51 protein-coding genes and 1 riboswitch (1 of these 52 running past the window's edge) are annotated in these 57671 nt (G+C 65.6%); of the genes, 28 read left to right on the top strand and 23 right to left on the bottom strand.

All coding sequences use genetic code 11. The annotated features are described in order from the left end of the window. The 4 genes from SIN08_RS13705 to SIN08_RS13690 all read right to left on the bottom strand — a co-directional run. On the bottom strand, positions 1–765 hold the 5' portion of the coding sequence (locus tag SIN08_RS13705; RefSeq protein WP_322452126.1) for an FAD binding domain-containing protein. The gene continues 153 nt to the left of window position 1, outside the view; the window shows 765 of its 918 coding nt (coding positions 1–765); its start codon is at positions 763–765; its stop codon lies beyond the left edge, outside the window. A gap of 31 nt (positions 766–796) precedes the next feature. Further along, positions 797–1960: a zinc-dependent alcohol dehydrogenase gene (locus SIN08_RS13700; RefSeq protein ID WP_322452125.1), complete on the bottom strand. Its 1164-nt coding sequence runs from the start codon at positions 1958–1960 to the stop codon at positions 797–799. 32 nt (positions 1961–1992) lie between these two features. After that, positions 1993–2847: an IclR family transcriptional regulator gene (locus tag SIN08_RS13695; RefSeq protein WP_322452124.1), complete on the bottom strand. Its 855-nt coding sequence runs from the start codon at positions 2845–2847 to the stop codon at positions 1993–1995. A gap of 258 nt (positions 2848–3105) precedes the next feature. Continuing rightward, positions 3106–3804 (bottom strand): hypothetical protein, encoded by a 699-nt coding sequence (locus SIN08_RS13690; protein ID WP_322452123.1) that lies wholly within the window; start codon positions 3802–3804, stop codon positions 3106–3108. A 247-nt stretch (positions 3805–4051) separates the two neighbouring features. Here SIN08_RS13690 and sfsA point away from each other — a divergent pair, with 247 nt between their 5' ends. From sfsA to radC, 3 genes are read left to right on the top strand one after another with little or no spacing between them, the layout of a single operon-like run. After that, the gene (sfsA, locus tag SIN08_RS13685; protein ID WP_322452122.1) at positions 4052–4768 is read left to right on the top strand and encodes a DNA/RNA nuclease SfsA; all 717 of its coding nucleotides are present in this window, start codon (positions 4052–4054) and stop codon (positions 4766–4768) included. Next, positions 4752–5579, top strand: coding sequence for a type I methionyl aminopeptidase (gene map, locus SIN08_RS13680; protein ID WP_322452121.1), 828 nt, complete (start codon positions 4752–4754; stop codon positions 5577–5579). Before sfsA ends, map begins: the two co-directional genes overlap by 17 nt. 33 nt (positions 5580–5612) lie before the next feature. Next, positions 5613–6377 (top strand): RadC family protein, encoded by a 765-nt coding sequence (gene radC, locus SIN08_RS13675; RefSeq protein WP_322452120.1) that lies wholly within the window; start codon positions 5613–5615, stop codon positions 6375–6377. A 184-nt stretch (positions 6378–6561) separates the two neighbouring features. Here the strand turns inward: radC and SIN08_RS13670 are convergent, their stop codons facing one another. The 11 genes from SIN08_RS13670 to SIN08_RS13620 form a co-directional block, all read right to left on the bottom strand. Then, positions 6562–9378, bottom strand: coding sequence for a molybdopterin-dependent oxidoreductase (locus SIN08_RS13670; protein ID WP_322452119.1), 2817 nt, complete (start codon positions 9376–9378; stop codon positions 6562–6564). A gap of 12 nt (positions 9379–9390) precedes the next feature. Then, positions 9391–10242 (bottom strand): formate/nitrite transporter family protein, encoded by an 852-nt coding sequence (locus tag SIN08_RS13665; protein WP_322452118.1) that lies wholly within the window; start codon positions 10240–10242, stop codon positions 9391–9393. A gap of 45 nt (positions 10243–10287) precedes the next feature. Continuing rightward, positions 10288–10626 carry a nitrite reductase small subunit NirD gene (gene nirD / locus SIN08_RS13660; protein ID WP_322452117.1) on the bottom strand — a complete coding sequence of 113 codons (339 nt, stop codon included), beginning with the start codon at positions 10624–10626 and terminating at the stop codon, positions 10288–10290. Next, complete coding sequence (gene nirB, locus SIN08_RS13655) at positions 10623–13067, bottom strand: nitrite reductase large subunit NirB (RefSeq protein ID WP_322452116.1); 2445 nt, start codon at positions 13065–13067, stop codon at positions 10623–10625. Before nirB ends, nirD begins: the two co-directional genes overlap by 4 nt. 28 nt (positions 13068–13095) lie before the next feature. After that, entirely contained in the window at positions 13096–14373 is a 1278-nt protein-coding gene (locus SIN08_RS13650) for a nitrate/nitrite transporter (protein ID WP_322452115.1), read from the bottom strand. 326 nt (positions 14374–14699) lie between these two features. After that, positions 14700–15932, bottom strand: coding sequence for a CmpA/NrtA family ABC transporter substrate-binding protein (locus tag SIN08_RS13645; RefSeq protein WP_322452114.1), 1233 nt, complete (start codon positions 15930–15932; stop codon positions 14700–14702). 8 nt (positions 15933–15940) lie between these two features. Next, complete coding sequence (locus SIN08_RS13640) at positions 15941–16531, bottom strand: ANTAR domain-containing response regulator (protein ID WP_322452113.1); 591 nt, start codon at positions 16529–16531, stop codon at positions 15941–15943. Between the two features lie 69 nt (positions 16532–16600). Continuing rightward, on the bottom strand, positions 16601–17179 hold the full coding sequence (locus SIN08_RS13635; protein ID WP_322452112.1) for a sigma-70 family RNA polymerase sigma factor: 579 nt from the start codon (positions 17177–17179) through the stop codon (positions 16601–16603). Positions 17180–17566: 387 nt separating this feature from the next. Beyond that, positions 17567–21088, bottom strand: a complete 3522-nt coding sequence (dnaE, locus tag SIN08_RS13630) for a DNA polymerase III subunit alpha (RefSeq protein ID WP_322452111.1) — start codon at positions 21086–21088, stop codon at positions 17567–17569. A gap of 172 nt (positions 21089–21260) precedes the next feature. Beyond that, positions 21261–21548: a GIY-YIG nuclease family protein gene (locus SIN08_RS13625; protein ID WP_322452174.1), complete on the bottom strand. Its 288-nt coding sequence runs from the start codon at positions 21546–21548 to the stop codon at positions 21261–21263. 116 nt (positions 21549–21664) lie between these two features. Next, positions 21665–23674: an acetyl/propionyl/methylcrotonyl-CoA carboxylase subunit alpha gene (locus SIN08_RS13620; protein WP_322452110.1), complete on the bottom strand. Its 2010-nt coding sequence runs from the start codon at positions 23672–23674 to the stop codon at positions 21665–21667. A 179-nt stretch (positions 23675–23853) separates the two neighbouring features. Here SIN08_RS13620 and SIN08_RS13615 point away from each other — a divergent pair, with 179 nt between their 5' ends. The 8 genes from SIN08_RS13615 to bmt all read left to right on the top strand — a co-directional run bounded on the left by SIN08_RS13615 (position 23854) and on the right by bmt (position 33009). Beyond that, positions 23854–24981, top strand: coding sequence for an S-(hydroxymethyl)glutathione dehydrogenase/class III alcohol dehydrogenase (locus SIN08_RS13615; protein WP_322452109.1), 1128 nt, complete (start codon positions 23854–23856; stop codon positions 24979–24981). Positions 24982–24994: 13 nt separating this feature from the next. Beyond that, positions 24995–25441, top strand: a complete 447-nt coding sequence (locus SIN08_RS13610; RefSeq protein WP_322452108.1) for a YaiI/YqxD family protein — start codon at positions 24995–24997, stop codon at positions 25439–25441. An 18-nt stretch (positions 25442–25459) separates the two neighbouring features. Beyond that, positions 25460–26296 (top strand): S-formylglutathione hydrolase, encoded by an 837-nt coding sequence (gene fghA / locus SIN08_RS13605; protein ID WP_322452107.1) that lies wholly within the window; start codon positions 25460–25462, stop codon positions 26294–26296. 263 nt (positions 26297–26559) lie between these two features. Continuing rightward, complete coding sequence (locus SIN08_RS13600) at positions 26560–26895, top strand: helix-turn-helix transcriptional regulator (RefSeq protein WP_322452173.1); 336 nt, start codon at positions 26560–26562, stop codon at positions 26893–26895. A gap of 108 nt (positions 26896–27003) precedes the next feature. Beyond that, a riboswitch (glycine riboswitch) is annotated at positions 27004–27091 on the top strand. A 148-nt stretch (positions 27092–27239) separates the two neighbouring features. Further along, on the top strand, positions 27240–28343 hold the full coding sequence (gene gcvT, locus SIN08_RS13595; RefSeq protein WP_322452106.1) for a glycine cleavage system aminomethyltransferase GcvT: 1104 nt from the start codon (positions 27240–27242) through the stop codon (positions 28341–28343). 6 nt (positions 28344–28349) lie between these two features. After that, positions 28350–28718 carry a glycine cleavage system protein GcvH gene (gcvH, locus tag SIN08_RS13590; protein WP_322452105.1) on the top strand — a complete coding sequence of 123 codons (369 nt, stop codon included), beginning with the start codon at positions 28350–28352 and terminating at the stop codon, positions 28716–28718. Between the two features lie 9 nt (positions 28719–28727). Next, positions 28728–31529, top strand: coding sequence for an aminomethyl-transferring glycine dehydrogenase (gene gcvP, locus SIN08_RS13585; RefSeq protein WP_322452104.1), 2802 nt, complete (start codon positions 28728–28730; stop codon positions 31527–31529). 460 nt (positions 31530–31989) lie between these two features. Further along, positions 31990–33009, top strand: a complete 1020-nt coding sequence (bmt, locus tag SIN08_RS13580; protein WP_322452103.1) for a betaine--homocysteine S-methyltransferase — start codon at positions 31990–31992, stop codon at positions 33007–33009. A 136-nt stretch (positions 33010–33145) separates the two neighbouring features. Here the strand turns inward: bmt and SIN08_RS13575 are convergent, their stop codons facing one another. After that, positions 33146–33778, bottom strand: coding sequence for a LysE family translocator (locus tag SIN08_RS13575; RefSeq protein WP_322452102.1), 633 nt, complete (start codon positions 33776–33778; stop codon positions 33146–33148). 305 nt (positions 33779–34083) lie between these two features. On the opposite strand from SIN08_RS13575, the gene parE reads away from it, so the two are divergent. Then, positions 34084–36129: a DNA topoisomerase IV subunit B gene (gene parE, locus SIN08_RS13570; RefSeq protein WP_322452101.1), complete on the top strand. Its 2046-nt coding sequence runs from the start codon at positions 34084–34086 to the stop codon at positions 36127–36129. A gap of 136 nt (positions 36130–36265) precedes the next feature. Here parE and SIN08_RS13565 read toward each other — a convergent pair whose 3' ends face one another. Further along, positions 36266–37405, bottom strand: a complete 1140-nt coding sequence (locus SIN08_RS13565; protein ID WP_322452100.1) for a DUF2336 domain-containing protein — start codon at positions 37403–37405, stop codon at positions 36266–36268. 128 nt (positions 37406–37533) lie between these two features. Between SIN08_RS13565 and SIN08_RS13560 the strand changes: the two genes are divergently transcribed. Together SIN08_RS13560 and SIN08_RS13555 are read left to right on the top strand one after the other, a co-directional pair. Continuing rightward, the gene (locus SIN08_RS13560; RefSeq protein ID WP_322452099.1) at positions 37534–37986 is read left to right on the top strand and encodes a MaoC family dehydratase; all 453 of its coding nucleotides are present in this window, start codon (positions 37534–37536) and stop codon (positions 37984–37986) included. Then, positions 37986–38867 (top strand): CoA ester lyase, encoded by an 882-nt coding sequence (locus tag SIN08_RS13555; protein WP_322452098.1) that lies wholly within the window; start codon positions 37986–37988, stop codon positions 38865–38867. The genes SIN08_RS13560 and SIN08_RS13555 overlap by 1 nt, the downstream gene beginning before the upstream one ends. Positions 38868–39149: 282 nt before the next feature. Here SIN08_RS13555 and SIN08_RS13550 read toward each other — a convergent pair whose 3' ends face one another. Together SIN08_RS13550 and SIN08_RS13545 are read right to left on the bottom strand one after the other, a co-directional pair. Then, positions 39150–39764, bottom strand: a complete 615-nt coding sequence (locus tag SIN08_RS13550; protein WP_322452172.1) for a flavin reductase family protein — start codon at positions 39762–39764, stop codon at positions 39150–39152. Next, positions 39764–40327, bottom strand: coding sequence for a nitroreductase (locus SIN08_RS13545; protein WP_416208070.1), 564 nt, complete (start codon positions 40325–40327; stop codon positions 39764–39766). The genes SIN08_RS13550 and SIN08_RS13545 overlap by 1 nt, the downstream gene beginning before the upstream one ends. Positions 40328–40441: 114 nt before the next feature. On the opposite strand from SIN08_RS13545, the gene SIN08_RS13540 reads away from it, so the two are divergent. After that, positions 40442–41404: a hypothetical protein gene (locus SIN08_RS13540; RefSeq protein ID WP_416208065.1), complete on the top strand. Its 963-nt coding sequence runs from the start codon at positions 40442–40444 to the stop codon at positions 41402–41404. Positions 41405–41478: 74 nt separating this feature from the next. On the opposite strand, the gene SIN08_RS13535 is transcribed toward SIN08_RS13540, so the two are convergent. After that, positions 41479–41841 carry a TetR/AcrR family transcriptional regulator C-terminal domain-containing protein gene (locus SIN08_RS13535; protein ID WP_322452096.1) on the bottom strand — a complete coding sequence of 121 codons (363 nt, stop codon included), beginning with the start codon at positions 41839–41841 and terminating at the stop codon, positions 41479–41481. Between the two features lie 2 nt (positions 41842–41843). Between SIN08_RS13535 and SIN08_RS23650 the strand changes: the two genes are divergently transcribed. Beyond that, a complete protein-coding gene (locus SIN08_RS23650) occupies positions 41844–42191 on the top strand; it encodes an anthrone oxygenase family protein (RefSeq protein WP_416208064.1) in 348 nt (115 codons plus the stop codon). Between the two features lie 156 nt (positions 42192–42347). Here SIN08_RS23650 and SIN08_RS13530 read toward each other — a convergent pair whose 3' ends face one another. Next, positions 42348–43805: an NAD-dependent succinate-semialdehyde dehydrogenase gene (locus tag SIN08_RS13530; protein WP_322452095.1), complete on the bottom strand. Its 1458-nt coding sequence runs from the start codon at positions 43803–43805 to the stop codon at positions 42348–42350. A gap of 189 nt (positions 43806–43994) precedes the next feature. Then, positions 43995–44942 carry an AEC family transporter gene (locus SIN08_RS13525; protein WP_322452094.1) on the bottom strand — a complete coding sequence of 316 codons (948 nt, stop codon included), beginning with the start codon at positions 44940–44942 and terminating at the stop codon, positions 43995–43997. Positions 44943–45067: 125 nt separating this feature from the next. Between SIN08_RS13525 and SIN08_RS13520 the strand changes: the two genes are divergently transcribed. From SIN08_RS13520 to SIN08_RS13475, 10 genes are all read left to right on the top strand, one after another. After that, entirely contained in the window at positions 45068–45622 is a 555-nt protein-coding gene (locus SIN08_RS13520; protein ID WP_322452093.1) for a histidine phosphatase family protein, read from the top strand. A gap of 125 nt (positions 45623–45747) precedes the next feature. After that, on the top strand, positions 45748–46029 hold the full coding sequence (locus SIN08_RS13515; protein ID WP_322452092.1) for an acyl carrier protein: 282 nt from the start codon (positions 45748–45750) through the stop codon (positions 46027–46029). Positions 46030–46056: 27 nt separating this feature from the next. Continuing rightward, positions 46057–47241: a beta-ketoacyl-ACP synthase gene (locus tag SIN08_RS13510; RefSeq protein WP_322452091.1), complete on the top strand. Its 1185-nt coding sequence runs from the start codon at positions 46057–46059 to the stop codon at positions 47239–47241. Positions 47242–47306: 65 nt separating this feature from the next. Then, positions 47307–48527, top strand: a complete 1221-nt coding sequence (locus SIN08_RS13505) for a beta-ketoacyl-ACP synthase (protein ID WP_416208069.1) — start codon at positions 47307–47309, stop codon at positions 48525–48527. Positions 48528–48758: 231 nt separating this feature from the next. Next, positions 48759–49787, top strand: a complete 1029-nt coding sequence (locus SIN08_RS13500) for a zinc-binding dehydrogenase (protein WP_322452089.1) — start codon at positions 48759–48761, stop codon at positions 49785–49787. Positions 49788–50064: 277 nt separating this feature from the next. Then, a complete protein-coding gene (locus SIN08_RS13495) occupies positions 50065–51000 on the top strand; it encodes a lipid A biosynthesis lauroyl acyltransferase (protein WP_322452170.1) in 936 nt (311 codons plus the stop codon). A 108-nt stretch (positions 51001–51108) separates the two neighbouring features. Then, positions 51109–52590 carry an ABC transporter substrate-binding protein gene (locus SIN08_RS13490; RefSeq protein ID WP_322452088.1) on the top strand — a complete coding sequence of 494 codons (1482 nt, stop codon included), beginning with the start codon at positions 51109–51111 and terminating at the stop codon, positions 52588–52590. A gap of 112 nt (positions 52591–52702) precedes the next feature. After that, positions 52703–53647 carry an ABC transporter permease gene (locus tag SIN08_RS13485; protein WP_322452087.1) on the top strand — a complete coding sequence of 315 codons (945 nt, stop codon included), beginning with the start codon at positions 52703–52705 and terminating at the stop codon, positions 53645–53647. Next, the gene (locus SIN08_RS13480) at positions 53644–54513 is read left to right on the top strand and encodes an ABC transporter permease (protein WP_322452085.1); all 870 of its coding nucleotides are present in this window, start codon (positions 53644–53646) and stop codon (positions 54511–54513) included. Before SIN08_RS13485 ends, SIN08_RS13480 begins: the two co-directional genes overlap by 4 nt. Next, a complete protein-coding gene (locus tag SIN08_RS13475) occupies positions 54510–56132 on the top strand; it encodes a dipeptide ABC transporter ATP-binding protein (RefSeq protein ID WP_322452084.1) in 1623 nt (540 codons plus the stop codon). Before SIN08_RS13480 ends, SIN08_RS13475 begins: the two co-directional genes overlap by 4 nt. A 7-nt stretch (positions 56133–56139) precedes the next feature. On the opposite strand, the gene SIN08_RS13470 is transcribed toward SIN08_RS13475, so the two are convergent. Continuing rightward, positions 56140–56553, bottom strand: a complete 414-nt coding sequence (locus tag SIN08_RS13470) for a hypothetical protein (RefSeq protein WP_322452083.1) — start codon at positions 56551–56553, stop codon at positions 56140–56142. A 362-nt stretch (positions 56554–56915) separates the two neighbouring features. On the opposite strand from SIN08_RS13470, the gene SIN08_RS13465 reads away from it, so the two are divergent. After that, positions 56916–57086, top strand: coding sequence for a hypothetical protein (locus tag SIN08_RS13465; RefSeq protein ID WP_322452082.1), 171 nt, complete (start codon positions 56916–56918; stop codon positions 57084–57086). Between the two features lie 76 nt (positions 57087–57162). Next, positions 57163–57594 (top strand): VOC family protein, encoded by a 432-nt coding sequence (locus SIN08_RS13460; protein WP_322452081.1) that lies wholly within the window; start codon positions 57163–57165, stop codon positions 57592–57594. Positions 57595–57671 lie beyond the last annotated feature (77 nt).

Genomic DNA, 57671 nt, shown 5'->3' with positions numbered 1-57671 from the left:
ACTCGCCTTGGCGACGATCCCGGCCGATATGCGCTCGCCGACGAGCTTCTCCTCGATATCGTTCAGGCGCTGCGGCACCGGCCCGACGCCGCCGAGCGCGATGCGGACATCCTCGAAGAACTGGCCGGAGACGTCCGTTTTCACCACCGCCGCGGCACATGCGACGGAGATCACCAGCGAACGGCGCTGGCCGACCTTCTCGAAGGCGCCGCCATAGCCGTCGAGGGAATCGCAGATGACTGCGGTCACGATCTCGTCGGGCGCGAGATCCGTTCGCCCGGGTCCCTTGACGAAGTCCGTCACGGGTACCGTCCGCCGCGCGACCGCCCCGCCCTCGAGTCGCGCCAGCTCCACGGCGCCGTTCATGGCCAGCACCGCCGGCGTGCCGTCGGCGGCCGGCGAAGCGTTGACCAGATTGCCGGCAAGCGTGGCCTGCTCCCGGATCTGGTCGTCGGCGAACCACACCGCGCAGAACGGCATGCAGGGAAGATGGCGCGCGAGCGTCGTGTCGGTCAAAAAGTCCTGGAACACGATATCGGCGCCAAGCCGCACCCCGCCGTCGGCGATGGTATAGCCGGAAAGCGCCTCGATGCGCGTGACGTCGATCATCGCCGGCAGATGGACGTCCCCGCCCCTGCCCTCACGGGCATAGGGCAGGATGTCCGTGGCGCCCGCCACGAGGCGGCTGCCTTCCGGTGCCTCGCGCAGGAGATGCAGCGCCTCCTCCAGCGTGGTCGGCCTGTGGTAATTCTCGCAGGTCAGCATGGCAGTCCTCGCTCCGGTGCTCGTCGGCGCCCTATTCGGCCGCCACGCGCTGGCTCTCGGCGCTCCGGTTGCGCACGACCACCTTGATGGCGTCGTCGACCCGGTCCTTGGCGTAGCGAAGGGCCTCCTTCAGATCCTCCATCTGGAAGGTGTGGGTGTGGATCAGCGAGGCGTCGAAGCGCTTCTGGCGCATGAAAGCTTCCGCCCGGTGCGTGGCCGACTTACCCTCGCCGCGGATGCCGAAGACATAGATATTGTTGCGCACGAGATAGGCGACGTCGACTGGCACGGCATCGCCCGGAAAAGCGGCCAGACACAGCTTGCCGCCGCGATTGAGCATCCGTGCCGCCTCGTTCACCGCGTTCGGCGCGCCCGAGCACTCCACCACGTAGTCGACGCCCTGGCCGTCGGTAAGCCGCCGCACGGCCTCCACGGGGTCCTCCTTGCGCACATTGACCACATGATCGGCACCGAGGCGCTTGCCGATCTCCAGGCGGTTGTCGCGCGTCCCGGTCAGGATGACGGGATGGGCGCCGAGCGCCTTGGCGACCGCCGCGCCCAAAAGCCCGATCGGCCCCGGCCCGCTGACGACGACGCTCTCGCCCGCCACCAGGCCCCCGAGCTCGGTCAGGCCGTACATCGCCGTGCCGGCGGTGACGACGAGCGTCGCCTCCTCGTCGCTCATCGTGTCGGCCACGTGCACCAGCGTATTGATGTTGTTGACCTGGTATTCGCAAAAGCCGCCATCGGTGGTGAAGCCGTTCGCTCGATGGCCCTTGTCCACCTCGCCGTAGTTCTTTCCGTAATTGTGGCAGGATGTGTACATGCCCTCGCGGCAGCGCTTGCACTGCCCGCAGCCGGCATGGATCTCGACCGTCACGCGGTCGCCGATGGCATATTCGTCGACCCCCGGGCCGAGCGCAACGACGGTGCCCATATATTCATGGCCCGGCGTGAAGTTCTTGTTGAACGGCAGCCCACCCTCGATCTGCGCCGGCGGACCGTGATGGATGATCTCCAGATCGGTCGCACAAATGGCGACGGCGTCGATGCGGACCAGGACTTCGGCCTTGCGTGGCGCAGGCACAGGCTTGTCGACAAGATCCAGCTCCCCCGGCTCGCCCAGGACCCATGCCTTCATCGTCTCGGGAACGGGAAAATCCGGGTGCGTCTTGACGTCCTGCGGCATCGCCATTTGCTTCTCCTCCAAACTGTTGTGCAACCGTGTCAGCGACCGACGCGAAGCCGGTCGGAAAGATCCTGCGCGCAGCGAACGACGGAACGCGCGATGTGCGTGCGGTAATCGGGGGTGGCCCGACTCTTGGGAATCGAGCAGCTGATCGAGCCGATCACCGCGCCCGCCCCGTCACGCAGGGCGGCGCCATAGCAGATCACGTTCTCCTCCAGCTCCTCCTCGTCGATGGCGAAGCCGGAGCGGCGGACCAGCCGCAATTCCTCGATGAGGCCGGAAAGTGTGGTGATCGTGTTGGGCGTGAAGGCGGTCAAGCCGTTGTCGGAGACCACCCGCGCCATTTCGGCTTCCGGCAGCCAGGCGAGGATCGCCTTCCCCGTGGCCGTCGCGTGCGCGGCGCGCATCTTCTTGATTTCGTCCGGCTCCACATGAGTGGGCATCATCGAGCCGTAACGGACCTGCGTCACCAGCGCGGAACCGCGCAGCACCGCCATCTGTACGCTTTCGCGCAGATTCGCATTGAGCTTTTCGAGATCGGCGCGGACGAAATCGAGAATATCGACCTCGCGGTCGGCCATCTCGGCCAGTTCGCGCAGCTTCGAGCTGAGCATGTAGCCGCGGTTGCGCCCGCCATGCAGGACGTAACCACGCGCAACCAGCGTCGCCAGCAGGTGGTGGCAAGTGGAAACGTTCAGATTCGCGTTGCGGGCGAGCTCGTTCAGCAGCAAGGGCCCGTCGTGCTCGGCGAGCGTCTCCAAAAGCAAGAGGGCGCGCTCGACGGACTGGATCAGGCGCGGAGCAGCCCCGCGCTCCTCCAGGCTCAGCCTGGTCTCGCCATAGTTGGACGGCCTCGTCGAGGCGTTCTTGTTGTTATCGGCGGCTGACGACACTGGTCCGCTCCTCCCTCCAATGATGCAGAAAGGTTAGCCGCCATGTTGAAAAATGGTCAAGCTTACATCGACATCATAAAAAGTAATTTCATAATATGGAAATATAGACGGAAACGCGTGCAAGCATGCGAACTCCCATCGCGCGGCCTTGGTGAAATCAACGCGCGTTTTCAGGGAGTTGGCGGGTACCCGCGTGAGTGGCCGCCACCCATCTTCGCTCCGCTCAGGGGGAAGCGAAGATGGGCCGGCTGTGGCAAACTACCCGCTGGAGGGCTGCAGGTTCGTTCGCGCCTGACAAGTGGACAGGCCGATCACCAGTTGATCCTCCGTCTGGCCGCGGTGAACGACATGGTTGCACTCGGCGTTGGCCTCGATCCGCACCGAACGTCCCTGCTGCTGCGTGGCCGTATCGCCCGTTTCGGCCTGCTGCGGCTCGGTCCCGGTAGCGCCGGTCTGCATGCTCTCATCCACCGCCGCCGCGTCCGGCGCGCCGTGTTGCGGCGGCATGGTCAGCGTACCGCTTTCGGTGAACTCGGCGGTCACGCTTGCCGCATCGGCACCGATCGGCGTGACATCCGTCACCTGGATCTCCAGCGAATAGTCCTGCACCGGCTGGCCTTGCATCCCCGACAGCATGCCGGCGGCCATGTGGCCGAGACGCACCATGTCCTCCTTGTCGAGCGAGACGACGGCGAAACTCTTGCGCTCATCGTCCCGGTAGACCTCATTGCTGACCGAGAACACGGCCTCTTCGGCGATTCGGTTCTGTGTCCATTCGACCAGCCGCTCGAAGTCACCCGCCTCGACGGCTTCGGTCACGTCCTGCTGCATCGTGTCGAAGAAGCTGCGGACCTCGTCCTCCGTGAGGCTTTGTGCCTGCTGTGCCTGGACCGGACCACTCGCAATGAGCAGGCCGGCCGCCGTGCCGAGAAAGATGGCCTTGATGTCGTTTCTCATTCCATGCCTCCGTTGCCTCGTGTCATAACCCACCGCCACCGCGGCCCTTTCCGGCACCGCGCCCGCGACACCCGACCGAACCAGTGCCCTGCCGGTCTGTTCCGACAGGCCCCGCTATGGAAAACCTGCCGCTTCTCCAAGCGTCGCAGCGGCGGATTTGCGGTCCACGCTTGCAACCCCTATTGTCCGCCACGCTCCCCTGCCCGCCGTTGCTCCAAGGATTTCCCGAAACCGACAGTTTACGCCGATGAAGTTTCCCGCACCGTTGATCGAAGCGCGCCTGATCCGCCGCTACAAACGTTTCCTCGCTGATGTCGAGCTCGCCGACGGCACCTTGTGCACGGTGGCCGTCCCCAATACCGGCTCCATGCTCGGGCTGACGGCGCAGGGTTCGCGCGTGCTGCTTTCCCGCTCCGCCAATCCCAAGCGCAAGTATCCCCACTCGCTGGAGATCGTGGAGGCGGACGGGACGCTGGTCGGCATCAACACCGGCCTGCCGAACCGCCTGGCGGCCGAGGCCATCCGTGCCGGCCTCGTGGGTGATCTCGGCACCTATCCGGTGCTGCGACCGGAGCAGCGCTATGGCGAGCGCTCCCGGATCGACTTCCTTCTGCAGCATCCCGACCGCCCGCCGGCCTATGTGGAGGTGAAAAACGTCCATTACATGCGCGAACCGGGCCTTGCGGAGTTTCCCGACACGGTGACGGTCCGCGGCGCCCGCCACCTCGATGAACTGGTGGCCATGCGGGCGGCAGGCGCGCGCGCCGTAATGGTCTATGTGGTGCAGCGCTCGGATTGCCACCGGTTCCGCCTTTGCGTCGATCTCGACCCGCTCTATGCCGCCGCCTTCACAAGGGCCCGTGATGCCGGGGTTGAAGCTTTCGTGATAGGGTGCCAAATCAATGCAGACGCGATCGTGCCCGATCGCCTGATCGAGATGGAGTTCGATGGTCACGTATCTTGATGCCGACACCGCCCCGTTGCGCAACACGGGCCAGATCCGCCTATACGGCGAAGAGGGCTTCGAGGGCATGCGCAAGGCCTGCCACCTTACCGCAAGCTGCCTCGACGAACTGGCCGATATCGTGCGGCCTGGCGTGACCACCGATGCGATCGACCGGTTCGTCTTCGAGTTCGGCATGGACCACGGCGCCGTGCCGGCGACGCTGAATTACCGCGGCTACACGAAATCGACCTGCACCTCGATCAACCACGTGGTCTGCCACGGCATTCCCGACGCCAAGCCGCTGAAGGAAGGCGACATCGTCAATATCGACGTGACCTACGTTCTGGACGGCTGGCACGGCGATTCGAGCCGCATGTATCCCGTCGGCCAGGTCAAGCGCGCTGCCGAGCGGCTTCTCGAGGTCACGCATGAATGCCTGATGCGCGGCGTGGCGGCGGTGAGACCCGGGGCGCGCACCGGTGCGATCGGGGCGGCGATCCAGGCCTATGCGGAAGCCCAGCGCTGCTCCGTCGTCCGCGATTTCTGCGGCCACGGCGTGGGCCTCCTCTTCCACGACGCGCCCAACATCTTGCACTACGGCAGCCCCAGCGAGGGCGTGGAACTGCGCCCGGGCATGATCTTCACCGTCGAGCCGATGATCAATCTCGGCCGGCCGCACGTGAAGGTGCTCTCCGACGGCTGGACGGCGGTCACCCGCGACCGTTCGCTGTCGGCCCAGTATGAGCACACGGTCGGGGTCACGGAAGACGGCTGTGAAGTCTTCACCCTCTCGCCCGCGGGGCTGGACCGGCCGGGCATTGCCTCCTAGACTTGCCCCTCAAGCTGGCGGCGGGGGCAGGTCATGGAAGCGGATGACGAGCGAAGCTTCTTCAGTGAGCGCGGTTTCGAGCCGGCGCAGGCCTTGAACGGCGGCAAACCGCCCCGTACCTCGGCGAAAAAACACTATGAGGGGCATCGGGAACGTCTGCGCGCGCGTTTCGCCGAAGCCGGAAGCGAGGCCCTTTCCGATTACGAGCTTCTGGAGATGGTGCTCTTCCGCTCCATTCCGCGCGCCGACACCAAGGCGCCGGCCAAGGCGCTGCTGCAGCATTTCGGCTCCATCGGCGAGGTGCTGGGCGCCCCGGAGCACCGGCTGCGCGAGGTCCCCGGCATCGGCGAGGCGGCGGCACGCGATCTCAAGCTGATTGCCGCCCTCACCCAGCGCATGCTCAGAAGCGAGGTGCGCGGCAAAAAGGTGCTCACCTCCTGGTCGCAGGTGCTCGACTATTGCCGCGCCAGCATGGCCTACGAGGACCGCGAGGAGTTCCGCATCCTCTTCCTCGACAAGAAGAACTGCCTCATCCGCGACGAGCGCCAGCAGACCGGAACGGTCGACCACACGCCGGTCTATCCCCGCGAGGTCATGCGCCGGGCGCTGGAGCTTTCCGCCAGCGCCATCATCCTGGTTCACAACCACCCTTCCGGCGACCCCACCCCCTCACGCGCCGACATCGAGATGACCAAGACCATCATCGCCACTGCCGAGCCGCTGGGGATCACGATCCACGACCACATCATCATCGGCAAGAACGGCCATGCCAGCATGAAGGGGATGCAGCTGATTTGAGCGAATGGATGGCCTCAACCCTCGTGGTTCGACAAGATCACCATGAGGATCAAAACAAGGCACCGCCGCTGCAAGTTTTGACGTAAACGGTCGGGCGCAAAACACAGCCCTCATGGTGAGGCGAAACACAGCCCTCATGGTGAGCTTGTCGAACCACGAGGGCGAGATGCCGGGCGCCTGAGGTCTACTCCGCCGCCACCGCCCGGTTCACCTCCACGATCCCCCTGATCTCGGCACGGCATGAGCCGCAATTCGTGCCGGCATAGAGCGTGCGCCCGATCGCCTCGACGCTTGTGCAGCCCTGGCGCGCGGCGGTCGCGATCTGGTTGGCGCCGACGCCGAAGCAAGAGCAGACGATGGCGCCGATGTCCGGCCGGTCGGCCCCTGCCCGGCCCGCCACCACGCGAAAGCGCCCGCGGGGGTCCGGGTGGTCTATGCCCAGTTGCTCCACCGCGAAGCCGCGCGAAACCGCAACGGGCTCCGGCGAAAGATAGAGCGCACCCAAAAGCCGCTCGCCGTCGAAGGCGGCCATGCGGTGATCCGAGCGCCGTTCATCGTGATAGGCGATGACCTGCGCCGATTGCGGCAGCGCCAGAAGCCGCCGCAGAACCGCCTCCGCTCCCTCCGGCAGTGCGCCGTGGGCGATTTCAGCCCGCCATCCGCCCATGCAACGGGCCACCGCCCAGTAGTCGAGCCCCCCCGTAACCGGCCGCGCAACCGAGACGGCAAAGCCGTAGAACCGGGCGGCGAAAGGGCGCAGCCGGACGGCGACATTCTTCGAGGCCGGCTGGCCGGACACCGGGTCGGTGACCTGAGCGACCAACGTATCGACACGCCCCTTGGCCGAAAACTGGTCCGTCCAGTGCATCGGCACGAAAACGGACCCGCGGCGCTGTCGCTCCGAAATCAGCGCACGGACGATGATGCCGCCATGGCGGCTTTCGACGTGAACCAGGTCCGCCTCGCCAATGCCCAGATCGGTTGCATCGGCGGGATGGATCTCTGCATAGGGCTCGGCCATATGGCCGGAAAGCCGCGCGCTCTTTCCGGTCCGTGTCATCGTGTGCCAGTGGTCGCGCACGCGTCCCGTGTTGAGAACCAGGGGAAATTCGCTGTTGACGACCCGGCGAGGGCTTGGCGAGACCGCGACGAAGCGAGCCCGCCTGTCCGGCGTGAAGAAGCCACCATCAGCGAAGAAGCGGGTATCGCCGGCTTTCCCCCTCCGATCGTCATCCCGGACAAGGGAGCGCAGCGACCGCGAGCCGGGATCCATTCCGTGACTCGTCCACGTTCCGGAATGCATCCCAGACAACCTGTGCTTCGCCTCGGCTTCCGGGATGACAGTTGTTGTGGTGTCCGCCTCGCCCTCTTCCCTCCGCACCGGCCATTGGAACGGGCGCAGCGCGCCGTATTCAGCCACCTTGATCTCGGCATAGGCGCCGATGTCGAAGTCGCGCGTCCCCTCGTTCTCCAGCGCCGAGAGCGCGGCGTGCTCGCGGAAGATGTCGACCGGCTCGCCATAGTCGAACGCCGCGCCGAAGCCCATCCGCCGCGCCACCTCGACGATCTGCCACCAGTCCGACCGCGCACCACCCGGCGCGGACAGAAACGTGCGCTGGCGCGAGATGCGGCGCTCGGAATTCGTCACCGTTCCAGCCTTCTCACCCCAGGCGGTGGAAGGCAGCTTCACATGCGCGTGGCGCAGCGTGTCGGTCACCGCCGCCACGTCGGAGACGACCACGAAGGGACACGCCGTCAACGCCGCTTCAACGGCATCTGCTTCGGGCAGGCTGTCGACGGGATTGGTGGCCATAATCCACAGCGCCTTGATGCGCCCCGCGCCCACGGCCTTGAACATCTCCACCGCCTTGAGACCCGGTTTGTCCGCCATGCGCGGCGCGCCCCAGAAGCGCTGCACTCGCTCGCGATGGAATGCATTCTCGAGGTCCATATGCGCCGCCAGCATATTGGCGAGCCCGCCCACCTCGCGCCCACCCATCGCGTTCGGCTGGCCCGTGACGGAGAAAGGCCCCATGCCCGGCCGGCCAATGCGGCCGGTGGCCAGATGGCAGTTGAGGATTGCATTGACCTTGTCTGTGCCGGCGGCCGACTGGTTGACGCCCTGGCTGTAGACGGTGACGGTTCGTTCGCGCTCGGCAAAAAGCCGGTAGAAAGTCTCGATCGCGCCAGGCGGCAGCCCCGTCTCCGCGGCCACCCGCGCGACGTCGAACGGCTGAACGGCAGCCAGCGCCTCGTTGAATCCGTTTGTGTGCTTTTCGACGTAATCCCTTGCAATGATTCCGCAATCGGCCAGGTGGCAAAGCAGGCCGGCAAAGAGCGCCGTATCTCCGTCCGGCGCGATGGCGAGATGCAGGTCGGCGATATCGGCCGTCATGGTGCGGCGCGGATCGATAAGCACGACCTTCATCTCCGGCCGCTTTTCCCTGGCCGCCGCCAGCCGCTGATAGAGCACGGGATGGCACCAGGCGAGATTGGAGCCGGTCAGCACCACGAGATCGGCAAGCTCCAGGTCCTCGTAAGTGCCGGGCACCGTATCGGCCCCGAAGGCCCGGCGGTGGCCGGCAACCGAGGAGGCCATGCAAAGACGCGAGTTGGTGTCGATATTGGCCGAGCCGATGAAGCCCTTCATCAGCTTGTTGGCCACATAATAATCCTCGGTGAGAAGCTGGCCGGAGACGTAGAAGGCGACCGAATCCGGCCCGTGCTCGGCGATCGCCTGGGAAAATTTTTCTGCGACGAGGTCGAGGGCCTCGTCCCAGCCTGTCCGGTGGCCGTGGACTTCCGGATGAAGCAGCCGGTCCTCGAGGCCAATGGTCTCGGCAAGGGCCGATCCCTTCGAGCAGAGCCGGCCGAAATTGGCCGGATGTTCGGGATCGCCCTTGATGGAGACCGAGCCGTCGGGTTGCCGTTCGGCAAGGACGCCGCAGCCGACCCCGCAATAGGGACAGGTGGTCTTTGTCTGGAGGCCGGCCGCCTGCATCGTCACGCCGCCCTACTCTGCCGGGACCCGCGCGGGGGCGGCAACGTCGCCCTCCGGCACCGTGCGCCTCGGGCCGGTGCGGTGATGCGTGGCGTAGAGCGTCAGCCCGACGAAGGTGAGCCCGCCCACGAGATTGCCGACGACCGTCGGGATCTCGTTCCAAAGCAGGTAGTCCATGACGGAAAAATTGCCGCCCAGCATGAGTCCCGACGGAAACAGGAACATGTTCACGATGGAGTGTTCAAAGCCCATGTAGAAGAACAGCATGATGGGCATCCACATGCCGATCACCTTCCCCGAAACCGATGTCGACATCATCGCCGCGACGACCCCGGTCGAGACCATCCAGTTGCAGAGTACGCCACGGATGAACAAAGTCAGCATGCCCGCCGCGCCATGCGCCGCATAGCCCACGGTGCGGCCTTCGCCGATCATGCCGATCTTCTGGCCGACGGCGTTCGGTGCTTCCGTGAAGCCGAAGGTGAAGGTAATCGCCATCATGACGGCGACGAGGAACGCGCCGGCAAAATTGCCGACAAAGACCAGCCACCAGTTGCGCAGCACACCGTTCATGGTCACGCCCGGGCGTCTGTCCATAAGCGCCAGGGGAACGAGGGTGAAAACGCCGGTCAGGAGATCGAAGCCCATGAGGTAGAGCAGGCAGAAGCCCACGGGAAAGAGAACGGCACCCAGCAGAGGTTCACCGGTCTGGACCGTGATGGTGACCGCGAAGGCAGCGGCCAGCGCCAGAATGGCGCCGGCCATGAAGGCGCGGATCAGCGTGTCCCGCGTCGACATGAAGACCTTCGCCTCGCCGGCGTCGACCATTTTCGTGACGAACTCGTTGGGTGTGACATATGCCATGATCGTGTCTCCTGCGTTGGGAGGAAGCGAAGCCGAGCGGAGCGTCTACTCCGCTGCGGCCAGCATCGTCGTCGTGTCCATCAAAATCCGCTCACCGTCGCGCTTCAGCGCGAAGGTGCGCACCGCGCCCTCGTCTGCCCCCTGGGCAAGCCCGCTTTCCAGCGAGAACACCCAGTTGTGCAGCGGACAGGTGACATGCGCGCCGTGGACGATGCCCTGGCTCAAGGGACCGCCCTGGTGAGGGCAGCGGTCCTCGATGGCGTAGACCTCATCCGTTGCGGTGCGGAAGATCGCGATCCGCCCGATGGGCGTGTCCACGCAGCGCGCGCCGCGGCGCGGAATGTCGGTGAGCTTGCCGATTTCAAACCAGTTCGCCGTGCTCATTCAGCCGCCTCCAGGGAAAGGGTCGCCATGGGCTTGAACTCGTGCTTGTCCTTGCCCGAGACACGCTCGGACCAGGGGTCGACCTGGGCGAATTTCTGGGAGAAGACGAAGCGGTCGTAATAGGCCTTGCGCTTCCCCTTGTCGTCGAGGATCTGGCGGCGGACCTCGTCATAGCCGATGCGCCTGGCCCACTTGTAGATGCGCTCCAGATAGCGCGCCTGCTCCCGATACATCTGGACGAGCGCGACGATCACCTCCAGCGCCTCGTCCTCGGACTTGACCAGGCCCAGCACCTCCGTGCCCTTGATGTCGAGGCCGGCGGCACCGGCGAAATGGATCTCGTAGCCCGAATCGACGCAGACGACGCCCACGTCCTTGCAGGTGGCTTCCGCGCAGTTCCTCGGGCAGCCGGAGACGGCCATCTTGACCTTCGCCGGGGTCCATGAGCCCCACATGAACTTTTCGATGCGGACGCCGAGCCCAGTGGAATCCTGCGTGCCGAAGCGGCACCAGTCGGACCCCACACAGGTCTTCACGGTCCTCAGGCCCTTCGCATAGGCGTGGCCGGAGACGAAGCCGGCCTTGCCGAGCTCGGACCAGACCGCCGGCAGGTCTTCCTTCCTGATGCCCAGCATGTCGATCCGCTGGCCGCCGGTGACCTTCACCGTCGGGATGTCGAACTTGTCGACGACATCGGCGATGGCGCGCAGCTCCTTCGAACTCGTCACGCCGCCCCACATGCGCGGCACCACCGAATAGGTGCCGTCCTTCTGGATGTTGGCGTGCACGCGCTCATTGATGAAGCGTGACTGGTAGTCGTCGGCATATTCGTCCGGCCAGTCGGCCACGAGATAATAGTTGAGCGCCGGGCGGCACTTGGCGCAGCCGCAGGAGGTTTTCCATTCCAGCTCCTGCATGACGGCGGGGATGGTCTTCAGCCCCTTCGCCTTGATGAGCCGGCGCACGTCGTCATGGCCGAGATCGGTGCAGCCGCACATGGGCTGGACGGCGGCGGGGTTGTAGGAATCGCCAAGCGTGAGCGTCATGAGCTGCTCGACGAGGCCCGTGCACGAGCCGCAGGAGGCGGAGGCCTTGGTGTGGGCGCGCACATCGTCGAGCGACGTCAGCCCCTTCTCCTGGATGGTGCCGACGATCTTTCCCTTGCAAACGCCGTTGCAGCCGCAGATCTCCGCATCATCCGGCAAGGCTGCAACGGCCGCCATAGGGTCCAGCTGACCCCCTCCCTGATAGGCCTGGCCGAAGATGAGGGTGTCGCGCATCTCCGAAACGTCGGTGCCCTTCTTGAGCATGTCGAAGAACCAGGAACCGTCGGCCGTCTCGCCATAGAGCACGGCGCCCAGGATGCGGTTGTCCTTTAAAACGAGCCGCTTGTAGACGCCGGCCGAGGCATCGCGCAGCACGATCTCCTCGCGATCTTCCGCCTCCGCGAAATCGCCCGCCGAATAAAGGCTTACGCCGGTAACCTTGAGCTGCGTCGCCGTCTCGACGGGGCGGAAGGCCGCATCCTTCTTGACGAGCGTCCTGGCCGCCACCTTGGCCATGTCGTAGAGCGGCGCGACCAGGCCGTAGCAGATGTTCTCGTGCTCCACGCACTCGCCGATCGCAAGAATGTCCGGATCGGAGGTCACCATCTGGTCGTTGACGATGATACCGCGCTCCACGTGCAGGCCGGCATCGGTGGCGATGCGCGTCTCCGGCCTGATGCCAACGGCCATGACCACAATGTCGGCGGGATAGATCGTGCCGTCCTCGAGAAGCACCGCTTCGGCCCGTTCATCGCCGAGGACGGCCTTGGTCTGCGCCTTGCAGTGGATCTTGATGCCGCGGCCTTCCAGTTCCTTCTGCAGGAGATAGCCGGCGGCCGGGTCGAGCTGGCGCTCCATGAGGTGGCCCATCAGGTGGAGCACCACCACCTCCATGCCGCGCAGGCGCAGGGCCGCCGCCGCCTCCAGGCCCAGAAGCCCGCCGCCGATCACCACTGCCTTGGCGCCGGGCTTCTGCGCCGTCGCGACCATGGTGTCGACGTCGTCGAGGTCGCGGAACGCCATCACGCCCGGCAGGTCCCTGCCGGCGATCGGTATGATGAAGGGCGCCGAACCGGTCGCGATCACCAGCTTGTCATAGGCCATCTCGCCTTTGGCCGACGAAACCGTCTTGGCCTTGCGGTCGATCTTCGTCACCGTCTCGCCGAAACGGCAGTTCACTTGGGCTGCGGCGTACCAGTCCGCGTCGTGGGTGACGATCTCCTCATAGCTCTTCTCGCCGGCAAGCACCGGCGAGAGCATGATGCGGTTGTAGTTGCCCCGCGGTTCTGCACCGAAGAGCGTCACCTCGAAGGCGTTCGGGTCGGTCTCGAACAGGTGCTCCAGCATGCGCCCCGAGGCCATGCCGGCACCGATGACGACGAGTTTCTCAGTCATGTGTGTCCTTCCGTTCTGCGCAATGCCTTCAGGCCGGCTGCAGGCGTTCGTCGCGCTCCATGCGCCGGACGGCGAAATGCATCCAGGCAAGCGAAGCGGCGACGATGACGAAAAGCGCCATGAAGCAGCTCGTCCAAAGGCCGGTGAGGTCGTTGAGGACGCCGAAGAGGAGCGGCAGGAAGAAGCCGCCCAGCCCGCCGATCATGCCGACGAGGCCGCCGACGGCACCCACATTCTGTGGATAGTAGACGGGGATATGCTTGTAGACCGCCGCCTTGCCGAGGCTCATGAAGAAGCCGAGGACGAAGACGATACCCGTAAACGCCCACGGCCCGATTTCGAAATGGAAGGCCTTCGGGCCGTCGATCCCCTGGACGACGTAATCGGCGGCCGGAATGGAGAGCAGCGCCGTGCAGGCGGCCGACACGGCGAAGGTCCAGTACATGACGCTGCGCGCCCCGGCCCTGTCCGACAGCACGCCGCCATAGGCGCGAAAGATGGAGGCGGGCACCGAATAGGCCGCACCGATCAGCCCCGCCGTGGCGATGTCGAAGCCGTAGACCCCGATCAGGTAGCGCGGCAGCCACAACGCCAGCGCCACGAAGCCGCCGAAGACGAAGAAATAATAGAGCGCGAAGCGCCAGACCTGCAGGTTCCTGAGCGGCGCGAACTCCGAGGCGAGATTCGGCCGTGCGGCGCGTCCCGCCCGCTGGGCGCGGATCACCGGGTCGTCGCCGGTGGTGAACCAGAAGATGACGGCCATGACGATGAGCGCCAGCGCCCAGAGCTGCGCCACGGCCTCCCAGCCCCAGGCGACGAGCACGAAGGGCGCGACGAACTTCGTCACCGCCGCGCCGACATTGCCGACGCCGAAGATGCCGAGCGCCGTCCCCTGCTTTTCCGCCGGATAGAAGCGGGCCACATAGGCGACGCCGACGGCGAACGAGCCTCCCGCGACGCCGAGGCCGAGAGCGGCCGCAAGCATTTGCGGATAGGTATGCGCGAAGGACAGAAGCAGCGTCGCGACCGCCGCCGCAAGCATGGTGAGCGTGTAAACCAGGCGGCCGCCGTAACGGTCGGTCCAGATGCCGAGCGCCAGGCGCACGAGCGATCCGGTCAGGATCGGCGTGCCCACCAGGAGCCCGAACGCGGTCTCGGAAAGTCCCAGCTCGTCCTTGATGCGCACGCCGATGATGGAAAAGATCGTCCACACCGCGAAACAGACGGTGAAGGCGACGGTGGACATGGTGAGCGCGCGGCTCGGTGTGATGTCCCGTGTTGGTGCAACTGGCTGTGATGTGGTCATCGGCTGCTCCATTCCAACTGCTCGCCCGATTGCCAAAACAAAAAAGCTGCCGGCCAACGGCTCGCCTCCGCAGTCACGGCGGCGATCCCTGGTCGGCAGCTTTGCCCGAGCGCCCTTCATTGGACGCTTTCTGTTGGTGTCCCCTCTGGACCCGCCTTTATCTATGCAGGTTGCGTGCCAACTCGCATTGGATATGCAAATCCATTTAAATTCAGTGCCTTAGAAAAATAGATGCCTCTTGGGCATTTTTGACGCCGCACCATTCTGCTGTTCATTGTTGCAGCGCACAGAACAAATTTTAGGCAGGCAGCATGAATGGCGAAAATTTAGGCATTCGTCGCGGGCACCCGTTGGCCGGCGATGTAGTTATCCAGCTTTTCGGGGTCGAAGACGGCACCATCGAAGAAACCGTCAGGGCCGAGGATCAGCCGTCCGGAGGCCGAGCCGACCGGGGTCGGCAGGTCGAGCGCGCCTTCCACCTTCATGCTGGCCGACGGCATCGGCGCGCCGAGGGGGCCGAGCGCGGCCCGGTAGATGTCCGGGCGGAACGTGCGGCGCGCCGTCTCGGCGTTGGCCGCGCCGTGCGCAACCTGCCCCCAGCGCACCATCTGCGAATAGAACCAGAGCGCATGGCTCTGCCACGGGAAATTCGCCGCCTTCTGCACCGGCAGGAAGAATTCGGGCATGTTCTGCACGCCGCCGCCCGTCTGCAGCCGCCCCTCGAGCGCGCCCAGAAGAAGCCGCTTGGGCTGGGCAAGATAGGTGTCGCCTGCGAGCATCGCCGCCAGTTCCTCCCGGTTCTCGCTCTCGCCGCACCACAGGGCGGCACGGTAGAGCGCGCGCAGGAACTGATGCAGCGTCTCTCGATGCGCCTCCGCCCAGTCCGCGCGCACGCCGATCACCTTTTCCGGGCTCGACTTCCAGATGGCCGCCTTCACCGTTGCGATGTGCGCATGCCCGCCGGCAACCGCAACGCTGCTCCAGGGCTCGCCAACGCAGAAGCCGTCGATGCGCCCGGCGGCCACGGCATCGGCCGTCAGGGGCGGTGGCACGATCGTGATCTCGACGTCGCGCTCGGGATCGATGCCGCAGGCGGCAAGCCAGTAGCGCAGCTCGAAATTGTGCCCGGAATAAGGGTGCACCACGGCAAAGCGCAGCCGCTCCCGTCCGCCCGACCGGCGCTCCTCCACGACACGCCGGAGCGCCGCCCCGACCGCTGCCGGCGCGTCCGGCCCTCCAGCCCCGGCATCGGCCATCGCCGACCACAGCGCCTTGCTGACGCTGACGGCGTTGCCACCGAGCCCCAGGGCAAAGGGCGCGACCATGTCCAGACGCATCGGAGTCAGGCCCAGATTGGTGGCGATCGGCATGGGGGCCAGCATATGCGCGACGTCGAAATGTCCGACCGCGATCCTGTCGCGGATATTGGCCCATGAGATCTCCCGGGAGAGCGTGAGTTCGATCCCCTCCTCGGCGGCAAATCCCTTCTCCCGAGCCGTTACCAGGACAGCGCTGTCGAGCAGCGGCAGGAATCCGGCAGTGATGTGATGCGCGCCCATGGCCGGCCTCATTCGTCCAGAAGCCCGGATGCCAGGATCAGGCTCTGGGCAATCTCTGAGAGTTTTCGGTTCTGGTTCATCGCCGTGCGCCGCAACAGCGCGTAGGCCTCCTCCTCGGATATGCCCTTGGAGCGCATGAGGATCCCCTTGGCGCGGTCCACCAGCTTGCGGCTCTGCAGCTCGTTTCTGGCCTCCTCCAGCTCGCGCGCCATGCGCGAATAGGCGTTGAAGCGGCTGATGGCCATGTCGAGGATCGGCTTCACCCGCTCCTGCCGCAGGCCATCGACCACATAGGCCGACACTCCGGCCTCCACCGCCGCCGCGATCATCATCTCATCGGAACGGTCGACGAACATGGCGATCGGCCGCTTCACGGCCCGCGACAGATTGAACATGTTCTCCAGCACGTCGCGGTTGGGGTTTTCCAGATCGATGACGATGACATCCGGACTGACCTCCTCGATCCGCCGCGCCACCGCGTCGACATCGTGGACGAGCGTCACGCGTTCGTGCCCCGCCTCGCGCAGGCCCGCCTCTATGATGGCGGCGCGCACCTTGTTTTCATCGATGACGAGGACAGAGAGCGACCGGACCGACATGCCTCTATTTTGCGCATGCACAATGATTGTGCAATGCGAAAAATTGACGGTACGGCGAAAAGCCGCGCCTCAGACGTAGAAAATGCCGCTGTCGCTGCCGGGGCTTGCTTCCTCGCGTTCCACCGCCGAGACGCCGGATTTCTCGCCCAGTTCGGCAAGCAGTCGCAGGCGGGCACGGTTGAGGCGGCTCTTGATGGTGCCGATCGCGCAATCGCAAATCGTGGCCGCCTCCTCGTAGCTCATGCCCAGCACGCCGATCAGCATCATCACTTCGCGTTGCTGCTCCGGCAGGCGCTGGATGGCGTTGTGAACCTCGAGCCCTCGGGCGGACCACTCCTGGGTGGCACCCACCACCGGGCGCGCCGACACACAATCGGCCGAGCCCGGCGCCTCGCGCTTGGACACTTTGATCTTCGTATAAAAGGTGTTGCGCATGATGGTAAAAAGCCAGGACTTCATGCTGGTCCCGGCTTCGAATTGGTGCAGATGGGAAAGGCCCTTGGTCAACGTCTCCTGTACCAGGTCATCGGCATCGTTCGCGTCCCGGTAGAAGGTTCGTGCGAAGGCACGCAGGGCGGGGATGAGGTCGACGATCTCGGAGCCGGGATGCCTCGGAGCGCTGTCTCTCGAACGGGGGGACGGTGCCATTCCGAAATCCCTTCCTCTGACGGCATAAATCTTTTTCGGCAGTCAGCCCGGTTAATGCGCGATACTCCCAGGAGTTCCCGCGCGCCGGCAAGCGTTCTGGCAAACGCCGCATGTGTGGTTTCGGACCGCGGATGCCGCAGCGCCCCTTCCCGCCTTTCGCTCCCGGATTAATCGACGGCGCAGCCGTTCCGCCATGCCGGCACAATCTCGGTCGAACGGAGCGAAGCAGAGTGAGCCGGAATCCTATGATGTTTCGGTCCGGCGCGAACCATGCGGAATGGATCCGGGACAGCCTGCGCTATCGCTGCGGCTTCCGGGATGACGACGTGCGCGGACCATTGCGATTTTGGGGTGTGAAGGAGCGCGGCTATTTGATGCAAGCTCCACCTACACCAGTTCCACGTCCACCACGCCCGGCACCGAGCGCATGGCGGCGGCGATCTGCGGCGAGATGCGGTAGCGGTCGGGCAGGCCGACCTCGATCTCGCCCTGGCCGCCCTCCTTGATCACGATGAAGCTTACCTGCCCCTCTCCGCGGCCCTGAAGCTGCGCGGAAATGGCGCCGACGGGCGCAGAATCGCGCAGATAGACGCGCAGAGCCTTCTGCATGCGGCTTGCCTCCTCTTCGAGCGACTGCACCGTCTGGATGCGCAGGTTCACGCCCTCCGGCCTGTCCTCCGCCGAGACCATGATGACCACCGAGCGGCCGGGCTCCAGAAGGTCGCGATACTGGTGCAGCGTCTCCGAGAAAAGCACCGCCTCGTACTGGCCGCTCGCATCGGAGAACTGGACGATGCCCATCTTGTTGCCGGTACGCGTCTTGCGCTCCTGCTTGGCCGTCACCGTGCCGGCGAGCCGGCCCGCCGTCGCGCCACGCTTGACGGCGGCCTGGAACTCCGCCCAGCTCTGCACGCGCATCTTCTCCAGCGTCGGCAGATAATCGTCGAGCGGATGGGCCGAGAGATAGCAGCCGACCACCTGGAACTCCCGGTGCAGCTTGTCCGACGGCAACCACGGGTCGGCGGCGGGAAGCTGCAGGCGCTGCGGCTCGATCTGTGCGGCGCCGAAGATATCGCCCTGCCCCATCGCCGCGTCTTCCGCCGCCCGCGCGGCCATGCCCATCAGCCGGTCGACGCCGGCAAACAATGCCGCCCTGTCGTGCCCGAAACAGTCGAACGCGCCGGCCTGGATCAGACTTTCGAGAACCCGCTTGCCGACGATCTTCGGGTCGACGCGCGCGCAGAAATCCTCCAGGGTCTCGAATGGCTTCTCCCGCCGTTTTTGTACGATGTGCTCCACCGCAGCGTCGCCCACGCCCTTGATGGCGGCGAGCGAATAGAAGATGCGGTTCTCGCCCACCTCGAAATCGCGATAGCCCGTCTGAACCGAGGGCGAGACGACTTCGATCCCGAGCCTGATGGCATCGCGGCGGAAGTCGTTGAGCTTGTCCGTGTTGGCCATGTCGTAGGTCATGGACGCGGCCAGGAATTCCACGGGATAATGCGCCTTCAGATAGGCCGTCTGGTAGGAGACGAGCGCATAGGCGGCCGCATGCGACTTGTTGAAACCGTAGTCGGCGAACTTGGCCAGAAGGTCGAAGATGAAGTCGGCCTGCGCCTTGTCGAGCCCGCGCTCGACCGCGCCCTCGACGAAGCGCACGCGCTGCTTGTCCATCTCGGCGCGGATCTTCTTGCCCATGGCGCGGCGCAGAAGGTCCGCTTCGCCGAGCGAATAGCCGGAAAGCTCCTGCGCGATCTGCATCACCTGCTCCTGGTAGACGATGACGCCCTGCGTCTCCTTCACCAGGTGGTCGATCTTCGGGTGGATGGAGGCGATCTCCTCCTCGCCGTGCTTGCGGGCGTTGTAGGTGGGGATGTTCTCCATCGGGCCCGGGCGGTAGAGCGCCACCAGGGCGATGATGTCCTCGATGCGGTCCGGCTTCATGCCGATCAGCGCCTTGCGCATGCCGGCACTTTCCACCTGGAAGATGCCGACCGTCTCGCCGCGCGACAGCATCGCGTAGGTCTCCGGGTCGTCGAGCGGTATTTTCGACAGATCGATCTCGATACCGCGGCGGCGGATGAGCTTGACCGCCTTCTCGAGCACGGTGAGGGTCTTCAGGCCGAGAAAGTCGAACTTCACCAGCCCCGCCTGCTCGACCCATTTCATATTGTATTGGGTCACCGGCATGTCGGAACGCGGATCGCGATACATCGGCACCAGCTCCGAGAGCGGCCGGTCACCGATGACGATACCCGCGGCATGCGTCGAGGCGTGGCGGTAGAGGCCTTCAAGCTTCTGGGCGATTTCCAGAAGCGTGCCGACGATCGGCTCCTTCTCCACCTCCTCGGCAAAGCGCGGCTCGTCCTCGATCGCCTTGTGGAGCGGCGTCGGATTGGCCGGGTTCGACGGCACCATCTTGGTGAGCCGGTCGACCTGTCCGTAGGGCATCTGCAGCACGCGGCCGACGTCGCGCAGCACGGCCCGCGCCTGCAGGGTCCCGAAGGTGATGATCTGGGCCACCTGATCGTGGCCGTACTTCTCCTGCACGTAGCGAATCACCTCGTCGCGGCGGTCCTGGCAGAAGTCGATGTCGAAGTCCGGCATCGACACGCGGTCGGGGTTGAGGAAGCGCTCGAAGAGCAGGGAAAAGCGCAGCGGATCGACATCCGTGATGGTCAGCGCATAGGCCACCAGCGAGCCCGCGCCCGAGCCGCGTCCCGGCCCCACCGGGATATCCCGCGCCTTCGCCCACTTGATGAAATCCGCAACGATCAGAAAGTAGCCGGGAAACTTCATGCGCACGATGATGCCGAGTTCGTGCTCCAGCCGCTCCACGTAGTTCTCGCGCGTATAGCCTTCCGCGAGCCCTTGCGCCTCCAGCCGCCTTTCCAACCCCTCGCGTGCCTGCCGGCGCAACTCGTCGGCCTCGGCCTCGAGCACCGCCTCGGGATCCTCCGCCTCCCCGCCGGTGAAGCGCGGCAGGATCGGCTTGCAGGTCTTCGGATAGTAGGAGCAGCGCAGCGCGATCTCGACCGTGTTGTCGATCGCCTCCGGCAAGTCGGCGAACAGCACCCCCATCTCGGCCTGGCTCTTCAGGTAATTGTCGGGCGTGAGTTGGCGCCGGTCGTCCATGGCGATGACCGCACCCTCGGCAATCGCGATCAACGCGTCGTGCGCCTCGAAATCCTCGCGGGTGGGAAAGAAGCCTTCATTGGTGGCCACGAGCGGCAAATCGTGACGGTACGCCAGGTCGACCGTTGCCGCCTCGACCGCCCGGTCATAGTCGCGCAGCCGCTCAAGTTCCACGTAGAGCCGATCACCGAACGCCTTCTTCTTGAGAAACAAAAGTCGCGCCTCGGCGACTTCCGCCCGGTCCGCCTTCAGTGCCGCGCCCACCGGCCCGCGCGGGCCGCCGCTGAGACAAACAATTCCCTCCGCATGATCTTCCAGCCACCCTGCCGCGATATGCGGGTCCGCCCCGGCTTCGTTCTCCAGATAGGCACGGCTGACCAGCTTCACGAGATTGGCGTAGCCCTCCTCCGTTGCAGCGATCAATACCAGCGGATCGAACGGACTTCCGCCCTTGCGGCTGTGGCTCCGCCGCGCGTCGGAAAATGCATCCTCGAAAGCGATGTCGAGCTGGCAGCCGATAATTGGCTGCACCCCCTCCTTCACCGCCTTCTGCGCAAATTCCAGCGCGCCGAAGAGGTTGTTGGTGTCGGTGACGGCGATGGCGGGCGTCTCGTCCTTGACGGCGTGGCCGATGATCTTGCCGATCGGCAGCGCGCCCTCGAGCAGCGAATAGGCCGAATGGACCCGAAGATGGATAAACGGCCGTTCCGGCCGCGCCGCTGCACGGGCGGCTTCCGCCAGGAGGGGATCACGCGATCGCCTGTCGCTTGCCATTTCGATTCAGCTCTTGAGACTCGGTTGCGCCTGCCGGCATTGTTTCGGATCGTGTTTCGCAGGTCGAGTCAGCGATGCAGTTGATCACAGATGTCTATATGCCCGCGACGTCACGGAATGGATCCCGGACAGCCTCCGCTTCGCTCCAGCTTCCGGGATGACGGCTCGCGCGCTACCAACCCATTCCGCCGTAAAGTTCTCGCCAATCGGGATTCATCTCCTCGATCAGCCGGATCTTCCACGCCCGCCGCCATCGCTTGATCTTCTTCTCGTAGAGAATGGCGTCACCGATGTCGAAGAATTCCTGGTACCAGACCAGCCGAACCGCACCGTAGCGAGACGTGAATCCCTTTGACAAGCACTCCCTGTGTTCCCAGACGCGCCTCGCCAAATCCGCGGTGACGCCGGTGTACAATGTTCCACCCCTTTTCGAAGCCAGAATGTATACATACCCACCCATCGACTGGTCCATACCTGCTCAAAGCACAGCCACGCCGTCATCCCGGAAGCCCCGAAGGGCTGTCCGGGATCCATTCCGGGAACACCACCACCTGCATTACGCCGCCAAAAAGCCCCTCACGCAAACTCCATGATCACCGCGTCCACGGCCAGGCTGTCGCCGGGCGCGGCCTTGATGGAGGCGATTGTGCAATCCCACTCGGCGCGCAGCACATTTTCCATCTTCATGGCCTCCACGACCGCGAGCACTTCCCCTGCCTTCACCTCTTGGCCTTCCCTCACGGCGATCGAGACGACTAGGCCGGGCATGGGGCACAGAAGCATCTTCGTCGTGTCCGGCGGCTCGCGCACCGGCATCAGGCGATCGAGTTCGGCCACGCGCGGCAGCATCACGCGTGCTGCGCAGGCCATCCCCTGCCGGGAAAGCCTCACCCCGTTGAGAATGGGACGGACCTGCAACGCCAGGTCCTGGCCGCCGACCCTGCCCTCCCAGACCGGCTCGCCCGGCCGCCAGGACGAGACGAGGTCGACCGTTTTGCCGCCAATGGAAAGATCGAGTTTCAAGGGAATGGAGATCGTCCCCTCCACAACCGAGATCGGCTTATACGCCTCGTCGAGCTTCACCACCCAGTCCCGCCGGATCTCGCCCGAATGGGGTACGAGCCGCCCCGGCAGCCGGTCCAGGCGGTCGCGGCGCAAAAGCTCGATGGCCAGCGCCACCGCGCAAAAGATCGCCTGCGCCTCCTCGTCCGGCTTCGGCGCGGAGAAGCCGTCCGGAAATTCCTCGGCAATGAAACCGGTCGACAGCCGCCCCTCCCGCCAGCGCGGATGGCGCATGAGGGTGGACAGGAACGGGATGTTGTGGGCGATCCCGTCGACCACGAAGCGGTCGAGCGCAGCCGACATGGCGTCGATGGCCGAAAGACGCTCGGGGGCCCAGGTACACAGCTTGGCGATCATCGGATCGTAGTGCATGGAAATTTCCAATCCCTCGGCCACGCCCGTGTCGTTGCGCAGCACGACGTCGCCCTGCCGCCCCTCCCCGGGCGGGCGATAGCGCGTCAGCCGGCCGATCGAGGGCAGGAAGTTGCGCAGCGGGTCTTCCGCGTAGATGCGGCTTTCGACGGCCCAGCCGTCAAGCTTCACGTCCTTCTGCGCTGTTTTGAGCGTCTCACCGGCGGCGATCCGGATCATCTGCTCCACGAGATCGATGCCGGTGACGAGTTCGGTCACAGGATGCTCCACCTGCAGACGCGTGTTCATTTCGAGGAAATAGAAATTGCGCTCCTTATCGACGATGAACTCCACCGTGCCCGCGCTCTGGTAGCCGACCGCCTCGGCCAGCGCGACCGCCTGCGCGCCCATCGCCTGCCGTGTCTCTTCGTCCAGAAAGGGCGACGGCGCCTCTTCCACGATCTTCTGGTTGCGCCGCTGGATCGAGCACTCCCGCTCGCCCAGGTGGATCGTGTGTCCATGGCCGTCCGCCAGCACCTGGATCTCGATATGACGCGGCTCCTCGATGAACTTTTCGATGAAGATGCGGTCGTCGCCGAAGGAGGCGGCTGCTTCCGATTTGGCCCGCGCGAAGCCCTCCCGCGCCTCATCGTCGTTCCCGGCGATCCGCATGCCCTTGCCGCCGCCGCCGGCGGACGCCTTGAGCATGACGGGATAGCCGATCTCGGCGGCGATTCGAGCCGCATCATCGGCGTCCTCGACGAGCCCCATGAAGCCGGGCACGGTGGAAACACCCGCTTCCTGCGCCATCTTCTTGGAGGTGATCTTGTCGCCCATGGCCCGGATCGCCGCAGCCTTCGGGCCGATGAAGACGATGCCCTCGTCCTCCAGCCTTTCACAGAATACGGCGTTTTCAGACAGGAACCCGTAGCCGGGATGGACCGCCTCGGCTCCGCTCTCCTTGCACGCGGCGATGACACGGTCGATGGAAAGATAGCTCTGGGACGCCTGCGCCGGGCCGATCGCGACCGCCTCATCCGCCATCTCCGCATGGACGGCATCCACGTCCGCTTCCGAATAAACGGCGACGGTGGCGATCCCCATTCTGCGGGCCGTCCGAATGACGCGGCAGGCGATCTCCCCCCGGTTGGCGATCAGTATCTTCTTGAACATGCGGCCGTTTCCCCAGCAATCGGCTCTTTTTATGGGCTTGGCGAGCCCGGCTCAAGCATCGTCTGAAGCGTGTGCGCTATTCGCCGCGCCCGAAGGACTTGCGAAGCGGGCCAATTCCTGAAACATCACTGCCGGGCACCGGAAACCACGAAACGATACCCCAGCAGGAGGGATGCCTGATGAAAACACGCGCCGCCGTCGCCCTTGCCGCCGGCAAGCCGCTCGAAATCATGGATGTGGATCTGGAAGGCCCGCGCGAAGGTGAGGTCCTGGTCGAAGTGAAGGCCACGGGAATTTGCCATACGGACGAGTTCACGCGGTCCGGCGCCGATCCGGAAGGCCTCTTCCCGGCGATCCTCGGCCACGAGGGCGCGGGCGTGGTGGTGGATGTCGGCCCGGGCGTGACCGGCCTGAAGAAGGGCGACCACGTCATCCCGCTCTACACGCCCGAATGCCGCCAGTGCCCCTCTTGCCTGTCGCAGAAGACCAATCTGTGCACCGCCATCCGCTCGACCCAGGGACAGGGCCTGATGCCGGACGGCACGTCGCGCTTTTCGCTCGATGGCGAGAAGCTGCACCATTACATGGGCTGCTCGACCTTCTCCAACTTCACCGTGCTTCCTGAAATCGCGGTGGCGAAGGTGCACCCGGACGCACCCTTCGACAAGATCTGCTACATCGGCTGCGGCGTGACCACCGGCATCGGCGCCGTCATCAACACGGCGAAGGTCGAGATCGGCGCCACGGCCATCGTTTTCGGCCTGGGCGGCATCGGCCTCAACGTCATCCAGGGCCTGCGCCTTGCTGGTGCCGACATGATCATCGGCGTCGACCTCAACAACGACAAGAAGGAATGGGGCGAGCGCTTCGGCATGACCCATTTCGTCAATCCGAAGGAGGTCGAGGGCGACCTCGTGCCTTATCTCGTGAACATGACCAAGCGTGGCGCGGACCAGATCGGCGGCGCGGACTACACATTCGACTGCACGGGCAACGTCACCGTCATGCGCCAGGCGCTGGAATCGGCCCATCGCGGCTGGGGCGAGTCCATCATCATCGGCGTCGCCGGTGCCGGCCAGGAGATCTCCACCCGTCCCTTCCAGCTCGTCACCGGCCGTGTCTGGAAAGGCACCGCTTTCGGCGGCGCGCGCGGGCGTACCGATGTGCCGAAGGTCGTCGACTGGTACATGGAAGGCAAGATCGAGATCGACCCGATGATCACCCACACGCTCTCGCTCGATGAGATCAACAAAGGCTTCGACCTGATGCATCAGGGCGAGTCGATCCGCAGCGTGGTGGTCTACTAGCCAGGGCGGCACCTTGCCTACGATCTATGTCGATGCCGATGCCTGCCCGGTGAAGGCGGAAGTGACGCGCGTGGCCGAACGCCACGGCGTTCCCGTCGTCTTCGTCTCCAACGGGGGCTTGCGTCCCTCGCGCGATCCCATGGTGCGCCATGTGGTCGTGCCGGGGACGGCGGATGCCGCGGATGACTGGATCGCCAAGAACGCTATCCCCGGCGACATCGGCATCACAGCGGACGTGCCGCTTGCAGCCCGGCTGGTGGAAAAAGGCGTCTCCGTGCTCGGCCCCACCGGCCGCACCTTCACGCGGCAGAGCATCGGCATGGACGTCGCCATGCGCAACCTGAAACAGGATCTGCGCGAGGCGGGCGAGATCAAGGGCTACAATGCCGGCTTCACGCCAAAAGACCGCTCCGCCTTTCTGCAGGCGCTGGACATCGTCGTGCGGCGCGCGAAAGGCTAAACTGACGAGAGGATCACCATGAAAACCATCTCCACCGCGAAATCCCACGGCGGCATACAGGGCGTCTATTCGCACACGTCCGAGACGTGCCGCTGCGACATGACCTTCGCCGTCTTTGTGCCGCCGCAGGCAAAGGACGGCCCCTGTCCCGTTCTGTGGTATCTGTCGGGCCTCACCTGCACACACGCCAATGCGATGGAAAAGGCCGAGTATCGCCGCAAGGCGGCCGAGCTTGGCCTGATCGTCGTCTGCCCGGACACGAGCCCGCGCGGCGAGCATGTGCCCGACGAGGCGGACAATTGGCAGTTCGGCGCCGGTGCCGGCTTCTATCTCGACGCGACCGAGGCACCCTATGATCAGAATTACCGCATGTATTCCTACCTCATGGAGGAACTGCCTGCACTGGTCGGAAAGGAGTTCCCTGCCGATTTGAGCCGGCAGAGCATCTTCGGCCATTCCATGGGCGGCCACGGGGCGCTTACCATGGCGCTGAAGAACCCCGACCGGTTCAAAAGCTGCTCCGCCTTCGCGCCGATCGTCGAGCCGTCGACCGCGGGCTGGTCGAAGGGGGCGTTCGAAAAATATCTGGGCGCCGACAAGAACCGCTGGCGCCAGTATGACGCCTGCGCGCTGGTCGAGGACGGCCACCGCTTCGAGGAGTTTCTCATCGACCAGGGCACGGCGGACGGTTTCCTCGACGAGGGGCTGCGGCCGTGGCTCTTCGAGGAAGCCTGCCGCAAGGCGGACATCCCGCTCACGCTGAACATGCGGGAGGGCTACGACCACTCCTATTTCTTCATGTCCAGCTTCATGGAGGACCACCTCGCCTGGCACGCGGCGCGGCTTGGCGTGTAGAGAGCCGGAAATCATGAGGTGAGCCGGGCCCCGGCAGGATCCCGGCCGCCACTTTTGGTTTTGGCCAAGCGGTTGAAACAAAGACCCTTTTCGGCAGTCCTCCAACGAAAACGGCCGACCCGCTTGTTATCGCGCGCCATGTGCTTCATGCTTTGGGTGTCCTCGCCCGCTCACGCGCGGGCAAAGCAATAAGCTAAAAATGGAGGAACGAATCGGTGCCTGACACCGCGGATATCTATTCCGACATCCCTGATCGCGACACGATGGGCGGCCGCCTTTCGCGTGCCCGCGACGCCACCGGCCTGACCACGGCGGAACTCGCCCGGCGCCTCGGCGTCAAGACATCCACCATTCAGGCCTGGGAGAGCGACCGCTCGCAGCCGCGCGCGAACAGGCTGACGATGCTCGCCGGCGTCTTGAATGTCAGCCTTTCCTGGCTGCTCCACGGCATCGGCGCCTCGCCGGCGGACGAAAGTCGCTCCGAGCTGGTTCAGGCGGTCTCGGCGAATCTGAAGCGCCTGCGGCGCCTCCATGAGGAATCCGGGCGCGTCATCGCCCAGATCGAGCAGGATCTCCTGCGCGCGTCCAACAGCCAGTAGGCCGGTGCGCCGATAAGCATGGGGACGGGTTTTCCCTGTCGCCAGACTGGGCGTGACAAGACGCCGCAACTGCGTTAGGTACGAAAACGTCGAGGGCCCGAAAGGCCCTGCCTGTCTGTGGGAGAGAGCAGCGGAATGCTGCCGCCGAAGGGGAAAACGCCCAAAATCTCTCAGGCAAACGTACCGTAGACAGGTCAGACACTCTGGAAAGTCGGGGCAAAATGCCCCGCGCCGAAGGTGTAAGCGTCGTCGACAGAGTTCCGGCGGTGCGAGTCTCTCAGGCTTCCGACAGAGGGGCGCGACCATGCCGCATGCGCGGCGTGTTGTGCATCTTTGGAGGCAGCATGAGTGAAGGCGACACCTTGAAGCATCTTCCGCTCGAAAACCTGCATGCGGAGGCAGGCGCGCGTTTCGGCGCCTTCGCCGGCTGGCGCATGCCGCTCACCTATCCCGCCGGCGTGATGAAGGAGCACCTTCACACCCGTGAGAAGGCCGGGCTTTTCGATATCTCCCACATGCAGCTTTTCGCGGTGGAAGGCGGTGACGCGGCCGCCTTTCTCTCCCGCGCCTGCCCGATGGACGCCGCGGCGCTCGGCGAGGGAAAGTCGAAATACACACTGCTGCTTAACGAGCGCGCCGGCATCATCGACGACCTCATCGTCACCCGCCTGACGCCAGAGCGCTTCATGGTAGTGGCCAATGCCGGCAACGCCGCCAAGGACGAGGCGCATCTGCGCGCTGTCGCCAAGGATTTCAGCGTGCGGGTCGAGCCGCTGCAGCGTGTTTTCCTGGCTTTGCAGGGCCCGGCGGCGGAGGCCGTCCTCATCGGCGCCGGGCTGGACCTGAGCGACCTGACCTTCATGACGGCCGCCGAGCCGCGTGGGAACTGGTTCGCCACCCGCTCCGGCTACACCGGCGAGGATGGCTTCGAGATCGCGCTGCCGCCCGAGGAAGCGCCCGCATTTGTGGAAAAGATCCTGGCGGACGAGCGTGCCCAGTGGATCGGGCTTGCCGCGCGCGACAGCCTGCGGCTGGAAGCCGGCCTTTGCCTGCACGGCCAGGACATCGACGAGACGGCCGACCCGGCGAGCGCTGCGCTTCTTTGGGCGATCCCCAAGGGTCTGCGGGAGAACGGCAGTTTCGTCGGCGCGGACGCCCTGCGCCGCATCCTGGCCGACGGCGCGAGGGAAAAGCGCGTGGGCCTCAAGCCCGAGGGACGCCAGCCGGTCCGCGCCGGCGCGCCTCTCATCAACGATGCCGGTGTGGCGGTCGGCCGCGTCACCTCCGGTGGCTTCGGCCCCTCCGCCGGCCATCCGGTCGCCATGGGCTATGTGGAGAAATCCCTTGCCGAGATCGGCACGCGCCTTTTCGCGGAGGTGCGCGGGAACCGCGTGCCGATCGACATCCACCCCCTGCCCTTCACGCCCCATCGCTATCGCAAAGGATAACCAGGCATGAGCAAGACCTATTTCACCGAAGATCACGAGTGGATCCGCGTCGAGGGCGACACGGCGACGGTCGGCATCACCGACTATGCGCAGGAGCAGCTCGGCGACCTCGTCTTCGTCGACCTGCCCGAAACCGGCCGTGCGCTTTCCAAGGGCGACACCGCGGTCGTGGTTGAATCGGTGAAGGCGGCTTCCGACGTCTATTCCCCGGCCGACGGCGAGGTGACGGACGTCAACGAGGCGCTGACCAGCGATCCGTCCCTCGTCAACACCGCACCCACGGGCGACGGCTGGCTGTGGAAGATGCGTCTTTCCGACCAGGGCCAGCTCGAAGGCCTGATGGACGAAGACGCCTATAAAGCAAGCATCGCTTAGGAACACTATATGTCGGATATGATACAACCCTTCTACGCACGCCATATCGGCCCGCGCGGCGAGGAGACGAAGGCCATGCTGGCCGCCCTCGGCGTACCGTCGTTGAAGACGCTGGTCAGCCAGGCCGTGCCCAACTCGATCCGCCTCGAGCGGCCGCTCGACCTGCCGGCGCCGGCAAGCGAGGCTGAGGCGCTCGCCGAGTTGCAGGCCTGCATGCGTGAGAACCGGGTGCTGAAGAGCTTCATCGGCGCCGGCTATCACGGCTGTCACGTGCCGCCGGTGATCCAGCGCAACCTCTTCGAGAACCCGGCCTGGTACACGGCCTATACCCCCTACCAGTCGGAGATCAGCCAGGGACGGCTGGAGATGCTGTTCCACTTTCAGACGCTGGTCACCGAGCTGACAGGCCTGCCCGTCGCCTCCGCCTCCCTGCTGGACGAGGGCTCGGCCACGGCGGAGGCGGTGGGGATCGCTTGGCGCCACCACCGCGGCAAACGCAATCGGCTGGTGATCGCCGGCGCGCTCCACCCGCAGACCCGCAACGTGGTGGAAACCCGCGCCGAGCCGCTGGAACTGGAGATCGCGACGGATGGGGTGGACGACGACACCTTCGCCGTCATCGTGCCCTGGGCCGACACCCACGGTGTCTACGGGGATCATTCCGACATTATCCGTGAGGCCAAGGCCAGGGACGCCATCGTCGTCTTCGTCGCCGATCCGCTGGGCCTGGTGATGAGCCGGACGCCCGCCGCCCTCGGGGCGGAGATCGCCGTCGGCTCGATGCAGCGCTTCGGCGTGCCGATGGGCTTCGGCGGGCCGCACGCGGCCTATTGCGCCGTCTCCGACCGGCTGACGCGGCTCATGCCCGGCCGGCTCGTCGGCCAGTCGACCGACGCCCACGGCCGTCCCGGCTACCGGCTGGCGCTCCAAACGCGCGAGCAGCACATCCGTCGCGACAAGGCGACCTCGAACATCTGCACCGCCCAGGCGCTGCTCGCCAACATGGCCGCCGCCTACGCCATCTGGCACGGCCCGGAAGGGCTGAAGGCGGTTGCCGCCCATGTCCATGGCCTGGCTGCACGCCTTCACACCGCTCTCGAGAAAGAAGGCCTGAAACTTGCCGGCGAAAGGATTTTCGATACCGTCACGGCCACGGTTCCCGGTCGGGCGGAGAAAATCGCCGCCGAGGCCGAGAAGACGGGTCGCCTGCTGCGCGTCATCGACGCCGACAACGTCAGTGTCGCCTTCGACGAGGCCTCCACCGAGGCAGACCTGCAGGCGATCGCCACACTGTTCGGCGTGTCCGTCCCCGATGCGGCCGAGCCGATCACGCCGGCGCCGGCGCGCGGCAAGGCTTTTCTCACACAGCCCATCTTTCAGGAGCACCGCTCGGAAACGCAGATGATGCGCTTCCTGCGCCGCCTCGGCGACAAGGACCTGGCCCTCGACCGGGCGATGATCCCGCTTGGCTCCTGCACGATGAAGCTGAATGCCGCCGCGGAGATGATGCCGGTGAGCTGGCCCGAGGTCGCGGGCCTGCACCCCTTCGCCCCGGAAGGCCATACGGCGGGCTATCGCCGCATGATCGGGGAACTGGAAGGCTGGCTCGCCGAGATCACCGGCTTCGATGGCGTCTCGCTGCAACCCAACGCCGGTAGCCAGGGCGAATATGCGGGGCTTCTGGCCATCCGCCGCTACCATCGCGAGCGCTGCGAGGACGAGCGCGACGTCTGCCTGATTCCCTCCTCCGCCCACGGCACCAACCCCGCCTCCGCCTCCATGGCCGGCATGCGCGTCGTCGTCGTGCGCTGCACCGAGAGCGGCGACATCGACATGGACGACCTGAAGGCCAAGGCCGCCGAGCATGGCGAACAGCTCGCCGCCCTGATGATCACCTATCCCTCCACCCACGGCGTCTTCGAGGAAGGCGTGCGCGACATGTGCGCGGTGATCCATGACCATGGCGGGCAGGTCTATTTCGACGGCGCCAACTTGAATGCCCTTGTCGGCCTCGCCCGCCCGGGCGACCTCGGCGCCGACGTCTGCCACATGAACCTGCACAAGACTTTCTGCATCCCCCATGGCGGCGGCGGGCCGGGCGTGGGCCCGATCGGCGTCAAGGCGCATCTGCGGCCCTTCCTGCCGGGCCACGAGGCGTTAGGCACGACCCATGCGGTGGCAAGTGCGCCCTTCGGCAGCGCCTCGATCCTGCCGATCACCTGGATGTACATCCGCATGATGGGCGCCAAAGGTCTCAAGCGGGCGACCGAAATGGCCATTCTCAACGCCAACTACGTCGCCGAGCGGCTGAAGGCGCACTATCCCGTGCTCTACAAGGGCCGCAACGACCGGGTGGCGCATGAATGCATCCTTGATACGCGCGTCCTGAAAGAGCGTGCCGGGATCACGGTGGAGGACGTGGCCAAGCGCCTCATCGATTACGGCTTCCACGCGCCCACCATGTCGTGGCCGGTGGCCGGCACCTTGATGATGGAGCCAACGGAATCGGAACCAAAGAGCGAGCTCGACCGGTTCTGCGACGCCATGATCTCCATCGTCCGCGAAGCCGAGCGCGTGGAAAAGGGCGAATGGCCGAAGGAGGACAATCCGCTCGTCAACGCTCCGCACACGGCCAGCGAATTGATGGCCGATGAGTGGTCGCACCCCTATTCGCGCGCCGAGGCCGCCTTCCCCACGGGCAGCATGGAGGCCGACTCGAAATACTGGCCGCCGGTCTCGCGCGTCGACAATGTCGCCGGCGACCGCAACCTCGTCTGCTCCTGCCCGCCGATGGAGGCACTGGCGAGCTGAGGCTGACCGTAGCCGCCATAGTGATCTCACGCGGGCGGGCGATCGCGTTTGAACATTTCGAATGGTGCGAGGGGCGCTGTCCTCTCCCCCGTCATCCCGGCCAAGCGGCGAAGCCGCCGAGCCGGGACCATTGTGAGGCGCGGCCGTTCTCCGCAGAAGGCGCCGCCGGTTCCTGAACACAGCCGGGACGAGCACCGGGCCATGCTCCATGATCTTGCGACCAATAGGCCCCGGATAAGCCTTCGGCTTTCCGGGGTGACGGCACGGTTGTCGCCGAGGCTGCAAAAATTCGTGTAGATGCGATTGCCCTGCTTTCGCGGGCGGGCGAAAATGGCGGAGACCGGCGCCGCCGAATGCCGGGGTCGGCCGCCGATGGCGATTGACATCACATAAAGACTTCTTTATATCTTTATTCTTCATGTTCTGAAGACTGAATCCCCGTCCCGAAAGGCGGTCGCTCATGCAAAATCCCATTGATGCGCTGATTGCTGAAAAGGGCGTACTGCTCGCCGATGGCGCAACGGGTACCAACCTCTTTGCCATGGGTCTGCAGTCGGGCGAAGCGCCGGAGCTCTGGAACGAGGAAGCGCCGGAAAAGATCGAGGCGCTGCACCAGGGTTTCGTCGACGCCGGGTCGGACATCATCCTCACCAATTCCTTCGGCGGCACGCGCCACCGGCTGAAGCTGCACAACGCGCAGGACCGCGTCCACGCGCTCAACAGGAAAGCCGCCGAGATCGCCTGCGCCGTGGCGGCGAAGGCCGGCCGGCGCGTCATCGTCGCCGGCTCGGTCGGCCCCACGGGCGAACTCCTGCAGCCCCTCGGCGCGCTTACCTATGAAGACGCGGTGGAGGCGTTTGCCGAGCAGATCGAGGGGTTGAAGGCCGGCGGCGCGGAAGTCGCCTGGATCGAGACCATGTCGGCCCCCGACGAGATCCGCGCGGCGGCGGAGGCCGCCATCCGCGTGGGGCTCCCCTACACCTATACCGGATCCTTCGACACCGCCGGCCGCACCATGATGGGCCTTGCGCCGAAGGACATACATGGGGTCGCCGACGATCTTGCCGAAAAACCGCTGGCAGTGGGCGCCAATTGCGGCGTCGGCGCACCCGATATCCTGGCCGCGCTCCTCGATATGACCGAAGCACGGCCGGACGCCACCATCGTCGTGAAAGGCAATTGCGGCATCCCGGAGTTCCACGGGTCGGAAATCCATTATTCCGGCACGCCCGAACTTATGGCCGATTATGTGCGCCTCGCCGTCGACGGCGGCGCCAGGATCATCGGCGGCTGCTGCGGCACCTCGTTCGCCCATCTGGCGGCGATGCGCAAGGCGCTCGACGAACACGAGAAGGCCGAACGCCCGGACATCGCCGGGATCGAGGCGCGCGTCGGGCCCATGCGCAACAAGGCCGCGGCCCAAAGCGGCGCCGGCAGCGTCGGCCCGGGGCGCCGGGAGCGCCGCCGCACGCGCGCCTGATCTCCCCGAAGCAGGCGAGATCAAGGCCGGTCGTCTCGAGCCGTGATCCCGGCTCCCACCCCGCTTCGCTGCGTTCGACCGGGATAGCGCCCATGGCAACGAACGCAGCTCATCGCCGGCCGGAGCCCTGACGGCCTCAGGTCGAGATCGGATTACGGCTGTCGGCGAGGATGCGTCCGCCGATGCCGACGAAGCAAACGCCCGCCACCCGTTCGATCCAGTGCCGGGCATGGCCGAACGATCGGATCACCGGTGCGGAGGACATACACAGGCTGACGAAGGAATACCAGACGAGCGCGGTCGCCATGACCAGCCCGACCATGAGGATCATCACCCAGGCGGGTGTTTCGGCCGTGACGGCGGTGGCGAAGACGCTGGCGAACAGCACGATCGCCTTGGGATTGGTGAGCGTGACGGCAAAACCGAAGAAGAACGCGTTGGCCCGCGACTTCTGATCGCCCTCGTCCACGGTGATCTGCTCCGGCGTGGAAAGGATCAGGCGCACGCCGAGATAGATGAGATAGAGCCCGCCCGCCAGACGTATCGCCCAGGCGACCCACTGGTACTGAACCAGGATCGCGGAGAGGCCGAGCAGGCTGAGCGCGGCATAGAAGCCCAGCCCCAGCGTCACCCCGGCGGTGGTCAGAAGCCCGGCCGTCGTCCCCCTGCTCATCGACGAGCGCACCACGGCGACGAAGTCGGGTCCGGGCAGGATCAGGGCGGGAATGAAGATGGCGAAGACACTGATCAACAGGACGGCGGGTTCCACGGCGCGCTCCTCGAGACATTCCGCTCGGAGAGCGAACTAGACCATTGCGGCAGCCGGTTTGCAACGCCCCGCGAAGACGCCCTGCATCCCTGCACCTCCCGAAATCGGTGAAGCGCGGGACTTGCACATTGAAGCGTGCGCCGGCTTCGCCTATCACAGCACGCCGTCGGACCACATTCATGCAACGCGTCTGATTGCCCTCGCGGTCGGGAAACGAACCGAACGGAACCGGAACGGCCTTCGCTTCGCCATGAATTCCATGGCAGAATCACGGCTGATTCGGGGGTTTAGGAAGCACAATTCATATGGACGAAACCAACGATCTCTTCTCCGGGCTCGCCTCCAGTGCACAACGCGTGAAGCAGCCCGAACCCGCCGCTGCCGAGCGCAAGGCGCCGCGCCCCGCGGCCGTCCCTGCCGGCGATGGCGGCTACAGCGCCGCGGATATCGAGGTTCTGGAGGGGCTGGAGCCGGTGCGCCGGCGCCCGGGCATGTATATCGGCGGCACGGACGCCAAGGCCCTGCATCATCTCTTCGCCGAGGTTATCGACAACTCCATGGACGAGGCGGTGGCCGGTCACGCCTCCTTCATCGAGGTCGAGCTCGAAGCGGACGGCTTCCTGACCGTCACCGACAACGGGCGCGGAATTCCCATCGATCCGCATCCGAAATTCAAGGACAAGTCCGCACTCGAAGTCATCATGACCACGCTGCACGCTGGCGGCAAATTCGATTCCAAGGTTTACGAGACCTCCGGCGGTCTGCACGGCGTCGGCGTATCGGTGGTCAACGCGCTGTCGGAGACACTCGAGGTGGAGGTCGCGCGCAATCGTCAACTCTACCGCCAGCGCTTCGCCCGCGGCGCGGCCCAGGGCAAGATCGAAAATCTCGGCGAGGTGCACAACCGGCGGGGCACGCGCGTGCGTTTCAAGCCGGATGCCGAGATCTTCGGCGCCGGCGCGACGTTCTCGCCCGACCGCCTCTACCGTATGGCCCGCTCCAAGGCCTATCTCTTCGGCGGTGTGGAGATCCGCTGGAATTGCGCGCCGTCCCTCCTGAAGGAGAAGGACGAGACGCCGGAGAAGGCCACCTTCCATTTCCCCGGCGGCTTGAAGGACTTCCTCGCCGCCTCGCTCGACGGCGAGTTCCAGGTCACCAAGGAGGTCTTCTCCGGGCGCAGCGAGAAGCGCGGCGGCCACGGCGCGGTGGAGTGGGCCGTCACCTGGTACGGCGGCGACGCGTTCCTCAACTCCTACTGCAACACCGTGCCCACGCCCGAGGGCGGCACCCACGAGGCCGGCTTCCGCAACGCGCTGGTGAAGGGCTTGCGCGGCTATGCCGAATTGACCGGCAATAAGCGCGGCGCCATCATCACGCCCGAGGACGTGATGATCTCGGCCGCCGGCATGCTGTCGGTGTTCGTGCGCGAGCCGGAATTCGTCGGCCAGACCAAGGACAAGCTGGCCACCGCCGCTGCGATGCGCATCGTCGAGAACGCCGTGCGCGACCCGTTCGACCACTGGCTTGCCGACAACCCGGCCGAAGCCTCTAAGCTTCTCGACTGGGTGATCGCGCGCGCCGACGAGCGGCTGCGCCGCCGCCAGGAGCGCGAGGTGAGCCGCAAGAGCGCCGTGCGCAAGCTGCGCCTGCCCGGCAAGCTCGCCGACTGCACGGCCGGCGCGACGGCCGGCGCCGAAATCTTCATCGTCGAAGGCGATTCGGCCGGCGGCTCGGCCAAGCAGGCACGCAACCGCGCCACCCAGGCGGTCCTGCCGCTGCGCGGCAAGATCCTGAACGTCGCCAGCGCCGGGTCGGGCAAGCTCGCCGCCAATCAGCAGATCTCCGACATCATCCAGGCGCTCGGCTGCGGAACACGCGCGAAATACCGCGAGGACGATCTGCGCTACGAGCGCATCATCATCATGACCGACGCGGACGTCGACGGCGCCCACATCGCTTCCCTCCTCATCACCTTCTTCTATCAGGAGATGCCGCAACTCATCGCCGGCGGGCACCTCTTCCTGGCCGTGCCGCCGCTCTACAAGCTCAGCCAGGGCGGCAAGACCATGTACGCGCGCGACGATGCCCACAAGGAGGAGTTGCTCGCCACCGAATTCACCGGCCGCGGCAAGATCGAGATCGGCCGCTTCAAGGGCCTCGGCGAGATGCTGCCCAGGCAGCTCAAGGAAACGACCATGGCCCCGGAGCACCGGACGCTCCTGCGCGTGGAGATCCAGGAAGCGGCCGATGCCACCAAGCTCGCCGTCGAAGCCTTGATGGGCACCAAGCCCGAGGCCCGCTTCCGCTTCATCCAGGAAAACGCCGAGTTCGTCGAGGAACTGGATATCTGATTGCCAACGGCCCTGCTCTCGCTGTTGGCGACTGGCGGCATACACCGCGCCGTCGCCATCCTCGGGCTTGACCCGAGGATCCATGCCTGAACCCTCCACCGGTAAAACGGTCGAGGGCCGCTGGGATGAACGCGCTTCAGGCGGCCGCCAGCGCCAGGGCCTGCTCGCGCGCGTTCTCGCGCAGGCTTTCCAGATGAATGCGCTTCAAGAGCCCGGCAAGGGCTTCGCGATCGGCCTGCCGGCCCGCCGGGGCCTTCTCCAGCGTTTGGAGCATATGCCAGGACACTTCCTGCGGTCCGGCCACCCGTTTGCCGACGGCGATCTCACGCCACATGGCGAGCGCGGCCAGAAGCGGTGCATGGGTCACCGGCTCGAGGCCAGCGCGCGAAAGAAGCGCGGTCAGCGCGGCTTGCCTGCCGCCCTTCAAGAGCGCCTGAACGCGCGCCTCGCTCTGCCTGGCCAGCGCCACCAGCGCGGCGCCAAAAAAGTCGATCTTGCCGTGCGCCACCGTGCGCACCAGGAAACGCGAGGTCAGGTCGCCGCGCAGGCGCAAGTGCTCCACCAGCGCCCCGTGCTCGCGCCGGTCGATTGCATCGATCAGCGTGATGGAAGCCGTCACGCACGCTTCCCGCGCCAGCTTCTCGGCCCGTTCCGGCCCCATCAGCGCCAGGACCAGGGGGGCTGCCGACAGTGCCTCCCCCACGCGCACGACAAGCATGTGCCGGCAATCCGGGGGCAGGTCCCGGCGCGCGGCAAGCGCCCGGCGCAGGGCCGCGCCCTCCCCGTGCCGCTCGATCATGCGCCTGAAGCTGAGCGCGGCGATCTCAGCGCCGTCGTTTGCCGCCAGCGCCAGACACGCCGCCGCCGTACCGACTTCGGCGATCGCCGCCGCCACCGCCATCGAGACCTTCGGCCGGCCCGCCACGACCGCCTGAACCGCCGGGTTGCCCGCTGCCACGCGATCGACGAGGTCACCGTCGCAGATCAGCGGCGAGCGCACGAGCACGGGTGCTGCGACGTCCGGCTGGTCGGCGGCCAGCGCCGCCACCACTTGCGCCGGCGCGCAGCGGCTGAGAGAGAGCGTCTCGGAAAGGGCGAGGCGCACCTTGGCCGACGGGTCGTCGAGAAGCAGCGTCAGCGCCGCTTCGGCCGCCATGCGGTCCTCGAAGGCGAGTTGCTTCTGGCTGTAGGCGCGCGCCAGCGCGGCCGCCGCCGCCGCCCGCTCCGACACCTTCGCCGTCTCGACCCACTTCAGAAAATGCTTGATGGTGTTCAACTGCCTGCTCCCGCCCCGCGAGATTCAGGCTAGCGGCAATTCGTATAGGAATGGTTTACCATAATCGCCGCCTTGCCGGTCGATGCCGGGGCGCCTATCAAGGATGAAGGGCAAGCGGAGGACAAGACATGGCTGGGCTCTATCTGGAGGACTTCACGCCCGGCATGGTGGTCAGGCACGCGCTGCGCAAGACCATCACCGAGAGCGACAACGTCCTGTTCTCGGCCATGACGCTCAATCCTCAGCCGCTGCACATCGACTTTGATTTCGCTGAGAAGTCGGAATGGGGAAGGCCGCTGGTCAACTCGCTCCTCACGCTCGGCCTGATGATCGGCATTTCCGTGCATGAGACGACGCTCGGCACGACCGTGGCCAATCTGGGCATGGGCGAGACCGCCTTCCCCCATCCGCTCTTTCACGGTGACACGATCCGCGTCGAGACGGAAGTGAAGACCGTGCGCGAGTCGCGCTCCAGGCCCGATCGCGGGATCGTCGCCTTCGAGCACAGGGCCTATAACCAGCACGAGGTGCTGGTGGCCCGCTGCCTGCGCCAGGCCATGATCCTGAAGAGGCCGGACTGATGCGCTCCCTGCTCTTCGTCCCGGCGGATTCGGAGAAGAAGCTGCAAAGAGCGCTCGGCGTCGGCGCCGACGTCCTGATCCTGGACCTGGAGGATTCCGTGGCACCGGCGCGCAAAGCGCTGGCGCGGCAGATCGCGGCGGACTTCATCCGCGACCATCGAAACACCGTGGCGGCCCGTCTTTACGTCCGGGTGAACGCGCTTGCGAGCGGCATGACCGACGATGACCTCGTCGCCGTCATGCCGGCCGCGCCCGCCGGCATCATGCTGCCCAAGGCCACGGGCGGGCAGGACGTGACGCTACTTTCGGTGAAGCTGCGGGTGCACGAAGCCGAATGCAACCTTGAGGACGGCACTACGCGCATTCTCCCGATCGTCACGGAAACGGCGGCGGCCGTCTTCGCCGCCGGCACCTATGCCGGGTCGAGCGCGCGCCTTGCCGGCCTCACCTGGGGCGCGGAGGACCTGTCGGCCGAAATCGGCGCGCGAACGGCGCGCGACGAGAGGGGGCGCTACACGGACGTCTTTGCGCTCGCCCGCGCCACGACGCTCCTGGCGGCGAGCGCGGCCGCAGTGCCGGCCGTCGACACCGTCTTCCCCGCCTTCCGCGACGAGAACGGCTTCGCCCGCGAATGCATCGAAGCCGAGCGCGACGGCTTCACCGCCAAGATGGCCATCCACCCTGCGCAGGTGCCGGTAATCAATGCCGCTTTCACGCCCTCGGCGCAGGCAGTGGCCGAAGCCCGGCGCGTTGTCTCGGCCTTCACGGAGGCCGGCGATACGGGCGTGGCAAGCCTCGACGGCGCGATGATCGACCGCCCCCACCTCCTGCGTGCCGAACGCGTCATCGCCCGCGCCAAGCTGGCGGGACTGGACGAGTAGGGCCTGTGGACGTTCAGCCCGGAAAGACCCCCTCTCTTGCAAATTCTAAGGGCTTGGGCGTTGCCCAAACCCAAGAATTTGCTTTCTCCCCCGCCAAAGGGGAGATAACAGTGGCATCATCGCTGCTGCCAATCGCAAGCCTTGGCGATTTGCAGCAAGGCGTGTGCCATTCTCCCCCTTGGCGGGGGAGAAAGCGATTTCAACATCTTAGCTGGAGCGAAGCGGAGGCTAAGTGTTAGAAACCGCAAGAGAGGGCCCCAGCACTGATACCTACTACGGCCCCTAGCCTTTCCGATCCTTCCAGCGCGGACGGCGCATGACGAAGGTCTCCGTCACCGCGGCATAATCCATATAGCCGAGGCGGGAGAGGTTCTGCGCCTTGGTGACGTCGAAGAGCCCGTCGGTAAGCATGGCATCGTCGATGTGCACGCCGATCACCTCCCCCATGACCACGAACAGGCCCGCCGGACGTCCGTCGAGCCCGCGCGGCTCCAACACCTCCGTCACCTTGCATTCGAGCGCGGCCGGCGCTTCGGCCACACGCGGACAGGTGACATGCCGGCAGGGGGCGGGGGTCAGGCCGGCAAGCGCGAACTCGCTCACGCCGGCAGGCGCGTCGATGGCGCTTTCATTCATTTTTTCCGCCAGCGCGCGGCCAACCAGATTGACCACGAATTCGCCGGTCTCGCGGGCGATGGATGCGCTGTCCTTCTCCCCTTCCGAGGAAAACCACACTAAAGGCGGTTTGCTGGAAAGGGCATTGAAGTAGGAATAGGGACCGAGATTGAGCGCGCCGTCCGGCCGGCGCGTGGAGATCCAGCCGATCGGCCGCGGCGCCACGATCGCCTTGAAGGGATCGTGCGGCAAGCCGTGGCCGTTGCGCGGTTCGTAGAACATCACGACTGCTCCCAAGGCCCGGCATAGTCGCTGAAGAGAGCGGAAGCATCAGGGCGCGGACGGTCGGGCGTGCCGCCGGGATGGCTGCCTATATGCACGAAGCCGACCACCCGTTCATGCGGGGCGATGCCCAGAATGCGCCGGCCCTCCGCAAGATCGGAATACCAGTTGGTGATGAGATTCGTGCCGTAGCCGAGCGCGTTTGCGGCGTGGATGAGGTTCATCGCCACCATGCCGCCGGACAGGAACATCTCCCATTCGGGAATCTTGTCGCTCTCCTTGGGACTGGAGACGACACCGATCACCAGCGGCGCACGCGAAAACCGGGTCAGCTCCTTCTCCCGCTGCCCCGGGCTCAAGGGGCCCTGGCGCGTTTCGGCGAGATCGGCAAGCATCCGACCCACACGATCGCGCGCCTCGCCGTGGTAGCGAATGAAGCGCCACGGCGCCAGCATGCCGTGGTCCGGCACGCGGATGGCGGCTTCCAGCATCGTCTCCAGTTCTTCATCCGACGGCGCCGGCGCAGCGAGCTCATGGATCGGCGGCGAACGGCGTGCGCGCATGAAGTCGATAAACGGCTGGTTCAAGGTGAAGCTCCTGTTGTCGCTGATGGAGGGCGCGCGGCAAGCGGCAAGTGCGGTCTTGAAATTGCCACCCCGCTGGGCTTCAAAGCAAGCATGAGGTTTTCTGTCAGGCGATTCGTCACACTTCTTGCCGCCGCATTTCTCGGCATGGCCGCCCCTTATGCGGCCGGGCAGGAAGGCGATGCCTCGCTCGACAAGCTGCGCCTGCCCGGCCTCAACGAATATCTTCCACCCCAGAACCGGTCGCCCCTGGCGCTGGAGGAGATGGGCCAGGTCACGCTTTCGGCGCAGCTCACCGAGGAGGCCGGAGAAATCCCCCGCGGGCTTGTCTGGCGGGTGTTCTCACCCGAGCCCGACCGCAACGGCAAACTGCCGCTGATCGCCACCGCGCAAGGTGGCACGAGCGTCCTGTCACTGTCACCGGGCAGCTATCTGGTGCACGCGGCCTACGGCCGTGCTGGCGCGACCAAGCGCATTACGGTGGGCAGCGAGCCCAAGAGCGAACGCCTGGTGCTCGACGCCGGCGGGCTGAAACTGGACGCGGTGCTTTCGGGCGGCGTGCGCATCCCCCACGACCGGCTGCGCTTTTCCATCTACGAAGCCGAGCCGGAAGCCACGGGCGAGCGACCGCTCGTCATCCCCAATGTCAAGCCGAACGCGGTGGTCCGGCTCAACGCCGGCACCTATCACGTCGTCTCCACCTATGGCTCGGTCAACGCCGTGATCCGCTCCGACATCCGCGTCCATGCGGGCGAGCTGACGGAGGCCACCGTGGAGCACCGGGCCGCCCAGCTCACCTTGAAGCTGGTACGCGAACCCGGCGGCGAGGCCATCGCCGACACGGCCTGGTCGGTCGTGACCGAGACCGGCGAAATCGTCCGCGAAACGGTGGGCGCCTTCGCCTCCATGGTCCTGGCCGAAGGCGAATACACCGCGGTCGCAAGAAACCGCGACCGCATCTACCAGAGCGATTTCACCGTCGTCCCCGGACGCAATCAGGACGTCGAGCTTCTGCCCGATGATCTCGTCGAGGCCGCAGACACGTTGACGGACTGAGCGCCGCGTCGGGATCGGATGGTAGTAGTCTCCCTCATCAAACGTATGCACGCAGGCACAGCTCGAACGTGTGGTCACGCGGCGCAAAGCTTTCTGAACGCGCTGGTTGCTGCGGCCGCTCTTGAACGGATTTCCTTTTCCGAAGGCAGGGGCATTGCGCGGATGGCCCGCCTGATCTGCTGATCGCCGATCAACAGGCTAAGGAACCATTCCGTCGCCGTTTGGGCAGAGGGGGCTGCAACCTTCCCGGCCTTTAGGCCGCTCTGAACCAAGGTTTCGATCAGGGGGAAGACGGCCTCCCGGCCTGCCGCGGCGCCTGGGTCTGCTCGACGATGTGGGGATTGGACCAGGCGGACCCCCGCATTGCAATCGAGGCGATGCAGGCGATGAATAGCTCGGTGCGCAACGCAGTATTCTTTCCCGCGTTTTTCTGACACCGGTGGTTCTGATCATCACCGCCACTGTGACGCACATTGCCCGGCAAAGCGCGGCTGCCTTGTGGTTTCTGGCAGCAGCCATCATCTATCTGGTTTTCGGCCTTTTCCTCACAATGGCTGTGAACGTGCCGATGAACGATGCGTTGGCGGTGGTAACCGTTTCCAACCGACATCGGGTCTGCCCGGGAGATTTGGGAAAGCTATTCGGAACGGTGGCAGTTCTGGAACCAAGTTCGAGCCATCGCTTCCGGTACCGCTCTTGTTTTCGCCGCGTTAGGGTTGACGAGATTGCGGCTAACCTCCCCATAGGTTGGATGACGGCTTTGGCTCGGTTCCGGACGGATCAGTAAAGCATCCAACACTGCACGTGATGGTGGTCTGCGCAATCTACCGCACTTCTCTCACGCTGAGTTTGCTTTTGCCGCCCGGAATTTCCGCTTTCGGTCCCGCCGCCCCGGCCGCCCTTCCAACGGCCGGGGCATGCGGCGACGGCATGGCAACCGGGCCTACAGCCCCAGTCCACCGATGCAGACATATTTGGTGTCGAGATAGTCTTCGATGCCCTGATGGCCGCCCTCTCTTCCGAGGCCGGATTCCTTCATCCCGCCGAACGGTGCCTCCACCGTGGTGATGATGCCTTCGTTGATCCCGACGAGCCCGTATTTCAGCCCCTCCATCACCCGGAAGGCGCGGCCGAGATCACCGGTGTAGAAGTAGCAGGCCAGGCCGAAGACCGTGTCGTTGGCGAGCGCGACGCCCTCTTCCTCCTTTTGGAAGCGGAAGATCGGCGAGACCGGACCGAAGATCTCCTCCTGCATGAAGCGCATATCGGGCGAGGCGTCGGCGATGACGGTCGGCTCGAAAAAAGTGCCGCCCAGCGCGTGCCGCTTGCCGCCGGTCACGAGGCGCGCGCCCTTCCCCGTCGCATCGGCGATCAATTCCTCCACCTTGCCGACCGCCTTGTCGTCGATCAGCGGGCCCTGCTGCGTGCCGTCGTCGAGACCCGGGCCGACCTTGAGTTCGTCGGTGGCTTCCACCAGCTTCTCGACGAAGCGGTCATAGACACCCTCCTGCACGAAGAAGCGGTTCGTGCACACGCAGGTCTGGCCGGAATTGCGGTATTTCGCCGCCACCGCGCCCTGCACGGCGCGCTCGACGTCGGCGTCGTCGAAGACCAGGAACGGCGCGTTGCCGCCGAGTTCCATCGAAACCTTCTTCACCGTGCCGGAGGCCTTCTGCATCAGGATCTTGCCGACCTCCGTCGAGCCCGTGAAGGTGATCTTGCGCACCAGCGGATTCTCGGTGAGTTCGTCGCCGATTTCCGATGCCGAACCCGTGACGATGTTGACCACGCCCTTCGGGAAACCCGCTTCCTCCGCAAGCACGCCCCAGGCAAGGCCCGAATAGGGCGTCTGCGAAGCGGGCTTGGCGACCGCCGTGCACCCGGCGGCAAGTGCCGGTCCGATCTTGCGGGCGAGCATGGAAGAAGGAAAGTTCCACGGCGTGATCGCGCCGATCACCCCGACGGGCTCCTTGGTGACGAGGATGCGCCGGTCGGCCCAGGGAGACGGCACGACGTCGCCGTAGACGCGCCGCCCCTCTTCGGCAAACCACAGGATGTAGGCTGCCGACATGCCCACCTCCCCCTTGGCCTCGGCGAGCGGCTTGCCCTGCTCGAGCACCAGGAGTTCGGCAAGGGAGTCCTGATTCTCCATGATCACGTCGTGCATCCGGCGCAGAAGCTTGGCGCGGTCGTTGGCCGAGGTCTTCTTCCACGACTGGAAAGCGTCTTGCGCCGCCTCGATCGCGCGTTTCGTCTCGGCGCGCCCGGATTTGGGCACGGTGCCGATCACCTGGCCGTTCGCCGGGTTGGTGACCTCGATCGTACTGCCCGAATCGGCCTCGACCCACGCGCCGCCGATATAGTTCGCCTCGCGCATGAAATGGCTTGTCTTCTTCAGCATTCTTCCTCCTTTCGCGCCGATGCGCGCGTCCGACCGCATGCTTTGCCCGTGTGTCCGCAGACTGGTTCAACACCCGCCGCACGGCAAGCGCCACGAACGGGCGCGTGACGGGCCAGCCCTGCCTAAAGTTAGTGCCGTCCGGATCACCTGCAAGACACTTCGCCCGCATCCATCGCGCACCGGGCACGATCAGCCGAACACCCTTTCGGCAACGGCGAGCCAGAAGGCGGTGGTGAAGACCGCCACGGCGGTGGCGATGCTCATGGCATTGGACGAAAGAGCCTGTCCCGTGCCGAAACGGCTTGCGATGAGATATGGGTTGACGCCAGAGGGCAGCGATGCCGCCGCGACCACCACCTTGGCGCTCAAGGGCGGCAGTCCAACGAACTTGGCGAATACCAACGCCACGGCCGGCATGAGGAACAGCTTGACCGACGAGACGGCAAGCGCCGGCCGGATGTCGCCCTTGATGCCGTAGCGCCTGAGGCCGAGCCCGACTGCGAACAGCGCCACCGGGGCGGCGACGTCGGCAAGCGCGTTCACGAGCCTCTCCATGAGCGTGGGCATCTGCAATCCCGAAAAGCGCCACAGGAGCCCGGCCAGGATGCCGAGGATCAGCGGATTGGTGAAGAGGCCGTGGATAAAATCGACGAACACCGCCGCAAGACCCCTTGGCGCCTCCTCGCCACCCAGCCAGGCAAACAATATGATGGTGGCGGCCATCATGACCGGCAGGTGAACGGAAAGGAGGAGCGACAGGATCTCGAAACCCTGCTGGCCGTAGACGCCCAGCATGAAGGGAATGCCCAAAAGCGCGAGATTGGAGAAGCTCGCCGCAAGGCCGCCGACAATGCCCGCCCGGCTGCCGCGCTTGAAAAGGCGCATCACCATGAACTGCCCCGCTCCCCAGACCAGGATTATGGTTGCGAAATAGGTCAGCCACAATTTCCATGGCAGGCTGTCGCCGAAATCGGCGCCGGCCATGGTCCTGAACAGAAGCAGGGGCACCGCCACGCCGACCGCGAAGTCCGACAAGGCCTCGCCCGTTTGCTCGTCCAGCAGGCCCAGCCATCCGCTGACATAACCCAGCGCAACCAGTCCGAAGATGAAGGTGATCGTTTCGACGAGGGGAGACATCGGCACCCGCTTTATGGCACCTGCCCGCCTGCGGCAAGCGCGTGCAGCACCACGCACGCAAGAAGCTGTGATTGCACCTGACCTTGCCGAACTCCTATATGGGACTTCTCACGGAAGGAATGTCCATGCTCCGCTTCTTCGTCGCGTTATTCGCCCTCCTCGCCGCGGCGCCCGCCGGGACGACGGAGGCCGGCTGGGCGCTGTTGCGCAATGGCGGCCAGGTGGTGCTCATCAATCACGCCCATGCGCCCGGCAGCGGCGACCCCGCCAACTTCGATATCGAGAACTGCACCACCCAGCGCAACCTGTCCGACCGCGGGCGGCAGCAGGCGCGCCGTATGGGCGCCCTCTTCTTCGCCCGCGCCGCGCCCATCGAGCGCGTCCTGACGAGCCGCTACTGCCGCGCACGCGACACCGCCGACCTCGCCTTCGGCGACAACGCAGTGGAGATCTTCGAGGCGCTCGACTATTTCGAGCCGGGTTCGAAGGCGGAAGAGATCCAGACCGAAGCCGTTCTGGAGCGTATCCGCGGCTACAGCGGCGCCGGCAACCTGCTCATGGTGACGCATCAGCCCAACATCCAGGCCCTCGCCGGCGTCAACGCGCGCGAAGGGCAGGCCATCATCCTTTCGCGCTCGGGCGAAACCATCGGGGTGGCGGCCCGCGTCGGCTTCGACTAAATTGTCATCTGCAATATGGGGTTTGCACCGGGCATGTCCTGCTTCGCCCTTTTCCTGCCGCGAAAAACCGATTAGACAGCCGACCATCCGACAAGAACCGAATCCCCACCTTCGAGGGAACCGCAGTGACGACAACATTCGACAAGGTTGCCGAGATCATCGCCGAAACGAGCGAGGTCGAGCGCGACAAGATTACCCCGGACAGCCACACGATCGACGACCTCGGCATCGACAGCCTGGATTTCCTGGACATCGTTTTCGCGATCGACAAGGAATTCGGCATCAAGGTGCCGTTGGAGCAGTGGACCCAGGAGGTCAACGATGGAAAGGTCCCGGCCGAGGAATATTTCGTCATGAAGAATCTGTGCGCCAAGATTGACGGCCTGATCGCCGCCAAGGCGGCCTGAGCACCGGTCCGGCGGCAGCGAGGCGATATGGACCCGAAGGACGTCGTCATCACCGGTCTCGGCATCGTTTCGTCGCTGGGCGTGGGCGCGGACACGCACTGGCGCGCACTGACGACGGGCACGCCTTCCCCGGTTCTCGACGAGGAGCGCTTCGCTCCCTACACCGTCCACCCGCTGCCGGAGATCGACTGGAGCGCGCAGATCCCGAAGCGCGGCGACCAGCGCCAGATGGAGACCTGGCAGCGCCTCGGCACCTACACGGCCGGGCTGGCGCTCGAGGATGCCGGCCTGAAGGAAGACTCGGAACTGTGTGCCGCCATGGACATGGTGGTGGCGGCCGGCGGCGGCGAGCGCGACGTGGAGGTCGACCAGGCCATTCTGGACGCCTCGCTGACGCGCAACGACCATGACATTCTCCTGAACGAGAAGCTGACCACCGAGCTCAGGCCGACGCTCTTCCTGGCGCAGCTTTCCAATCTACTGGCCGGCAACATCTCCATCGTCCACAAGGTCACCGGCTCCTCGCGCACCTTCATGGGCGAGGAAGGCGCCGGCGTGGCAGCAATCGAGACGGCGGCCGCGCGCATCCGTTCCGGCCAGTCGAGCCATCTCCTTGTGGGCGCCTCCTTCCAGACCGAGCATCCCGACATGCTTCTGGCCTATGAGCTCGGCGGCTTTCTGCAGCGTGGCGGCTGGTCGCCGGTCTGGCAGCGGCGGCCGGAAGACGGCGGCGTCATCACCGGCTCGGGCGCCGCCTTCCTGGTGCTGGAATCGCGGGCACATGCCGAAAAGCGCGGCAGGAAACCCTACGCCGCGATCGGCCCGGTCGTCTCCGGCCGCGCACAGCGCGAGGGCGAGGCTCTCCAGGAAACGCTCGAAATTATGCTGAGCGGCCTCGGCGGCGGCGATGCTCCGATGCTCGCCATCTCCGGCGCCTCCGGGGCACACGCGGCCACCCGGGCGGAAAAGGCCGTTCTGGATGCCCACGGCAATCTCGTGCCGCGCGGTTTCTCCTCCCTGACGGGGCATTTGAAGGAAGCCCAGTTTCCCTTCGCCGTGGCGCTCTCCGCACTCGCGGTCCATTACGGACGGGCCTACCCTTCCTTCGACGCGGAGAACGAAAAAACTTACGAGCCCAAGCCTTCAGCCGTGCTGGCAACGGCGGTCGGCTACAACTGCTTTGAGGGCATGGGGCTGGTGCTCCAGCCCTGAGCGAGAAAGGCAGAGACGTGAAGACGACGGACAGCTTCGGAAGGCCCCTTGTCGCCGTCACCGGCATGGGCGTGGTCACCTCGCTCGGCCAGGGCAAGCGCGACAATTGGGAAGCGCTGACGGGCGGACGGTCCGGCATTCACCGCATCACCCGCTTTCCCAGCGATCACCTGGCGACGACGATCTCCGGCATGGTCGACTTCCTGCCCGAAAGCACGCGCGGGGCAAGCCCACTCACCTTCGCGCTGGCGGATATCGCGGCCGAAGAAGCCATCGGCGATGCGGGCCTGCCGGCAGCCGATTTCGGCGGTCCTCTGTTCCTCGCGGCTCCCCCGGTCGAGCTCGACTGGCACCACCGTCTCCGCCTCTATGCGCAATCGGAGCGCTCCGGCGACTGGCGCAGTCTGATCGAGGCGGCGCGCAAGGCCAACGAGACGGCGCTTTTCGACGAGAGCCAGTTCGCCACCATCGCCGACCGGCTGTCGGACAGATACGGCACGCGCGGCCTGCCCGTCACGCTTTCCACCGCTTGCGCCTCCGGCGCCACGGCCATCCAGCTCGGCGTGGAGGCGATCCGCCGCGGCGAAAGCGATCGGGCGCTTTCCATCGGCGCGGACGGCTCGGCCACGGCCGAAGCGCTTATCCGTTTCTCGCTCCTTTCGGCGCTCACCACCCAGGACGAGGTGCCGGAAAAGGCCTCGAAGCCCTTCTCCAAGGACCGCAGCGGCTTCGTGCTCGCCGAAGGTTCAGGCGCCCTCGTGCTGGAATCGCTGGAAAGCGCGCTTGCCCGCGGCGCCGAGGTGCTCGGCGTCGTCCGCGGCTGCGGCGAGAAGGCGGACGACTTTCACCGCACGCGCTCGAAGCCGGACGGTTCGCCCGCCACCGCGGCTGTCGTGGCCGCCCTTGCCGATGCCGGCATGCAGGCCGACGAGATCGCCTATATCAACGCCCATGGCACCTCGACGCCGGAAAACGACAAGATGGAGCATATGTCGCTCTCGGCCGTCTTCGGCGAACGCATGCCCACCCTCCCGATCTCTTCCAACAAGTCGATGATCGGCCACACCCTGTCGGCGGCCGGTGCGGTGGAGGCGGTCTTCTCGCTGCTCACCATGCGCGAGGGCGTTATCCCGCCCACCATCAACTACGATGTGCCGGACCCGTCGATCGAGCTCGACGTGGTGCCGAACGCGAAGCGCGAGGCCGACGTTGCAACGGTCCTGTCCAACTCCTTCGGCTTCGGCGGGCAGAACACCTGCCTTGTCATGGCGCGCGAAGCGGGCTAAGCCGTCGCGACTGTTGGGAATTGGTATGTTGTGCGTGCCTCCACCCTCGCCCTTCGACAGGATGAGGATGTAGGCAAGGCGAGGTTAGCGGCAACGTCCACCTGAGATGGACAGGCGCGAATGTGAGCCCTCATCCTGAGCCTGTCGAAGGACGAGGGCGGGATGCCGGACCACACCCCGATTCCTGCGGACCATAAAACGCCCCAGCGTTCCAGCACGAGACCTTTCTCCATGCGCGCATTGCAACTCATCGCCGACCGCAAGCTCGAGATCACCGATATCCCGCCCCCGCCCCCGCCGGCACAGGGCGAGGTGACCGTGCGCATTTCCGCCGTCGCGCTCAACCATATCGACGTGTGGGGGTGGCGCGGTATGGCCTTTGCCAAGCGCAAGCTGCCGCTCGTGGTCGGCGCCGAGGCGAGCGGCGTGGTGGATGCCGTCGGCCCCGGCGTGAGCGGCCTTGCGCCCGGCCAGCTCGTTTCCATCTACGGCGCGCGCACCTGCGGGCTCTGTCGCCCGTGCCGCGAGGGCCGCGACAATCTGTGTGAGCATGTGGGCGGCGTCCACGGCTTCCATCTCGACGGCTTCGCACAGGAGAAGATCAACCTGCCGGCCCGCCTCCTAGTCCCCGCACCGCCCGGCGTAGACGAGATCGGCGCGGCGGTGGCACCGGTCACCTTCGGGACGGTCGAGCACATGCTGTTCGACAATGCCAGGCTCGAACCCGGCGAAACCATTCTCGTCCACGCCGGCGGCTCGGGGATCGGCTCCGCCGCCATCCAGCTCGCCAAGCGCATGGGCTGTACGGTCCTCACAACCGTCGGTTCGGATGAAAAAATCGAGAGAGCCCGGGCACTGGGCGCCGACCATGTGATCAACTATCGCGAGGACCGTTTCGAGGGCGCGGTGCGCAAGATCACGAAGAAGCGCGGCGTCGACGTCGTCTTCGAGCACGTGGGCGCCGACACCTGGGCCGGCTCCATGCTCTGCCTGAAGCGCGGCGGCCGCCTGGTCACCTGCGGCTCAACCTCCGGCGTGTCGACGAACATGAACCTGATGCAGCTTTTCCAGCAGCAGCTGAAGATCCTCGGTTCCTTCGGCTGCCGCATGGAGAACATGGCCGACACCATGCAGAAGATGGCCGCGGGAATCGTCGCACCGGTGATCGACACCGAGGTCGGCTTCGAGGAGATCGACAAGGCGCTCGCCCGCATGGAAGGCCGTGACGTCTTCGGCAAGATCATCCTGCGGGTGGGCTGAACGGCATGCGCGGGGCTGGGTTCGTGTTTACTGGAGAGGTGCGCGCCCCTCACCTCGTCATCCCGGAAGCCGGAGCGGAGCGGAGGCTGTCCGGGATCCATTCCGGAACATGGACGCGTTACGGAATGGATCCCGTCTCGTGGGAGCTCCGCTCCCTTGGCCGGGATGACGAATGGCGTGGGGGAGACGACCAGCCCTTTCGACGCGCTCAAGCCAGAGAGGGGCGTCCCCGAGCGCGGACCTCTCCGTCAAGAAGTACCCGGATCCCATGCTCCGCATGAAGCGCCCGCTCAAAAGATTCGCCTCCCGCCTCAAGAACGCCGAGCACTGGCTGACGGCGCAGGTCTCCCTTGCCGCCCTCGCCCTTCTGCGCCGCCTGCCACCCGACAAGGCGCTGAATTTCGCCGAGCGCGTCGCCCGCAGGATCGGCCCGCTGTTCGGCCGCCACCGGGTGGCGCTCAGCAATCTGCGCAAGGCCTATCCGGAGAAGTCCGACGCCGAGATCGAGGCGATCGCCTCCGACATGTGGGCCAACATGGCGCGGCTGGCGGTCGAGTACGTCTTTCTCGACAAGCTGTTCGACTTCGATCCCGAGGCGGCCGAGCCCGGCCGTGTCGAGGTCGAGGGCATAGAGATCTTCAAGCGCGTGCGTGCCGAGGACCGCCCGCATATCTTCTTCACCGCCCATATCGGCAATTTCGAATTCCTTCCGATCGCCGCGGCCACCTTCGGCCTCGACGTCAGTTCCCTCTTCCGCCCGCCCAACAATCCCTACATCGCCGACTACATCCACCGCACGCGCCGCATTGCGATGGGCAGGCTCGTCCCCTCGCGCGCGGGCGCGGCACTGCAGCTTGCCCGCATCCTGGAAGAAGGCGGCAACATCGGTGCGCTGGTGGACCAGAAGTTCATGCGTGGCGTGCGCACGCGCTTCTTCGGCCGCGAATGCAACACCAGCCCGCTCGTGCCCAAGCTCGCCCGGCAATACGATTGCGATGTCTATCCCGCCCATTGCATCCGTCTGCCCGGCGGGCGTTTCCGGCTGATGGTCGGCGAAAAGCTCGTGCTGCCGCGCGATGAGGGCGGCAGCGTGGACATCGAGCGCATGGCCCAGCAGCTGAACGACGTGGTGGAGGAATGGGTGCGCGCCGACCCCGGTCAATGGATGTGGTTCCACAAGCGCTGGGATATCCGCGGCAAGCGGCGGCGCTGACGCCGGCCGGGTGTCGCCAGGACAAAGCGCCCGACGGGCGATTTACTCACCGCCTGTTTCGCGCTTCAATCGAAGCTCGTCATGCGCATGGGAATCAGGGAGACGGAGATGAAGAGATTCGCCACGATGCTCGGTGCGGCAGCGTTGCTGCTGGCCTCCGGCTCGGCCTCCTTGAGCGCGCGCAGCGACATCGTTCTCGGCGTCGTCCTGGAACCGCCGCATCTCGACCCCACCGCCGGCGCGGCCGCCGCCATTGATGAGATCGTCTACGCCAACGTGTTCGAGGGCCTCACGCGCATCGGCCCCGACGGTCAGGTGCGGCCCGCCCTTGCCGAAAGCTGGGAGATCTCCGACGACGGGACGACCTACACGTTCACCCTGCAAAAGGGCGTAACCTTCCACGACGGCACGACGTTCGACGCCGACGACGTGAAATTCTCGCTCGAACGCGCCATGGCCGAGGACTCGACCAATGCGCAGAAGGTACTCTTTTCCGCCATCGACACGGTGGAAGCCGTCGACCCGACGACCGTGAAGGTGCGGCTCAAGCATCCGCAAGGCTCCTTCCTCAACAATATGGGGTGGGGCGACGCGGTGATCGTGGCCCCCGAATCGGCCGCAACGAACAAGGAGCACCCGGTCGGTACCGGCCCGTTCATGTTCGACGACTGGGCCAGGGGCGCCTCCGTCACGCTCGTGAAAAGCCCGGACTATTGGGGCGAGCCCGCGGCTCTCGAGAAGGCCGAGTTCCGCTTCATCCCCGACGCGGCCGCGGCCGTGCCGGCGCTCCTTTCCGGCGACGTTCACGCCTTTCCCAACCTGCAGGCCGGCGACGCGCTGCCCCAGTTCGAGGCCGATCCCCGCTTCGAGGTGGTGATCGGCGTGACGGAGGGCGAGACGATCCTGGCCACCAACAACGGCAGAAAGCCGTTCGATCAGCTGAAGGTGCGCCAGGCCATCGCTCACGCGCTCGACCGTGACGACATCATCCTCGGCGCCACATCGGGCAACGGCGTGCCCATCGGCTCGCATTTCTCTCCGGCGAACGAGGCCTACCTGGACCTCACTGATACCTATCCCCACGACGTCGAGAAGGCGAAGACGCTGCTCACTGAGGCGGGCTATCCGGACGGCTTCACCGCCACGCTGAAGCTGCCGCCACCGCCCTATGCGCGCCAGGCCGGCGAGATCGTCGCCTCGCAGTTGCGTGCCGTCGGCATCGATCTGGAGATCATCCCGGTGGAATGGGCACAATGGCTCGAACAGGTCTTCACCAACAAGGACTACGACCTGACGATCATCTCCCACACCGAGCCCAACGACATCAACATCTACGCGCGCGAGGACTACTACTTCAACTACGACAACCCCGCCTTCGACGCCGTGATGGAGGAACTCGAGAGAACCGCCGATCCGGAAGAGCGCAAGGCGCTTTACGGCCAGGCGCAGCGCATCATCGCCGAGGACGCGGTGAACGGATTTCTGTTCCAGCTTCCGAAGGTCGGGGTGTGGGATGCGCGGCTGGAGGGCCTTTGGGAAAACCTGCCCATCCAGGCCAACGACCTGACGCAAGTGCGGTGGACGGACTGAAAGTTCGGCAAGGCGTGCACTCCACGTCGGCTCCTCCGCCCTTCGACAGGCTCAGGGCGGTGAATTCGAATGGGTGCCGCCATTTCCGCGCGCGAAGACCACGAGACCGCCCATGACCGCTTATGTCATCAAGCGTTTGGCCGTCGGCGTCCTCACCCTCCTCGTCGCCTCGCTCGTCGTCTTCGGCGCCCTGGAAATCCTCCCCGGCGATCCGGCGCGCATCATGCTGGGCATGAACGCAAGCCCCGAAGCGCTGGAGGCGCTGCGCAGCCAGATGGGTCTCGACCGTCCGGTGGCCCTGCGCTACCTCTCCTGGATCGCCGGCATGGCAACGGGCGATTTCGGCCGCTCCTACACCTATTCCTCGCCCGTCGTCGCACTTATCGCCGAGCGGGTGGCCGTTTCCCTGCCCCTGGCGCTCATCGCGCTTGCCCTTTCCACGGCCATTGCCCTTCCCGTCGGCATCTTCGCCGCCGCCCGGCGGGGACGGCCGTCCGACACGGTCGCGATGGGCCTGGCGCAAGTCGGCGTGGCGGTGCCGAACTTCTGGTTCGCCCTGCTTCTGGTCTATGTCTTCGCCGTCGGCCTGCGGCTTTTGCCGTCAGGCGGTTTTCCGGGCTGGGAGGAACCGTGGCCGGCGCTCAAGGCGCTCGTCCTGCCGGCCGTCGCGCTGGCGCTTCCCCAAGCGGCGATCCTGTCGCGCGTCACCCGCTCGGCCATGCTGGAGGTGCTCGGCGAAGACTATATCCGCACCGCCCGCGCCAAGGGGCTGCCGCAGCGCATGGTGCTGTGGCGTCACGCGCTGCGCAACGCGCTCATCCCGGTGCTCACCATCCTCGGCCTGCAATTCTCCTTTCTTCTGGCCGGCACGATCATCGTCGAGAACGTCTTCTACCTGCCGGGCCTCGGCCGGCTGATCTTTCAGGCCATCGGTCAGCGTGACCTGATCGTGGTCGAGGGGGTGGTGATGCTTCTGGTGGCGACGGTGATCCTCGTCAACCTGCTGGTCGACATCGGCTACGCCGCCGCCGATCCGCGCCTGAGGACGGGCCGATGAGCCTCGATCCCGTCGCCGCCCCGCCGCGCGAGCGGCCTCTTCTGTCGCGGGCGCTCGCCAACCGCTCATTCGTCCTGGGCCTCGCGGTGACAGTCACCGTCACGCTGGTGGCGCTGATTTCCTTCTTCTGGACCCCCTACGACGTCACGGACCTGCAGGTCTCCAATCGGCTGCAGGGCCTGTCGCTCGCCCATCCCTTCGGCACGGATCACATGGGCCGCGACATCCTCTCCATGATCATGATCGGCGCGCGCAATTCGATCGCCGTGGCCATGGTGGCCGTCGGCATCGGCATGGGTGTCGGCGTGCCGCTCGGCGCCTGGGCGGCGGCGAAGGGCGGCTTTGCCGACGAGGCCTTGATGCGCGCCAACGACGTGGTCTTCGCCTTTCCCTCCCTGCTTTCGGCTGTGATGATCACGGCTGTCTTCGGCCCCGGCGCCGTCAACGCCATCATCGCTATCGGCATCTTCAACGTGCCGGTCTTCGCCCGCGTCGCCCGTGGCGCGGCACTGGCGCTGTGGCCGCGCGAATTCATCCTGGCCGCCCGCGCCGCCGGCAAGGGCAAGGTGCTGATCACCGTCGAGCACATCCTGCCCAACATCGCGAGCCTCCTGCTCGTCCAGGGCACCATTCAGTTTGCGCTCGGCATTCTTGCAGAAGCCGGCCTGTCCTATCTCGGGCTCGGAGCGCAGCCGCCAATGCCCTCCTGGGGACGCATGCTTTTCGACGCGCAGACGCGCCTGGCGGTGGCCCCGCATCTGGCGCTCATCCCGGGACTTGCCATCGTCGTCACCGTCCTCGGCCTCAACCTCCTGGGCGACGGCCTGCGCGATGTCCTCGATCCGAGGCTGAGGCGCGTGCGATGAGCCTCCTGGAGATCGAGGACCTGTCCCTTTCCATCGGCGGCACGCGCATTCTCGAAGGCGTGAACCTGTCCGTCGAGCGCGGACAGGTGATGGGTCTTGTCGGCGAGTCGGGCTCGGGCAAGTCCCTGACTGCACTGTCCGTGATGAAGCTCCTGCCGGACGCCGCCCGCCCTGAAGGCCGCCTCACCTTCGACGGCATCGATCTGCTCGACGCCCCGGAAGCCGCCATGTCCAGGCTGCGCGGGGAGAAGATCGGCATGGTTTTCCAGGAGCCGATGACGGCTCTCAACCCGGTCAAGACCATCGGCGAGCAGGTGGCGGAAGGCATCCGCTGGCACACCGGCGCGAACCGGGCCGCCGCGGAAGCCCGCGCCCGCGCCATGCTGGAGCGTGTCGGCCTTCCCGAACGGCGCTTTCCCCTCACCCGCTATCCGCACGAATTGTCCGGCGGCCAGCGCCAGCGCGTCGTCATCGCCATCGCCTGCGCCCTGCAACCGAAGCTCCTGATCGCCGACGAGCCGACGACGGCGCTCGACGTCGTCCTGCAGGCGCAGATCCTCGATCTCCTGCGCACACTGGTGCGGGAGAACGGCATGGGACTGCTCCTCATAGCGCACGATCTGGCCGTGGTGGCCGAAATGGCCGACCGTGTCAGCGTCATGCGCCAAGGCCGGATCATGGAGTCCGGGGAAACGGTGCGCACGCTGACGGCGCTGAAGCATCCCTACACCCGCCGCCTTGCCGAAGCGTCCACCCACGTGCCGGAGCGCACCCGGCACACCGCCCCCGCCGAGGTCGCGACGCTCCTGCGTGCCGAGGACGTCACCAAGGATTATCCGGTGCGGCAAGGCGGACTGTTTCGGCGGAAAAGACCCTTCCGAGCCGTCGACGGCGTTTCCTTCAGGATCGGCCGCGGCGAATGCGTGGCGCTGGTGGGCCGCTCGGGCTGCGGAAAGTCGACGCTGGCGCGCATGGTCCTGGCGCTCGAGAAACCGACGCACGGCACCATCCGCTTCGAGGGCGAAACGATAGAGGACAAGGACGAGGCGGCGCTGCGTCCCTTGCGGCGCCACATGCAGGTGGTCTTCCAGGATCCCTACGGCTCCTTCGATCCGCGCCACCGCGTCGAGCGGCTCGTTTCCGAACCGCTCCACCTGCTGGATGAAAGGCCCGAACGCGCACGGCAGCGCACGCTGGTCGCCGAAGCGCTGGAACAGGTGGGGCTCAAGCCGTCGGACATGGAAAAATACCCGCACGAGTTCTCGGGCGGCCAGCGCCAGCGCATCGCCATCGCGCGCGCCATCATCACCCGCCCGCGCCTCATCGTCGCCGACGAGCCGGTGTCCGCCCTCGACGTCTCGTTCCGGGCACAGATTCTCGACCTCTTCGCTGAATTGCAGCGCCAGCGCGATCTGGCCTGCCTCTTCATCACCCACGATCTCACCGTGGCGCGTGCCGTCTGCGACCGCATCATGGTGATGGACGAGGGCAGGATCGTCGAGAGCGGAACGCCTGAGGGTGTGCTGAACCGGCCCGCGACCACAGCCGCTCGGGCGCTCGTCGACGCCGCGCCGGACCTGCAGCGGGCGATCGACAGACGCGCCGCCCGCTCAGGATAAGCCCCGGCTACACCTCCGGCATCACCTCGTTCTCTTCGAGATCGAGAAGCGCCGCGAGTCGGGCCCGCAACCGCGTCTGATGCTTGACGAGTACCCTGTCCCCCAGGGTCAGCATGCTGAGGCTGCGGGCGAGCAAAAGCCGCTCTGCCCTGGGCCGGGCGCCGAAGGCGGCGTGCGCACGCGCCGTATCCCTCACGCCATGGACTTCGATATCCGGCAGGAGCAACTCGAAAGACCGTTCGTCAAGCCCGAAGGCGCTCCCGGCCACCCGCCGCAGGGTCGCCCTCGCCGCTCCGTCGACCGGTCCGTCGTTCAGCACCAGGCGCAACAGCAGAAGAAGATCGGCGGCACGCGCACCGTCAACGGGCAGGGACTGCCCGCGGCCGCTGCCGCTCCTCATCGGTATGTTCCCCGCCATCATCTCCACCCTCCTGCTGCAACCAGGGCCTTTTGGTCAGTCGTGGTCGCCGGCCTAGGCCCTGAACCAACCTGACCAAACCGGCGCCGCAACCACAACTGGCTACGGACCATGACGGACAACTCACCCGGGGCATTTCACCTTGCAAGCCTCTTGTCAGCCTTGACGATCAATCTTGCCGAATGTTTGACATCTTCTGCTATCGGGAGATGCCATTGCCGGCGCGAAGACGGTCCGGGAGACTGCCCCTCCACGATCCCGCAGCCATGACTGTAAGCGCCGGCGCCTGGCGATCAGCATATTGGCGTATAATCCCGATGGGCCGTTAGCGTTTTCCGCGTGCAACAACTGCCTGCGAGGAAGCCATGACACTCAACGCGCCGACGAAAATCGTCTTTCTGATCTCCCTGGTGGTGGCCATCATCGCCATCATTGCGCTGTTCAACATCCTTCCGACCCTTCCGATACCAGCCTTCTGGCTCATGACACTGGCCTATGTGGTGCTCATGCTCGCGTGTATGGTAAAGGGGTTGTAGGCCAGTCGGGGAGCCGCAACGAATTTCGCTTCGCGACATTGTACTCCCGGCAGTGGCATCACCGAGGGAGTCCGTCATGAGCAAGTTCGTCTCGATCCAGGCCCCGCGCGTCTTTCCCACCTTCCGTTACCGCGACGCCACGGCCATGGTCGACTGGCTGGTCAAGGCGTTCGGTTTCTCCATCCATGCCATGCATGCCGATGGCGGCCGGCTCGTGCATGCCGAGCTGGCCCTCGGCTCCTCCATCATCATGCTCGGCCAGGTGGCCGACGATTCCTTCGGCGCGCTGGTCGGCGCCCCGGGCGAAAACGGTGGCAAGTCGGTCTATATCGCCGTGGAAAACGTCGACGTGGTGCACGAGCATGCGCTCAAGGCCGGTGCCGAGATTCTCGAGGAGCCCGTCGACCGCGACTATGGAAGCCGCGAGTTCATCTGCCGTGATCCGGAAGGGAACATCTGGTGCATCGGCACCTACTGGCCCAAGGCCCACGAAACCCCCGAGCAATAGCACCTGCACAGGCGTCGGTAAGACGGAGCTGTTCCGCCGCCGGCGCCGGAAAAGAATCTTCCCATTTGCGAGATCCT

It is taken from the genome of Chelativorans sp. M5D2P16 (assembly GCF_034427935.1).
Classification (GTDB): Bacteria; Pseudomonadota; Alphaproteobacteria; order Rhizobiales; family Rhizobiaceae; genus Chelativorans.
Note: the sequence above shows the minus strand (reverse complement) of the source record. Positions and strands in the feature narration are given on the sequence as shown.

Excerpts from the sequence above, each read along its gene's own strand:
- SIN08_RS13625 (WP_322452174.1), bottom strand. The coding sequence starts at position 21,548 with ATGGGTGGGTATGTATACATTCTGGCTTCGAAAAGGGGTGGAACATTG.
- SIN08_RS13615 (WP_322452109.1), top strand. The coding sequence starts at position 23,854 with ATGAAAACACGCGCCGCCGTCGCCCTTGCCGCCGGCAAGCCGCTCGAA.
- SIN08_RS13470 (WP_322452083.1), bottom strand. The coding sequence starts at position 56,553 with ATGATGGCGGGGAACATACCGATGAGGAGCGGCAGCGGCCGCGGGCAG.
- SIN08_RS13525 (WP_322452094.1), bottom strand. The coding sequence starts at position 44,942 with ATGTCTCCCCTCGTCGAAACGATCACCTTCATCTTCGGACTGGTTGCG.
- SIN08_RS13480 (WP_322452085.1), top strand. The coding sequence starts at position 53,644 with ATGAGCCTCGATCCCGTCGCCGCCCCGCCGCGCGAGCGGCCTCTTCTG.
- sfsA (WP_322452122.1), top strand. The coding sequence starts at position 4,052 with ATGAAGTTTCCCGCACCGTTGATCGAAGCGCGCCTGATCCGCCGCTAC.
- SIN08_RS13650 (WP_322452115.1), bottom strand. The coding sequence starts at position 14,373 with ATGACCACATCACAGCCAGTTGCACCAACACGGGACATCACACCGAGC.
- SIN08_RS13560 (WP_322452099.1), top strand. The coding sequence starts at position 37,534 with ATGGCTGGGCTCTATCTGGAGGACTTCACGCCCGGCATGGTGGTCAGG.
- SIN08_RS13645 (WP_322452114.1), bottom strand. The coding sequence starts at position 15,932 with ATGGGCGCGCATCACATCACTGCCGGATTCCTGCCGCTGCTCGACAGC.
- SIN08_RS13540 (WP_416208065.1), top strand. The coding sequence starts at position 40,442 with ATGAGGTTTTCTGTCAGGCGATTCGTCACACTTCTTGCCGCCGCATTT.
- SIN08_RS13690 (WP_322452123.1), bottom strand. The coding sequence starts at position 3,804 with ATGAGAAACGACATCAAGGCCATCTTTCTCGGCACGGCGGCCGGCCTG.
- radC (WP_322452120.1), top strand. The coding sequence starts at position 5,613 with ATGGAAGCGGATGACGAGCGAAGCTTCTTCAGTGAGCGCGGTTTCGAG.
- SIN08_RS13640 (WP_322452113.1), bottom strand. The coding sequence starts at position 16,531 with ATGTCGGTCCGGTCGCTCTCTGTCCTCGTCATCGATGAAAACAAGGTG.
- SIN08_RS13620 (WP_322452110.1), bottom strand. The coding sequence starts at position 23,674 with ATGTTCAAGAAGATACTGATCGCCAACCGGGGGGAGATCGCCTGCCGC.
- SIN08_RS13600 (WP_322452173.1), top strand. The coding sequence starts at position 26,560 with ATGGGCGGCCGCCTTTCGCGTGCCCGCGACGCCACCGGCCTGACCACG.
- gcvH (WP_322452105.1), top strand. The coding sequence starts at position 28,350 with ATGAGCAAGACCTATTTCACCGAAGATCACGAGTGGATCCGCGTCGAG.
- SIN08_RS13555 (WP_322452098.1), top strand. The coding sequence starts at position 37,986 with ATGCGCTCCCTGCTCTTCGTCCCGGCGGATTCGGAGAAGAAGCTGCAA.
- SIN08_RS13520 (WP_322452093.1), top strand. The coding sequence starts at position 45,068 with ATGCTCCGCTTCTTCGTCGCGTTATTCGCCCTCCTCGCCGCGGCGCCC.
- SIN08_RS13485 (WP_322452087.1), top strand. The coding sequence starts at position 52,703 with ATGACCGCTTATGTCATCAAGCGTTTGGCCGTCGGCGTCCTCACCCTC.
- nirD (WP_322452117.1), bottom strand. The coding sequence starts at position 10,626 with ATGAGCACGGCGAACTGGTTTGAAATCGGCAAGCTCACCGACATTCCG.
- SIN08_RS13500 (WP_322452089.1), top strand. The coding sequence starts at position 48,759 with ATGCGCGCATTGCAACTCATCGCCGACCGCAAGCTCGAGATCACCGAT.
- SIN08_RS13465 (WP_322452082.1), top strand. The coding sequence starts at position 56,916 with ATGACACTCAACGCGCCGACGAAAATCGTCTTTCTGATCTCCCTGGTG.
- SIN08_RS13665 (WP_322452118.1), bottom strand. The coding sequence starts at position 10,242 with ATGGCATATGTCACACCCAACGAGTTCGTCACGAAAATGGTCGACGCC.
- SIN08_RS13510 (WP_322452091.1), top strand. The coding sequence starts at position 46,057 with ATGGACCCGAAGGACGTCGTCATCACCGGTCTCGGCATCGTTTCGTCG.
- SIN08_RS13475 (WP_322452084.1), top strand. The coding sequence starts at position 54,510 with ATGAGCCTCCTGGAGATCGAGGACCTGTCCCTTTCCATCGGCGGCACG.
- SIN08_RS13495 (WP_322452170.1), top strand. The coding sequence starts at position 50,065 with ATGAAGCGCCCGCTCAAAAGATTCGCCTCCCGCCTCAAGAACGCCGAG.
- map (WP_322452121.1), top strand. The coding sequence starts at position 4,752 with ATGGTCACGTATCTTGATGCCGACACCGCCCCGTTGCGCAACACGGGC.
- nirB (WP_322452116.1), bottom strand. The coding sequence starts at position 13,067 with ATGACTGAGAAACTCGTCGTCATCGGTGCCGGCATGGCCTCGGGGCGC.
- fghA (WP_322452107.1), top strand. The coding sequence starts at position 25,460 with ATGAAAACCATCTCCACCGCGAAATCCCACGGCGGCATACAGGGCGTC.
- SIN08_RS13460 (WP_322452081.1), top strand. The coding sequence starts at position 57,163 with ATGAGCAAGTTCGTCTCGATCCAGGCCCCGCGCGTCTTTCCCACCTTC.
- SIN08_RS13700 (WP_322452125.1), bottom strand. The coding sequence starts at position 1,960 with ATGGCGATGCCGCAGGACGTCAAGACGCACCCGGATTTTCCCGTTCCC.
- SIN08_RS13505 (WP_416208069.1), top strand. The coding sequence starts at position 47,307 with ATGGGCGTGGTCACCTCGCTCGGCCAGGGCAAGCGCGACAATTGGGAA.
- SIN08_RS13635 (WP_322452112.1), bottom strand. The coding sequence starts at position 17,179 with ATGGCACCGTCCCCCCGTTCGAGAGACAGCGCTCCGAGGCATCCCGGC.
- SIN08_RS13550 (WP_322452172.1), bottom strand. The coding sequence starts at position 39,764 with ATGTTCTACGAACCGCGCAACGGCCACGGCTTGCCGCACGATCCCTTC.
- SIN08_RS13490 (WP_322452088.1), top strand. The coding sequence starts at position 51,109 with ATGAAGAGATTCGCCACGATGCTCGGTGCGGCAGCGTTGCTGCTGGCC.
- bmt (WP_322452103.1), top strand. The coding sequence starts at position 31,990 with ATGCAAAATCCCATTGATGCGCTGATTGCTGAAAAGGGCGTACTGCTC.
- SIN08_RS13545 (WP_416208070.1), bottom strand. The coding sequence starts at position 40,327 with ATGCGCGCACGCCGTTCGCCGCCGATCCATGAGCTCGCTGCGCCGGCG.
- gcvP (WP_322452104.1), top strand. The coding sequence starts at position 28,728 with ATGTCGGATATGATACAACCCTTCTACGCACGCCATATCGGCCCGCGC.
- dnaE (WP_322452111.1), bottom strand. The coding sequence starts at position 21,088 with ATGGCAAGCGACAGGCGATCGCGTGATCCCCTCCTGGCGGAAGCCGCC.
- parE (WP_322452101.1), top strand. The coding sequence starts at position 34,084 with ATGGACGAAACCAACGATCTCTTCTCCGGGCTCGCCTCCAGTGCACAA.
- SIN08_RS13530 (WP_322452095.1), bottom strand. The coding sequence starts at position 43,805 with ATGCTGAAGAAGACAAGCCATTTCATGCGCGAGGCGAACTATATCGGC.
- gcvT (WP_322452106.1), top strand. The coding sequence starts at position 27,240 with ATGAGTGAAGGCGACACCTTGAAGCATCTTCCGCTCGAAAACCTGCAT.
- SIN08_RS13670 (WP_322452119.1), bottom strand. The coding sequence starts at position 9,378 with ATGCAGGCGGCCGGCCTCCAGACAAAGACCACCTGTCCCTATTGCGGG.